General features: G+C 44.1%; 28 protein-coding genes and 1 pseudogene (1 of these 29 running past the window's edge). 19 read left to right on the top strand and 10 right to left on the bottom strand.

All coding sequences use genetic code 11. The features are described 5' to 3' along the window. The 3 genes from rtxA (ABLA85_RS06455) to ABLA85_RS06445 form a co-directional block, all read left to right on the top strand. Positions 1–12,494 carry the 3' portion of an MARTX multifunctional-autoprocessing repeats-in-toxin holotoxin RtxA gene (gene rtxA, locus ABLA85_RS06455; RefSeq protein ID WP_367962389.1) on the top strand. It extends 364 nt beyond the left edge of the window, so the window shows 12,494 of its 12,858 coding nt (coding positions 365–12,858); the start codon falls outside the window, past its left edge; it ends in the stop codon at positions 12,492–12,494. A gap of 157 nt (positions 12,495–12,651) precedes the next feature. Further along, positions 12,652–12,804: a hypothetical protein gene (locus ABLA85_RS06450; RefSeq protein WP_367962387.1), complete on the top strand. Its 153-nt coding sequence runs from the start codon at positions 12,652–12,654 to the stop codon at positions 12,802–12,804. A 410-nt stretch (positions 12,805–13,214) separates the two neighbouring features. Beyond that, positions 13,215–14,789, top strand: a complete 1,575-nt coding sequence (locus ABLA85_RS06445; RefSeq protein ID WP_367962385.1) for a hypothetical protein — start codon at positions 13,215–13,217, stop codon at positions 14,787–14,789. Positions 14,790–15,020: 231 nt separating this feature from the next. Here the strand turns inward: ABLA85_RS06445 and ABLA85_RS06440 are convergent, their stop codons facing one another. Beyond that, positions 15,021–15,278 carry a hypothetical protein gene (locus ABLA85_RS06440; RefSeq protein WP_367962382.1) on the bottom strand — a complete coding sequence of 86 codons (258 nt, stop codon included), beginning with the start codon at positions 15,276–15,278 and terminating at the stop codon, positions 15,021–15,023. Positions 15,279–15,526: 248 nt separating this feature from the next. Here ABLA85_RS06440 and ABLA85_RS06435 point away from each other — a divergent pair. From ABLA85_RS06435 to ABLA85_RS06425, 3 genes and pseudogenes are all read left to right on the top strand, one after another. Further along, a pseudogene (locus ABLA85_RS06435) lies at positions 15,527–15,688 on the top strand (IS1-like element transposase); the annotation flags it as partial. Positions 15,689–16,259: 571 nt separating this feature from the next. After that, positions 16,260–29,681, top strand: a complete 13,422-nt coding sequence (rtxA, locus tag ABLA85_RS06430; protein WP_367962379.1) for an MARTX multifunctional-autoprocessing repeats-in-toxin holotoxin RtxA — start codon at positions 16,260–16,262, stop codon at positions 29,679–29,681. A 258-nt stretch (positions 29,682–29,939) separates the two neighbouring features. Further along, positions 29,940–30,158, top strand: coding sequence for an inositol monophosphatase family protein (locus ABLA85_RS06425; RefSeq protein ID WP_367962376.1), 219 nt, complete (start codon positions 29,940–29,942; stop codon positions 30,156–30,158). Between the two features lie 141 nt (positions 30,159–30,299). Here ABLA85_RS06425 and ABLA85_RS06420 read toward each other — a convergent pair whose 3' ends face one another. Then, on the bottom strand, positions 30,300–31,037 hold the full coding sequence (locus tag ABLA85_RS06420; protein WP_367962373.1) for a class I SAM-dependent methyltransferase: 738 nt from the start codon (positions 31,035–31,037) through the stop codon (positions 30,300–30,302). A gap of 292 nt (positions 31,038–31,329) precedes the next feature. Continuing rightward, positions 31,330–32,124: an esterase gene (gene ybfF / locus ABLA85_RS06415; protein ID WP_367962370.1), complete on the bottom strand. Its 795-nt coding sequence runs from the start codon at positions 32,122–32,124 to the stop codon at positions 31,330–31,332. Between the two features lie 260 nt (positions 32,125–32,384). On the opposite strand from ybfF, the gene seqA reads away from it, so the two are divergent. Beyond that, complete coding sequence (seqA, locus tag ABLA85_RS06410; protein WP_367962368.1) at positions 32,385–32,918, top strand: replication initiation negative regulator SeqA; 534 nt, start codon at positions 32,385–32,387, stop codon at positions 32,916–32,918. Between the two features lie 99 nt (positions 32,919–33,017). Beyond that, positions 33,018–34,658 carry a phosphoglucomutase (alpha-D-glucose-1,6-bisphosphate-dependent) gene (gene pgm, locus ABLA85_RS06405; protein ID WP_367962365.1) on the top strand — a complete coding sequence of 547 codons (1,641 nt, stop codon included), beginning with the start codon at positions 33,018–33,020 and terminating at the stop codon, positions 34,656–34,658. Positions 34,659–34,718: 60 nt separating this feature from the next. Here the strand turns inward: pgm and kdpD are convergent, their stop codons facing one another. From kdpD to kdpF, 5 genes are all read right to left on the bottom strand, one after another. Beyond that, positions 34,719–37,406: a two-component system sensor histidine kinase KdpD gene (kdpD, locus tag ABLA85_RS06400; protein WP_367962362.1), complete on the bottom strand. Its 2,688-nt coding sequence runs from the start codon at positions 37,404–37,406 to the stop codon at positions 34,719–34,721. Positions 37,407–37,409: 3 nt separating this feature from the next. Further along, positions 37,410–37,991 carry a potassium-transporting ATPase subunit KdpC gene (gene kdpC, locus ABLA85_RS06395; protein WP_367962360.1) on the bottom strand — a complete coding sequence of 194 codons (582 nt, stop codon included), beginning with the start codon at positions 37,989–37,991 and terminating at the stop codon, positions 37,410–37,412. An 86-nt stretch (positions 37,992–38,077) separates the two neighbouring features. After that, positions 38,078–40,144: a potassium-transporting ATPase subunit KdpB gene (gene kdpB / locus ABLA85_RS06390; protein WP_367962358.1), complete on the bottom strand. Its 2,067-nt coding sequence runs from the start codon at positions 40,142–40,144 to the stop codon at positions 38,078–38,080. A 32-nt stretch (positions 40,145–40,176) separates the two neighbouring features. Beyond that, positions 40,177–41,883 (bottom strand): potassium-transporting ATPase subunit KdpA, encoded by a 1,707-nt coding sequence (gene kdpA, locus ABLA85_RS06385; protein ID WP_367962355.1) that lies wholly within the window; start codon positions 41,881–41,883, stop codon positions 40,177–40,179. After that, complete coding sequence (kdpF, locus tag ABLA85_RS06380; protein ID WP_069202319.1) at positions 41,884–41,976, bottom strand: K(+)-transporting ATPase subunit F; 93 nt, start codon at positions 41,974–41,976, stop codon at positions 41,884–41,886. 377 nt (positions 41,977–42,353) lie between these two features. On the opposite strand from kdpF, the gene ABLA85_RS06375 reads away from it, so the two are divergent. Beyond that, the gene (locus tag ABLA85_RS06375; protein ID WP_367962353.1) at positions 42,354–42,563 is read left to right on the top strand and encodes a YbfA family protein; all 210 of its coding nucleotides are present in this window, start codon (positions 42,354–42,356) and stop codon (positions 42,561–42,563) included. Between the two features lie 245 nt (positions 42,564–42,808). Beyond that, positions 42,809–43,552 (top strand): type 2 GTP cyclohydrolase I, encoded by a 744-nt coding sequence (locus tag ABLA85_RS06370; RefSeq protein ID WP_367962350.1) that lies wholly within the window; start codon positions 42,809–42,811, stop codon positions 43,550–43,552. 75 nt (positions 43,553–43,627) lie between these two features. Here the strand turns inward: ABLA85_RS06370 and ABLA85_RS06365 are convergent, their stop codons facing one another. Beyond that, positions 43,628–44,743 (bottom strand): MFS transporter, encoded by a 1,116-nt coding sequence (locus ABLA85_RS06365; protein WP_367962347.1) that lies wholly within the window; start codon positions 44,741–44,743, stop codon positions 43,628–43,630. Between the two features lie 115 nt (positions 44,744–44,858). Here ABLA85_RS06365 and ABLA85_RS06360 point away from each other — a divergent pair, with 115 nt between their 5' ends. Further along, positions 44,859–45,620 carry a helix-turn-helix domain-containing protein gene (locus ABLA85_RS06360; protein ID WP_367962346.1) on the top strand — a complete coding sequence of 254 codons (762 nt, stop codon included), beginning with the start codon at positions 44,859–44,861 and terminating at the stop codon, positions 45,618–45,620. Between the two features lie 211 nt (positions 45,621–45,831). Here ABLA85_RS06360 and ABLA85_RS06355 read toward each other — a convergent pair whose 3' ends face one another. Continuing rightward, positions 45,832–47,115, bottom strand: a complete 1,284-nt coding sequence (locus tag ABLA85_RS06355; protein ID WP_047682429.1) for a citrate synthase — start codon at positions 47,113–47,115, stop codon at positions 45,832–45,834. Between the two features lie 623 nt (positions 47,116–47,738). Here ABLA85_RS06355 and sdhC point away from each other — a divergent pair. The 8 genes from sdhC to sucD all read left to right on the top strand — a co-directional run bounded on the left by sdhC (position 47,739) and on the right by sucD (position 57,609). Continuing rightward, a complete protein-coding gene (gene sdhC / locus ABLA85_RS06350) occupies positions 47,739–48,128 on the top strand; it encodes a succinate dehydrogenase cytochrome b556 subunit (protein WP_047682427.1) in 390 nt (129 codons plus the stop codon). After that, entirely contained in the window at positions 48,122–48,469 is a 348-nt protein-coding gene (gene sdhD / locus ABLA85_RS06345; protein WP_099134517.1) for a succinate dehydrogenase membrane anchor subunit, read from the top strand. Before sdhC ends, sdhD begins: the two co-directional genes overlap by 7 nt. Beyond that, positions 48,470–50,236 (top strand): succinate dehydrogenase flavoprotein subunit, encoded by a 1,767-nt coding sequence (gene sdhA / locus ABLA85_RS06340; RefSeq protein ID WP_367962342.1) that lies wholly within the window; start codon positions 48,470–48,472, stop codon positions 50,234–50,236. 37 nt (positions 50,237–50,273) lie between these two features. Beyond that, positions 50,274–50,990 carry a succinate dehydrogenase iron-sulfur subunit gene (locus ABLA85_RS06335; protein ID WP_340620694.1) on the top strand — a complete coding sequence of 239 codons (717 nt, stop codon included), beginning with the start codon at positions 50,274–50,276 and terminating at the stop codon, positions 50,988–50,990. A gap of 367 nt (positions 50,991–51,357) precedes the next feature. Beyond that, the gene (gene sucA, locus ABLA85_RS06330) at positions 51,358–54,165 is read left to right on the top strand and encodes a 2-oxoglutarate dehydrogenase E1 component (protein ID WP_367962339.1); all 2,808 of its coding nucleotides are present in this window, start codon (positions 51,358–51,360) and stop codon (positions 54,163–54,165) included. A 13-nt stretch (positions 54,166–54,178) separates the two neighbouring features. Further along, positions 54,179–55,396: a 2-oxoglutarate dehydrogenase complex dihydrolipoyllysine-residue succinyltransferase gene (odhB, locus tag ABLA85_RS06325; protein WP_367962337.1), complete on the top strand. Its 1,218-nt coding sequence runs from the start codon at positions 54,179–54,181 to the stop codon at positions 55,394–55,396. Between the two features lie 171 nt (positions 55,397–55,567). Next, positions 55,568–56,734 carry an ADP-forming succinate--CoA ligase subunit beta gene (sucC, locus tag ABLA85_RS06320; protein ID WP_367962334.1) on the top strand — a complete coding sequence of 389 codons (1,167 nt, stop codon included), beginning with the start codon at positions 55,568–55,570 and terminating at the stop codon, positions 56,732–56,734. Continuing rightward, the gene (gene sucD, locus ABLA85_RS06315; RefSeq protein WP_367962331.1) at positions 56,734–57,609 is read left to right on the top strand and encodes a succinate--CoA ligase subunit alpha; all 876 of its coding nucleotides are present in this window, start codon (positions 56,734–56,736) and stop codon (positions 57,607–57,609) included. The genes sucC and sucD overlap by 1 nt, the downstream gene beginning before the upstream one ends. Positions 57,610–57,671 lie beyond the last annotated feature (62 nt).

Genomic DNA, 57,671 nt, shown 5'->3' with positions numbered 1-57,671 from the left:
TATCTGGATACAATGGCATCACCCGTAAAGGTGTACAGGGAGATATCCAGTTTAAGGGTGCTGGTGGTTATAACAACCTGTACTCCGATGTTGAACAGGGGAATATCCATTTCACTGGGGCAGGCGGTTATAACAAGATTGTTCGTAAAGGCGCTGACAATGATTTCAGCGGTGAAGGGATAGAATACGCTGATGCCGGAGAGATCGTCCTGAAAAATGCCACCATGAATGGTTCATGGATTGGCAGCGATCATCAGGTATCAGGCCTGAAATCAACACGAGAGCCGAATACGTATCTGTTTGCTTTTGCAGATGGTACTTATACTAAAATCAATAAAGTTCAGCTTCGTAATGATCCGGCAACGGGAAAACTGATATATCACTCAACCTCTTGGTATAAAGAAGGAAATCACCTTAAAGGGCTTGAGAAGCAAGATATTTCTGCTCAAGGTGGATTTGTGGATGTCAATCTTGACGGCGCATATACCTTGTCAAATCTGGTTGTTGAACGTCAGCAACTTATCACAATTCAGGCAGTACAGCAGAATCTGACTGAAAACGCATGGGTGACTTACGGTAATGGTATCCAGGTTAATGCGGCTGATATTGTTTTGTCAGATGCCAGAATGGGTGGGTATGCAATTTATCAGGATGGCACAACTGTCGATGTAAACGCGGTTAAATCTAACCGGATGCCAAACACCTATGTGTATGCCAAAAAACTGGGCATATACACCAAAATTGTGGTAGTTGAGTTAAGGAATAATCCCGAAACCGGAATACTGCAATATATCGCTCGCCCTTGGTATAAGGAAGGTGATCACACTGCCAATTTGGCAAACAAAATCATTTCTGCGGATAATGGTTATCACAGTATGGGCACCGGAGGTTATTCACTGAGTGATCTCCATTATAGCGCCAGAGTGGTACACACAGTGAGTGATCGTGTTGCCAGGACACACGAATATAGCGAGCAGTCGTTATTTCCGGCCACCGAACGACGTGAAAGTTCGGGAGATGTTCGTTATGAAGGTGCTGGTGGCGGCAACGTTATCAAATCTAACGTGACAAGAGGTAATGTCTACTTTGATGGTGCCGGTATTGCCAATTTTATTGAACATACTTCCGAATTCGGTAATACAGAATTTAAGGGTGCCGGTGGTGCCAACGTCATCATCAAAAAAGGCCAGGAAGGAAATTTGAGCTTTAATGGTGCCGGTATTGCCAACGTACTTCTTCATCAGGGGAAGCGTGGGGATATGGAAGTCAATGCTGGCGGAGCGGCAAACGTACTGGTTCGCGTTGGTGATGGCCGCTATCTTGCTCATCTTTTGGCGGTTGGCAATATTTCTATCCACAAAGGTAATGGCAATAGCCGCGTTTCAATGGGAGGGGGTTTTAATACTCATACTCAAATTGGTCATGGGGATGCGGTCTGGTCTGGTGTGGGTGGTGCCAATGTCCTGACTAAAATGGGGCAGGGCCATGTTTCTTCTGTTCTGGCCGGGGGAGCTAATATCCTGACCAAGATAGGGGAAGGTGATCTTGAATCTGGCTCGTTCGGCGGTGCCAACATTATTACCCATATCAGCAGTGATAGTGATACTTCTAATCTACTTTCTTCTGATACAAAAGCAGTCGCACTGGGCGGTGCCAATATTCTGACCAAAAAGGGCAAGGGCAACCTCTTGGCTGTTATGGGAGGTGGTACTAACGTCCTGACTCATGTTGGTGATGGAACAACTTCCGGCATCATGTTAGGTGGTGCCAATATTCTGACCAAAGTTGGCAATGGCGATACTACCGGCATCATGTTGGGGTTGGGTAACGTCTTGACCCATGTTGGCGATGGACAAACATTGGGTGTGATGGCGGCGGCGGGTAACATCTTCACTAAAGTGGGAGAGGGTGAAACCATTGCCTCCATGCTGGCAGTCGGCAATATCTTTACCCATGTCGGAGAAGGGAATGCGTTCGCAATGATGGCGGGCGGAGGCAATATCTTTACCAAAGTGGGTAATGGTAATGCGCTGGCGTTAATGTTGGCATTTGGCAACGTATTTACTCACATTGGGGATGGCACCAGCGTTGCTTTGATGATCGCCAAGGGCAACATTGCGACGAAAGCCGGTAATGGTGACGCACTGGCTGCGATGATCGGCAAAGCCAATATCTTTACTCAGATTGGTCACGGCTCCACTTTTGCCGCTATGATTGGCGGTGCAAACTTTCTGACCAAAGTCGGCAATGGCCTGACGGCGGCATTAATGATAGGCAAGGCCAACATTTATACACATGTGGGTGAAGGAACCAGCATCGGTTTGTTTGCCGGTACGGCTAACATCATGACGAAAGCCGGTGATGGCACAACATTAGCTGCTATGTTCGGCAAGGCCAATGTTATGACTCACGTCGGTAATGGCCTGACAGGTGTACTTGCATTGGGCAAAGCCAATATCGTGACAAAAATCGGTGACGATTTTATGGGCGTCGTTGCTGCTTCAGAGGTCAACGTAGTGACGCATGTTGGTGAAGGAACAACGGCCGCTTTGTTGAACGGTAAAGGAAACATTCTGACTAAAGTGGGTGATGGCACCGCTGTTGGTCTGTTGGTTTCTAAAATCGGCAATATTATGACTCACATTGGTGACGGAACCACAGTCGGATTTGCCAAAGGTGAAGCCAACGTCATTACCAAAGTGGGTAATGGTTCGGGCGTCAATGCAGTTTGGGGCAAAGCCAACATCCTGACCCATTATGGTGATGGAGATCGCTATAACTTTGCCAAAGGTGAAGCAAATATCATCACGAAAGTGGGAGAAGGTCAGGAAGTCACTGTTGTTCAAGGACAAGCCAATATCGTTACTCATGTAGGTAATGGGGATGATTACACCGGTGTCTGGGGCAAAGCGAATGCGATCACGAAAGTGGGTGATGGGCGTAATGTCGTACTTGCTAAAGGTGATGCCAATATTGTCACTCAGATCGGCGAGGGAGATAGCTTCAACGCGTTATGGAGTCAGGGCAATTTAGTCACCAAAGTGGGTGATGGCACTCAAGTAACTGCGGCTAAGGGCAAAGGCAATATCATCACGACAATCGGTAACGGTTTGAGTGTAACGGCGACGCATGGCGACCTGAATGTGAACACCAAAGTCGGTGATGGCGTCTCTGTCAACGTGGCTTGGGGGAAATTCAACGTCAATACCCGTGTAGGGGATGGCCTGAATATCTCCGTCATGAAAGGGACAGGCAATGCTAATATCCGTGTCGGTGATGGTCTGAACGTTAATGCCTCTTATGCGCGAAACAATGTGGCAATTCAGGTAGGTAACGGTGATTTCTACAGCCTTGCCGTAGCTGAAAGTAATACCCAGAGCAATAAATTGGGGGCACTGTTTGATAACATTAAGCAGACATTACTCGGCACTGCTGGTAGCCAGGGCATCAATTATCTGGTTAATGGTGATGAAGCCACCACATCGGGAACCCATAAAGGGCGTGGTGCCATTGAGCTGCCAGAAGTTTCCTCACTGAATGGTTTCAGACTGACAGAGATTGATGAAGTGACTTCTGAATTGGGCGACAGCCTGAAAGGAACAGTATCAGAAGTGAATACGCCAGACACTGATGCAATCCAGAATGCTCTGAGCGATGAAACGCAGGGACATAACTTAATTACCAATGGTGATTTTGAGCAGGGTTCTGTGGGATGGCAGTCCACGAGTGGGGTTGAAGCTAATTTTTCTGCTGAGTCTTATGGGCTAAATAAGAAGGAGCACGGTGAGCGTGTCAGTGAACTTGATACCAATACCAATACCCGTATTTACCAGGATATTGACAACCTTACCGAAGGAGAGTCCGTCACAGTTAGCTTTGACTTCGCAAGGCGTGCCAATATTTCTGCTGATAATGGGATGTGTGTATTCTGGAATGGCGAAATTGTTTTTTCAGTTTCCGCAGGTGAGGCAGCATGGAGTAATAAAACTTTAACTCTGAAAGCACAAGAGGGAAGTAACCGACTCGAATTTGCAGGTACTGGCAGAAGTGATGGTTTGGGTTACGTTTTGGATAACGTTGTTGCTCAATCTGAACTGTCAGGCAGTAGCGTTGCTAAGCATGTGAAACAGGATAAGGCAGCCCAGAACGCCTTACAGGATAAGGAAAAAGCAGAAGCCGATCGTCAACGTCTGGAGCAGGAAAGAGATAAACAACTGACAGCGGTTTCTGGTACTCAAGCACAACTGGAAAATACCGATCTGGATGCATTGGAAGCTAATGGTCAATCGCAGCGTGATTCTATCAATGATGAAGCACAGGCAGTGACCAAGACGTTGATGGCAAAAACGAAAGGATTAGAAGCGTTGAATGATCATGCAACGCATCATGGACAATCCGGCAGTCAGTGGCGTGATCAGTTTGCTGATGGTTTGTTGGGAAATCTGCAATCCCAACTGGATATTGCAAAAGAGATTGCACAGCAGAAACTAGAGTACTCCCAACAAGCCTCTTCAGAACGACTGGGTGATATTAAAGACGCAGTCACTAAATCTGAGTCAGGTATCCTCAAAGGGGAACAAAACCATCAGCAGTCTTTACAGGACATCAAGAAGACCCGTGCCGACATAGAATCGCGAGAACAAGAAGCCATATCTCGCATACATCAGGCTGAACAGTCTGCCCGTGATGGAAAATCCGCAGTACAAAAAGCAGAACAGCGTGGTCAACATGCAGTGTCTGCGGCGGAGATAAAAACAGCACAAGTACAATCTGATGCTAAAGGCGCGAAACTTGATGGCAATAGCCTGCCGAACCGTGCGCAAGCAACGGGAAGCGGATTGTCAGTTAAAGGGCAATCCGCGGCTTATACTGGAAACGCGTTTGAAACAACGGTCGAAAATCACGCCGAAAAAACCAATAGCTATATTGATTCCGACTCTTCTGTTGAAACAGAGGAGGGACTCAGTATGGAGTTGCAATATCTGGAAGAAGATCTGAACGAACTTGACGATGCAAAAGAAGCGTTGGATCGTTTACAGATTAATGCCGGAGTGCGTATCAGAAAGCGGCAGACTAATCTTAATGCTCAAAGTGATGAAACCGCGCCGTCATCGGCTGATAATCATGTTTCCGTCAATATTCCTGAGACATCTACTGATACATCTGCGTCTGCCAGCAGTATGGCGGATAGGCCTGTTAATTCTGTCAGAAAGGAACAGCAAATTTCTGGTTTGGATCTCAGCGGGCTAAAAGCACTGGGGGAAACTCAGGCACAGCCGGAAGCGGCAGAGACATCAACAGACTTTGGGGCAGCGATCAGAGCACAGAAAGTGGCTGACGTTTACCGCTGGCTGGACAGTGATAACGATGTGGCGACCGAAAACTACATTCCAGTACCGGGCTTTGAACGTGTGGATGCAGATATCCCTGATGATCTCAGACAAAAAATGGTGAATTTTGTTGAAGGTTACCTGAACGGAACTGAAAACAGTGTACCGGAAGAACAGCGATCTTCACTGGCGAAACTGTTCGTTGATGCCACAATCGACTATGACTGGGATAAGCGGGTCGAGTTTATTTCAAGACTTGAGCACTATGGCTATAGTTTTGAGCCTGCACATGGTGATAAAAGCATCGTGTCATTCTGGTCTGGCAAGAATTTTAAACAATACCGCGACATTCTTGACGCCGCCCAAACCGACGGTAAAAAGGTCGTTTACGATATTGATGTAGAAGGTAACTCTTTTGCTATTCAACTCAACAAGATGTTGATGCGCTGGGGCGGCATTTTCCTTGATTCAGATAATGCACAGCAGAATGCATTACAATCAGTCATTAACGCATCTGCACTGAGTAATACGGGTTTCTGGAGTTCCCTGTATGCAACCGGATCACGTGATGATGTCTATGTTATTGCAGAGGGTGGCCTGCGTTTGGGCAACTATTTCTGGAATGTTGAATTGCCAGTGTTGCGTCAATTGCAGCGTGAAGGATTAGTGGGAGAAATCCGTCTGCTGGATAAAGCAGCCAAAGAGTATCAGGGCGTACCGCCTGAAGAGATTGGCCGCAGGCTGACAGAAGCGGGCGTTTCTGTAAAAGCACGTTTTGACTTACTTAGCCTTAAAGAACAGGAAAAACTCCTTGCGTTGAACCCTGACAGATATCAGCCGGATACACTGATTGACCTGAATATCAAAACCAGCGCTATCGACAATCTGCTGAATCAGGCATTGCCATTCTATGGATTACGTACAGAGCGTAATTTGCTGGTACGTGAATCTGATGATGGGGACGGTTTTGAAGTCCGCCCTTGGCCGGGCAATCGTGATAATGGTTCTGAGAACGCGAGCTTCAAGACCATTATTGTAGAAGATCAGGATGATACAGCTCAGATTAAAGCTATTGAACGCTTTATCCTCGCCAACTATGACGATTACGCTCAACTGCCTGATCAGTTATATCTGGTGGATGATCGCATTGTTTCCCATGATAACGGACGTACCCGTATTCTGGCTGAAAAAGTGGAAGGTAGCTGGCGTTACCAACCGAAAACAGATTTGATGTCTGTCAGTGAATTGCAGGAAGCGGCTTACGTTAAAGGCAAAATTCGGGGCGACAGTTATCAGAATGTACTGGATGCGCTCAGAAGCTATGAAACTGTGTTGCAAGAAAGTAAAGATTATGACCTGCATGCCATTGAAAAACTTGCTACTTTTCGTCATCAGGTGGAAGGCTATCTGCTGGGACATCCGGATTCAGAACGTGCGCCAGCACTGAAAAACCTGTTGTCACAAATTAATGTGCGGATTGACGAATCAACGACGCTTGCAGAATCTACCGTGGAAAGCTCTGGGAAAGGCAGTTTCAGTGAACTGTACAACAAACTGGGCAATGCCAACCTGAAAGATTCGAAACATCTTTATATTGATGAGCAGGGAGATTTTGTTACCCGTGGTAAATCCAACATTCAGATTGCCACGAAAACAGAAAGTGCAGAAAAAGCGATTGAGCAAGTCAAGACATCCATCACCAGAGAATATGGTCAGTCAGTGACAGAAATCGTTTTCTCAAATCTGAATGCCCGTGACCTGGCGAAAGATGGCAAGGGAATTGATATCTCTGGTTTGAAAAAGATACATCAGGCCATTGAACAGCAATTATCTCCGATTAGCGCCACTTTGTTTATCTGGAAGCCAAGCGATCACAGTCGGTTAGGGCATGCAGCCCTGCAAATCGGACATGGACGTATTGAAGTCAGTGCAGAAAATGCTGAGGAATTTAATGAGAAAAACTATGTCAGTTGGTGGCCGAAAGGTGGCAAGTCAACCAACATTGGCCGCATTTTTGATGTTTCCACGGCGGAGCATCCGGACATAAAACTCCGTTGGCGTGACCTCAGCCAACCGGCAGGACAAAGTGGAGCACTGGCGCAGGATATCGCTTCCGAAGAAAATGATAACTTTGGCTTGCAGGATGGTGCACGTAAGCTGGAAAGATTTATTGAAAAATTACAGGTAGCAAAAGGCATTGATGCAAGATTTGAAGACATCAGTGAAGGTTTTGCTATGGCTGCTTTGGCGAATCCTGATCTGTTGAAATCTGCTGGCATACCGGAGCATATTGCGCGCCCGTATATGCAACAGTGGGAAGATGGCAGCATAGATATGTTTGAAGTGGGTAAGGGATTTGCCGAAGCACTGCGGACAGCAGCAAAACAACATTCACCTGAACTGACAGAGAAACGCATTGCCAATGTGATTCGTCAATTTGCAGAGTATGAACTGAGTAATATTCAGGACTTTAAGGCTAGTGAATCCGATCAGGGACGTGTCTTCCGTATTAATCTGGCAGGCTTGGATGTGGCAGCGATGCAGGCGGAATGGCATAAAATCAGCCAGAATCCTGACGCCCGTTACCAGTTACTGACAGATAACTGTTCAAGTATTGTTGCCAGAGTTCTCAAAGCGGGAGGAGCGGATCAGGTCATCGGACATAAATGGCGGCCACATTTTGGTATTTGGACACCAACTGAGTTGTTCAATTATGCGCAGGCATTGCAGGAAGCTCAGGCTGAGCACATAGTCAGAAAGCCAAACCGTCTGAACGGTGAAGATTTGACAGTGCAGGGTAGCAGCGAAAGCAAAGATAAAAATAAGGTACTGGAAAATGTCGCCATCGATAACGATGGTACGCCACCACGTGAGCGGGAACCATTCAACCCGATAGCACGCTTCCTGAATAATGAACTTTATGGTGCCAAGGATGCCCGCCGCAATGTCAATGAAGATACCCAGATATTGCTGGATCACGCGGTTAATAACGGTACAGCAGATAAAGTGACATTACGAGGCAGCGCCGGACGCCTGACAGGTTATTACCATCTCTCTGCTCAGGGAACAGAAGCATCTACAGAACAGGGTATAACGAAAAAAGTTGTACTTTTCATTCATGGTTCCGGTTCTTCCGCGGAAGAACAAGCCGATGCTATCCAGCTTCACTACCAAAAACAGGGTATTGATTTGCTGGCGGTCAATATGCGGGGTTATGGTTCCAGTGACGGACATCCGAATGAAAAAGGGTTATATCAGGATGCCCGCACAATGTTCCACTATCTGGTGAATGATCGTGGCATTAAACCGGAAAATATCATCATTCATGGCTACTCAATGGGAGGCCCGATTGCGGCAGATCTGGCCCGTTATGCAGAACACAGTGGACAGCCAGTATCCGGCCTGTTGCTTGATCGCCCAATGCCGAGTATGACCAAAGCCATTACAGCTCATGAAGTACCAAACCCTGCCGGGATCACAGGGGTGCTGGCAAAAGCGGTGAATGGTCGTTTTTCGGTTGAAAAAAATCTGCAAGGTATCTCGAAACAAACACCAATCATGTTGTTGACCGATAGCGAAGGGTTGGGGTCTGAAGGTGAAAATCTGCGTTCCAGACTCGTCGCAGAAGGTTATCAGGTGTCGGGTGAACAGACTCCTTATGACCATATCGCCAGTAACCGGTTAATGAACAAATATGCTGAGCAGATTGTGTCTGGTCTGTTCTCTGTAAAAGAGCAACCTGATGATTCAGTGGAATTAAGAGGCGCCAATGACAAGCTGAAACATGATGTTGAGGCTATTGATGGGGCGAAAGTTCCTCTTAACGATAACGCCTCAGAAGGTAGTGATCGGATAGTTAACAACCAACAGGTTGGCTCCTGGGAGCAGGTGGTTGTTAAGCCACAGGCGGAAGGTGGTGAAAGCCGCTTTAATGGTCAGATTATCATCCAGACAGAAAATGATCCGACGGTCGCTAAAGCGGCGGCAAGTTTGGCAGGTAAACACCCTGATACCAGTGTTGTTGTCCAGCTTGATGCAAATGGTGAGTATCGTGTGGTTTACGGTGATCCTGCTAAATTGTCTGGCAAATTACGCTGGCAGATTGTCGGACACGGGCGTGATGAATCAACTCAGCATCTGACTCGCATGGCGGGATACAGCGCTGATGAATTAGCACTGAAACTGAAACAATTCAGTACAAACTTCAAACAGGCGGGTATACCGGAACATATCAGCCTTGTGGGCTGTTCATTGATCCGTGATGATAAACGTGACGGTTTCGCCCGACGCTTTATTTCAGCACTTGATGAGCAAGGACTCCGCACTACAGTATCAGCACGCAGCAGTGAAGTTGCGGTAGACAGCATTGGCCGTAAACATACCCGTGATGTTCAGGATCAATGGGTTCATAAGCTAGTAGACAACAAAATTGTGTTGGGCTGGAATGAGAAAGGGGAGGTGGAAACTCATTCTGAACGTATCCGCCGCGGCATCTCTGAAAATGACATTATTCTGTCCCGTGTGGGGCACAGCAATGCAGAGGCCAAACCGCAAGGGGCGATTGCAGAAAACAGCGAAACATTCCATGCGCCGAAGCAGAATGACAAGGCACTGCAAAATAATAATGCACCGAATGCAGCATCTTCTGACCAGCATCTGAGCTACTCCGGCAATATTCAGGTACAAGTAGGGGATGGAGAATTTACTGCTATCAATTGGGGAACCACGAACGTCGGGATCAAAGTAGGAACAGGCGGCTTTAAATCTCTGGCTTTCGGTGATAACAATGTGATGGTTCATATTGGTCATGGTGACAGCAAGCACAGTATAGATATTGCTGGTTATCAGGCATTTGAAGGTGCACAACTGTTTGTGGGTAACCGTAATGTCAGTTTTAACCTGGGACGTAGCAATGATTTGATTGTGATGTTGGAAAAATCCATTCCGACACCGCCATTGGTCAACCCATTTGATGGTGCGGCACGTATTTCCGGCGTATTGCAAGATATTGCCAGCTCACAAGGTTCATCGGATTGGCTGGCAAAGCAGGATCAACAATGGAGTCTGGAAGGCGCGAAGAAATATGTCAGCGATCTGTCTGGCCTCGACCTGACCAGCAGTGTCAAATATGAAACCCTGACTGAACTCAACACAGAGAATGAGCGTAGTAGTCGTGGCCTGAAAAGCGATCTCGAAAGTACCCTGAACAAAAAATACAACCAATGGTTGGGAAGAGCGGGTAATAAACCTGAACCGGGAAGCCTCAGTCGGGCAGATAAGTTCCGGCAGGCAAATGAGAAACTGGCTTTCAACTTTGCCGTTGGTGGGCAAGGCGCTGATATTCAGGTGACAACCGGCAACTGGAACTTCATGTTTGGTGACAATATTCAATCGATACTGGATACCAATCTGGGTTCACTGTTTGGTTTGATGACTCAGCAATACACCTCAACAGGTATGGCAAAAACCACCTTTACATTCAGTCCGACGGATCTGCCACGTCAGATCAAGAACAAGCTACTGGGAAATCTTGCTGGTGTCCAAGCGGATACTACATTGGCAGATATTTTTGGTGTCGATTACACACCAGATGGACGCATTGTTTCCCGTTCCGGTCAACCTGTGGATGGCGTTGCTATTCTGCGGGAAATGCTGGAGATCATCGGGGAATTCAGTGGTGATCAACTGAAAGCATTCACTGATCCGGACAAATTACTCGATGGCTTAAAAGCGGGGTTAAATACTGGTACTGATGGTATTAAATCCTTCGCAGAAAGCCACGGATTGAAAGCGAAAGCTCCTGTTGACGCAGAGGAAGGCAAAATATCCCTGAGTGGAGGTAATAAGCCGGCTGAGCAAACCGAAGCTGAACGACCAGAACGTGCATTTGGGTTTAATGCTCTGAACCTGCCAAATCTGTTTGCGACTTTGTTCAATCAGGATAAACAAGCTGAGATGAAATCTCTGGTCACTAACCTGAAAGAGAACCTGACAGCCGATTTGTTGAACATGAAGGACAAAATGTTTGACTTCCTGCGCAACAGCGGTCACCTGCAAGGTGACGGTGATATTCACATCTCCCTCGGTAACTACAACTTTAACTGGAGTGGCGATGGTAAAGATCTTGGTGCGTATCTGGGAGATAACAACAACGTCTGGGGCGGCCGTGGCGATGATGTCTTCTACTCTGTAGGAACTTCCAATATTTTCACCGGTGGTGAAGGTAACGATGTGGGCGTTCTGATGGGGCGCGAAAATATGATGTTTGGTGGTGCAGGCAATGACATTGCTGTGCTGGCCGGACGCATTAACTACGCCTACATGGGAGATGGTAATGATCAGATCTTTGCTTTCGGTGAAGGCGGTGTGATTCAAGGAGACAAAGGACGCGATTATATCGTGGCGTCAGGTAACTTCAACCGTATTGATGCCGGTCAAGATCAGGATTATGTCGTCACTATTGGTAATAACAATCAGGTGGATTTGGGAGAGGGTGACGACTTTGCGACCGTATTTGGTAACTATAACCAAATTGATGGCAACAGCGGCAGTAACTCTATCAAACTGATGGGATATCATGCGGTAATCAATGGTGGTACGGATAATGATCATCTGATCGCCGATGTGGTTTCCAAGTTCAGCCAATTTAATGGTGGTGACGGCGATGATCTGCTGGTATTGGGTGGATATCAGAACCGCTTTAAGGGAGGAACAGGTGTCAATAGTTTTGTGGTCAGCGGGAATGTCATTGATAATGTGGTTGAAGATATCAAACAAAGTGACAAGATCGTTTTCAACGATATCAACTGGCAAAACGTGTGGTTCCAACGTAGTGGCTACGATTTGGTTCTGTTGACCAACCGCAATGTCCGGGATAGTTCGGTACAGGGGCAGTTTGAAACGGTAGGCTCTGTGACCTTCAATAATTACTTTAATGGTAATCGTGCGAATATCGTTACCCTGATGAGCGATAAAGATGCACAAGGTGAACGCGAATATAAAGCCCTGTCTGACAATGCTGTAGATACGTTGGTGCAGGCGATGAGCGGATTCTCCCCGAATATCGGTGCCAGTGGTTTTATTGACTCGTTTGATAATCAGACGAAGTCAACCATCATCACTGCCTGGACTGATACGACAAACGGGAAGTCTAAACTGGCCTGATGGCGGAAAGCATTCTGACGTTTAAAATTCCTAATAACTATTTTAATTAATACAGCGGCCCACAATAGAGTGGGCCGCTGCGCAAAGACCATGTTCATTTTTAGTTTTACAGATTCACCACGTCAGGTGAAAAATAATCTCTTGAGAAATCTGGCCAGTGTCAATAGCAGATACGACATTAGGAGATATCTTTAATATGGATTATACACCGGAAGATGGCATTGTACCCGTACTAATCAACCAGTGGATGGTATTGCCATTATGGATGAAATGCTGGAAATTATCAGTGAATTCAGCCGCAGCCAATTGAAGGCATTTATCGATCCACAAACTTTTTCGGTAAAAAATAATACAAAAAACAAAATTAATAATAAATAACCAATAAAAAAGCGAGTGCGTATACGATAAGATAGTTATTCTAATATTTAATTACATTTTTAATGTATGTGTTGAATTTATGATTTGAATATAAGACACTGTCAAAAAACAAACAGACAGAATTTTAAATTTAAAGAAATTAGGAGGTAAAGTAATTACTGATTAAAATTGTAACATGAAATAAAAATCAATCAATATGATTGGTAAAAAAATAAAACTGATTGTGGAAATTAAAGTTCCGCTAAAGTAAATACCTATTCTATTATTATGAAATTCGTTGTTGATAGTTGCATTTCAAAAAATGAAAATCTAAACCAGGTTAATAGAAAGGAAAATTAAAAAATGGCATCTAATAATCAAAAAATAACAGTAAAAACAGAGAAGGGAACAGACTTATCTAATAATCCAACATTAATTGCTGGTCAACATTTGAAATTATTAATTAATTTATCAGGAGGAACACAAGACTTTGTAAGTGCAGATACTGTAACGATTAATCCAATCGGTAATTGGATGACAGTTATTGACAAAAGTACAGTTGAAGTTCAAATTGAGCATAAATCTGCTACTGCTGAGTTTCTTATTCAAGTTAGTAAAGATACACAATTTTTCAAGGCTCCACAATCTTTTACTGTAAAAACATCAAATAAAAGTTATAACTCTCAGCGTTTCAGTTGGAAAGTCTCAGATATAAGTCCGGATACTTTATCACTAACAGCAGATAAATTTTCTATCAAAACACCTTCTGGTGAAAACAAGCCAGATCTAACAAATCCTAATAAAGTAAAAATAACAACGACTGTGACAGACAGTTCAGGAGCAGTAATTCCAAATTTAAGTGTTAATATATCAGCAAATAGTCTAGATAGTTTATCAAAAGTTGCTTTAATGGATGTTAAAGGTAAACCATTACAGACTAATACTAATAATTATGCAAAATATCAACAGTTTACCTTAACCACAGATTCTCAGGGTAATTTGCAATTTTATGCATTTCCTCAAGAAAGTCAGTCAGTTACATTAGCTTTCTATAGTTCAATAGAAGGTTTATCTATTGAACAAAAATCTAAAAATCTTTTATTTATTTTAGACTTAGTAGGTGCTGAGTTTGAAGAACATCTAATAGCTCCCGATATAGCAGAATTATTAAATGATGCCTTAAAACCATTAAATAATGAAGAAGATTTTAATATAAAAATCCCTCCTTATGATGGAGCAAAAGAAACAGATTTTATCTTATATCTTGTTAATGGTAACATAGTAGGAGACTATGTTGAAGTTTCGGATTTATCAAAATTAGATAATTATTCTTATCAGTTGCCATACTCAATATTCCCTATATCAAATGAAAATGAATTTAGCTATATTATTGCAAGAGAAAACTCAAAGATTAGATATTCAGATAGTATTATTGTTAATTATGTTGGTTATCAGTATGGTCCGCCAGACTCTGATAAAAATAGAGTTTTTGATCTTCCTAAAATATATTCAAGCTATGGAATTAATCCAGATTTTATTTTAAATCCAGGAGATATGATTAATTTTACTACAATTAATAAATATAGATTTAATGGGGGGGATACCCTTTATGTGGAAGTTGAAGCTGACTCAGCAGATAGCCAGAAAGTAAATCCTGGAGATACTGTTGAGATTAAGGTATTTATTAAGTCCTCAAATAGAGGTGATATACCCTATAATGTTACAATTCAATTACCTGATGCAACTTCTCCTGCTACAACATCGAAAGGACATATATCTATCCCTATTTCTGTAACAGGAAATGTTGATTCAAAGATATCCGGCGGGGCCGCTGTTATTTATATTTTATATTGTAAAGTGGATGGAGATAATATTAAATACAGTTATAATTGGCATGGATATATAGACACTACTTTGCCTGGGGGAGGAATTAATTAATATTTAAATATAAAATATTATTCTTTTTAATTATAAACCAAGACGTCACTTATTTTTAATGAGTATAGATGGCTAATAAATACTTTCAATAATTTTAAAAGGGTAAATGCTGAAAATTATAAAAAAATTCATATAAATGGGATGCATTTACATAATAAATATGACATATGAATATAAATTAAAGCCACCCTCCTATCCACAAGCGTTAGGAGGTGTGATTGATATAGATGCTCAAAAAGCTGAAAAGTCATATAGTTGTATGTAAACTTTAATTTCGTTAAGTGACTTTTTATTGGTTAAAATATTGGGCATTAATTGCCCTTTCTCATTTGTTAATTTTCCTTTTTCATTTGTCTTGGCCGGTTTATCATTCCATTTGAAACTTAAGCCAGATTCATTACCTAAAGGATGCCCCGTTGTCCAGATTACTTTGTTAATTCTGGCATTCTTGACAAATTCTCCAGCGGGTGAACCCTGATAAGTAATCATGGGATCACTAAACGTATACTCATTTTTTTCTATAGATGAAAAGAAAAAAACCAGTAATTTTACTTGTACATGATGACATATATAAATACCTCAGAAGTTTTTATATTAGCTGAGACCTTTACCTAATTTTTCATCTCTATAACAGTACCCATTTTTTTACTTATTAATAATAGTAAGAAAATTTAAATTAGCATAATTCAAATTAACTTCATTCAAAAAATTATTACATAATCAATATAGTATGGTTTGTCGATATGGCAATGAATTACGGCGGTATTCGTGATACCGCACGTGTACTGAAAGTTGCTACAGCCGCCGTGATGAAAACGTTAAAAAAACTCAATCCTCAGAACGTAATGACCTTGCCGCTTGAAAGAAGTGATATTCAGCTTATCTGTGAGATATCGGAAAAAATGCACGATAAAGTGATAGGGACGTTTATTGAGCGTGAAAACTACCTTTAATGAGTAATTTAACCGTTTAATACATACCCACAATTGGGAATACCAAACTGATTTGACGGTTTTATTAACTAAATATGATTAACGAAAATGGCTCACATCAGTGAACCATCATTCTTTTACCATCAATTTAAAAATAACACCGTCATTATTATCTGATGATTGATTAGATATGAGTTATATATTTTTTATAAGTAACATAATTAAAAATATTATCAGATGTTTTTATGTCATTTGAGTGGGAGTATTGGGACTAAGTATGGTGGTTAAACAGACTTTGTAATTTAACTATATTGATTTTAAAAGTAAAAATGGGGTACTTTCCAATGAATGATTTCTGTCTGCTGGCTAACTTACTTTTTATGTATCAATCTAATAAATTGATCAGATTAAATATCATCGATTTCAATTTATTCTTGAAACATTCATTTTTAAAATCCATTTAAATACTGATGCTCAGTTGCGTTTTGTAACTGGGTTTTTTTATCTTCAATTTTTGCATTTATTCCGGGATTTATTTATGGGAAAACCATTTTGGAGAAGTGTTGAATACTTTTTTACAGGAAATTATTCCGCAGATGATGGTGATAATAATATTGTTGCCATCGGATTTGGTGGCCAAATACATGCTTATGGCGGTAATGATCATATTACATTAGGCTCTATTGGTGCTTCGGTTTATACCGGTTCAGGTAATGATACCGTCGTTGGCGGCTCTGCCTATCTGAAAGTTAGTGATACTACTGGCAATCTGAACGTCAAAGGTGCGGCGGGATATGCGGAAATCAATAAAGAAGGGGAAGGAACAATTACTTTCTCTGGGGGGGCTGGCGGGGTAGTTATTCAACATGATGGGCATTCTGGTAATGTGCACTATTCAGGGATAGCAGCCTATAACAATTTATATCGTCGGGGAAACAGCGGGGATATTAAATTTGCAGGGGGGGGCGGTTATAACCATCTCTACTCAGATGTCACTTTCGGCAATATTCATTTTATCGGAGGGGGAGCTTATAACCAAATTACCCGTAAGGGACAGGCTGATTGTTTGAGCGGTGAAGGCATTGCTTACGCAAAAGCAGAAGAAATTGTACTGACCACCGCCACGATGGGAGGAAGCTGGATTGAGGAATCACAGAAAGTCATTGGCGTTAAATCCACGCGAGATATAAATACCTATCTGTTTGCATTTGCTGATGAGGAATATACAAAAGTTAATAAAATTCATCTTCATAATGATCCTAAAACCGGCAGGCTGAAATATTACACTACGTCTTGGTATAAAAAGGGAAATCATCTCAAAGATCTGGCATCTCAAGATGTTTCTGACAACGGTGGTTATAAAGCGGTCGATATTGATGGTGCTTATACCTTGTCAAATCTGATGGTTGAACAACACCAGTCATTTACGGTACATGCGCTGGAAAGTGAGCTACCGGAAAATGAATGGGTAACGTATGCCGGTGGTGTTCAGATCGCAGCGGAAAACATTACTTTGTCGGATGCCCAAATGGGTGGTTATGCGGTTTCAACGGATGGTTCAACCGTTGCTGTCAAGCCGGTGAAATCCAACCGGATGAAAAATACCTATCTGTACGCCAAAGTCTTGGAAGGATACACCAAAGTTGTGGTCGTGCAACTCACTAACGATCCTAAAACCGGTGAGCTGAAATACATTGCCACGCCTTGGTATAAGGCCGGTGATCAAACAGCAGATATAGCAAATCAATTTGTTGATATTCGTTCTGGCTACAGAGTTCTCGGTAAAGGCAGTTACACACTCAGCCATGTCCATTACAGTGTGAATACTGTCCGCGTGACTTCTGAGCGGATTGCCAATATACATGAATTCAGTGAACAGGAATTGTTATCCCAAAAACAGGATGACAGTCACGGTGATGTCCGGTTTGAAGGGGCAGGCGGCGGTAATGTTATTAAATCCAATGTGGCCCGTGGCAATGTTTACTTTAAGGGCGCAGGGTTGGCTAATGTTATTCTGCATAATTCAGAAATCGGTGACACTGAATTTGATGGCGCTGGGGCTGCCAATGTTATTTTCAAGAAAGGCAGAAAGGGGCAACTGCGTTTCAATGGGGGCGGTTTTGCTAATGTTATCACCCATATCAGCACGTCTCCTGCCGTTTCATTACAGACACCTCATGACAGCCAGACTAAAGTTGTCGCTCTGGGTGGGGCTAATATTCTGACCCGAAAGGGGGAGGGTCAGGTTTTTGCCGTCATGGGCGGTGGGGCCAACGTATTGACCCATATCGGGCAGGGAGAAACCACCGGTGTGATGATGGGCGGGGCCAATATCCTGACCAAAGTGGGGGATGGAGAGACTACTGGCATGATGTTCGGTGTCGGCAATGTGCTGACCCATGTCGGTAACGGCAGAACACTGGGGGCGATGGGGGCAGCAGGCAACGTCTTTACTAAAGTAGGGGATGGTGAAACTATTGCTGCCATGCTGGCCGTCGGCAATATCTTTACCCATGTCGGCCAGGGGGATGCATACGTCATGATGGCCGGCGGGGGCAATATCTTTACCAAAGTGGGGAACGGCCAGGCTCTGGCACTGATGGTGGCATTGGGTAATGTCTTTACCCATGTGGGGGATGGCCTGAGTGTCGCGCTGATGGTGGCCAAAGGCAATATAGCAACGAAAGTGGGGAACGGTGAAACCCTCGCCGCCATGATAGGAACGGGTAATAGCATGACCCACATTGGTGATGGTAATACCTTTGCTGCGATGTTGGGTGAGGCGAATATTTTGACCAAAGTCGGTCATGATCTGACGGCGGCGCTGATGATAGGCCAGCTCAATATTTATACCCATGTGGGTAACGGCACCAGTATTGGTCTGTTTGTCGGTAAGGCCAATATCATGACAAAAGTCGGAGATGGCACAACGCTGGCGGCGATGTTTGGTCAGGCCAATATCATGACTCATGCCGGTCAGGGCATGACGGGGGTATTGGCCCTGGGTGAAGCCAATGTGGTGACGAAAGTCGGGCATGATTTTCTCGGTGTGGTGGCGGCAGCCAAGGCCAACGTAATAACCCATGTCGGGCAGGCTATGACAGCCGGTTTATTATTAGGCAAAGGCAATATTTTGACGAAAGTGGGCGCGGGGACGACAGCCGGCCTGCTGGTTTCTCAATTTGGCAATATCATGACCCATGTGGGTGACGGCAGTACGGTGGGATTTGCTAAAGGTCATCTGAATATCCTGACCAAAGTGGGAGAGGGGCTGGTTGTCAATGCCGCGTGGGGGGATGCTAATAGCATGACCCATGTGGGGAGAGGCAATCACTATAGCTTTGCTAAAGGGAAAGCCAATATCGTTACCAAAATCGGGGAGGGGCAGACGGTCAGTATCGTGCAGGGGACAGCCAATATCCTCACCCATGTAGGTAAGGGGGATGATTATACCGGTGCCTGGGGTAAAGCGAATGTTATTACGAAAGTTGGCCAGGGGCGCCAGGTTACGCTGGCGAAAGGTGATGCCAATATCGTGACACAGGTGGGGCAGGGCGACAGCTTCAGCGCCTTGTGGAGTCAAAGCAATATCGTCACCAAAGTCGGCGATGGGATGCAGGTCATCGCCGCGAAAGGTAAAAGTAATGTCACGACCAGCGTGGGTAATGGTTTAAGTGTCGTGGCCACCCACGGTGATTTGAATGTGAATACCAAAATCGGTGACGGTGTTTCTGTCAGTGTGGCGTGGGGGCAATTCAATATCAACACCAAAGTGGGGGACGGCCTGGCTGTCTCGGTGATGAAAGGGACAGGCAATGCCAATATCCACGTGGGCGACGGGATGAATATCCACGCCTCTTATGCCCGCAATAACGTTGCCGTTCAAATCGGTAATGGTGATTTCTACAATCTTGCGCTGGCTTCCAGTCACACCGAAAGCCATAAGTTGGCAACCCTGTTCGGTAACATAAAACAGACGTTATTGGGGGTGGCGGGCAGCCAGGGCATTAATTTTCTGGTGTATGGTGATGAGGCAAACTCATCCGGCAGTTACCGGGGACGTGGTGCCATTAATCTGCCGGAAGTCAATGCGCTGAACGGTTTCAAACTGACTGAAATGGCGGAAGTCAGATCAGATTTAGCCTCGGATTTGCACGCTGCGGTGAATCAGCTCGATACACCGGATGTCAGCAAACTGCAAAACATCATGAATACCGATGAACAGCCACTAAAAACACGAAAGCCAAATCTGATTGTCAATGGTGACTTTGAAGCGAGGGAGTCAGGTTGGGCATCTACCGAGGGCATGGAAGCTCAATATTCCGCCGACGCCTATGGCTTGAGTAACGATGGACACGGTAAATATGTCACTGAGCTGGATGCGAATAGGAATACCACTATTTATCAGCAGCTCCGGCAGCTTGAAGCAGGTGAAATCATCACCCTTGATTTTGATTTTGCCCGGCGTGTAGCCAGTAGCATTGATAATGGCCTGGAAGTCCTCTGGAATGAGCAGGTGGTTTTCTCATCGTCCAATGATGAAATCACCTGGCAACACAAGCAACTGATGCTGGTTGCACGGGCAGGCAGTAACCGGCTGGCGTTCAAAGGCATCGGTAACAGTGACGGTAGCGGTTATATTCTGGACAATGTCGTTGCAACCTCAAATCGTTCTGACAGTACACAAGTGAAACACGCGTCGCAAATGTCGGTGGCTGGTGATGTGCTGCATGATAAGGCAAACGCAGAAGCAGACCGCCAACGTCTGATGCAGGAAAAAGAGAAACAACGGGCGGCAATTGCAGAGACACAATCTCAGTTGGCGGCGACGGATCTTTCTGCCCTGAACACTAACGGACTGTCACAACTTAGTGCTATCAAGGAGGAAGAGCAGGCTGTAACGGATGAATTGCTGGCAAAAACCATAGCACTTGACAGCCTGAATAACCAAACATACGCAAGCCATCAGGGAGGATCAGGGGCACAGTGGCGTCAGGATTTTGCTGGCGGATTGTTGGACAACTTCCAGACACAATTGGATAAGGTAAAAGAAACGGCAGGCCAGCAACTGGATAATGCACTTTCCACTATTTCAAAACAACAGGATCAGATAGAAACCGCGCTGGATAAATCGGAAGTCAATGTTGCTAAATCTAAACAGGATCAACTGAATGCCCAAAAAGATGTTGCGGATGCTCAGGCTAAGGCAGAATACCGGAAAGAAGAGGCACTGACACAACAGAAACAGGCTGAAAAAGCCGCACAGAATAGTTATCAGACTCTTCAGGAGATTGAGACTGAGGTAGAAACCACAGCGAAGGACAATGCGCATAAACCGAATTTTACCAATGTTGGCAGTGGCCGGTCAGGTAAAGCCTATGAAGCAGAAGGTGCCGGTAATACAGCCAGCCATATTGGCTCTGGTTCCTTAATGCAGGGATTTGGTACTTTCAGCCAGAAGTTGCAAGAGTCAGATAAGGATTTGTCTGCACTTACAGATGCTAAACAAGCTGTCGAACGTCTACAGATCAATGCAGGTCTTCGTGCCGGACATGCGAACACCATTCATGTACCACGGTCATTACACACATCGCAGTCGTCAGATCAATCAAATAATAGTCATGCTTCGTCGGTTGGCGCACTTGAATCGATAACAAATGTATCAGGATCGGAAAACCGAAAAGAACAACCTGTTTCCGGTCTGGACTTGAGTGAGCTGAAAGCGTTGGGAAGGACAGATCTCCGTTCAGGCAGCACTTCTCAAGTTCCACAACCACAAAGCAGTCAGAGTTCCCTGCAAAATGGAGCGACATATCCTTTTATTGCTGCAAGGGCTGCGAAAGTCGCGGATATCTACCGTTGGTTGAGCAAAAATAATGACCGGAGCGGAGAGCTTTCACAAGATAACTACATTCCTGTACCGGGTGGTGAACGTGTTGATATTGAGATAAATGACAACATCAGGTATGAGCTGACTCACTTTATTGAGAATTTTTTTAGTGTCATCCGACACACTATCCCTAAAGACCAAATTGCACCGCTGGCGAAGTTGTTTGTCGATTCCACCATTGATTTTGACTGGGATAAGCGCGTTCAATTTATGGCTAAATTGGAACGTTTTGGTTATAGCTTTGAACCCACTCATGGTGAGAAAAGTATTGTTTCATTCTGGTCAGGCCGGGAGTTCAGTGCCTACCGCCATGTACTGGATGCTGCGCAGAAAGATGGCAAAAAAGTGGTTTATGATGTTGATGTGAAAGGGAATGTACTTGCCCTTGAACTCAATAAGAAATTGATGGATTGGAACAACATTTCCTTTGATCCCGATGATATTAAGCAGGAAAAACTACATTCAGCCATCGGCGAAGCGGTGCGAAGTAATATCGGATTCTGGAGTTCCGTTTATGCAACCGGTGCGCGTGATGATGTTTATGTTATTGCACCGGGAGGTCTGCGTTTAGGGAATTTTTTCTGGAACGTTGAGTTGCCGGTATTGCGTCAATTGCAACGTGAAGGTCTGGTCAATGAAATTCGCTTGCTGGATAAACCAGTATATCACTACCGGGACAAGCCATTAGAATCCATTGGTCACAGACTGACTGATGCCGGCGTCAGAGTAAAAATACGTTTTGATTCACTGAGCCCGGCTGAGCAGAAAAGCTATCTTGAACAAGATCCTGATGGTTACCACGCCAATTCATTGATAGATCTGGATATCAAGTTGAGTGCTATCGATAGCATGTTAAATCAAGCGATCCCATTCTATCGTTTACGGACTGAACGTAATATTTTGATACGCGAAGGCTTACATAACAGCTTTGAAGTTCTTCCCTGGGCTGAAACCCAATCTGCTCTGTTTAAAACCATAAAAGTTGATAATCCGAAAGATCCGGCACAGATAAAAACAATCGAACATTTCATCTTTGCTAATTACCAAAACTATGAACAACTCCCTGCTGAGTTGCGGCTGGTGGAAAATCATATTATTTCCCTTGAAGGGGGTCGTACCCGTATTCTCGCGGAAAGAGCGGATGGTGTCTGGCGTTATTTGCTGGATATCAAATTGATGTCAGGTGATGAGTTACAGAAAAAGGCTTATGTTAAAGGTAAGCCACTGGGGGAAAGTTACCGCAAGGTGATTGAGGCGCTGCGTGCTTATGAACAAGTCCTGCTGGAAAAGCCGGATTACTCACTGGATGCTATTGAAAAATTAACTGATTTACACCAACAGGTGGAAGGTTATCTGCTTGGGCACTCTGAATCTGGGCGGGCACCAGCGATGAAACTGCTGCTTTCCCAAATTAACATACGCCTGACGGAATCATTGGTACTGGCAGAGCCGACATTGAGAAGCTCAGGTCAAGGTGGTTTCAGTGAATTGTACAACAAGCTGGATAACGCTAATCTCAAGGATAGCAAACATCTCTATCTGGATGCACAGGGCGATTTTGTGACTCGTGGTCAGTTCAGTTTGCACATCTCCAGAAATACCGCCGATGCCGGGTTGCAACAGGTTATGGCAGCCGTGACCAAAGAGTATGGTCAAGATGTCACAAATGCAGTTTTTTCCAAACTTTCGGCCCATGATCTGGCGAAAGATGGCCGGGGCATTGATATAGCCGGCTTGAAAAAAGTCCATCTGGCGATTGAACAGCACTTATCCCCTGTCAGTGCAACATTGTATGTTTGGCGGCCAAGTGAGAACAGCACTCTTGGTCATGTAGCATTGCAAATTGGTCAGGGACGTGTTCTGGTCGATGCACATGATGCCAAGCATTTGAATGAAATAAATTATGTCAGTTGGTGGCCGGCAGGGAGTAAAACTGTCGATATACGCGAGATGTTTGATATCTCAACACAAGATCAACCGGATCTGCGGCTTCGTTGGTATGACCTGAGTCAACCCGCTTTTCAGGCTCCAACGTTAACATTCGATGTTGAGGCTGAAGAGGACGATGATTTCGGGTTGGTTGATGGTTCTGCTGAACTGAGAGAATTTATTGAAAAACTGAGAATAGCCAAAGGGGTGGATGCGAAATTCAAAGATGTCAGTGAAGGTTTTGCGATGGTGGCCCTTGCTAATCCTGAACTGCTTAAATCCGCTGAAATACCGGAATATATTTACCGGCCATTTCTTGCACAATGGGCTGATCCCGGCATAGATATGCACGAAATCGGCCGGAATTTTGCCGAAACCTTACGTATGGCAGCGCAAAGGCAGACATCTAAACGTATGGAAAGTGCAATTGCCGACGTCATGCATCAATTTGCTGAAAGAGAGCTGGCAGAAATTACCGATTTCAAAAACAGTAAAACTGAACCTGCTCGGGTATACCGCATCAATCTGGAAGGGCTTGATGTGGCAGCAATGCAGGCTGAATGGAATAAAATCAGCAGCGATCCGAATGCCCGTTATCAGTTACTGTCCAAAAATTGTTCCAGTGTCGTTGCTCGTATTCTCAGGGCGGGAGGCGCGGAGAAAGTACTCGGCAAGGCCTGGCGACCAACTTTTGGTGTCTGGACGCCAAATGCTCTGTTTGACTTCGGTCGGTCATTGCAGCAAGCAGTTCATATTGAACGGGTTAAACAAAAACATCTCCGTCTCAATGGAGAGCCATTTGAAGCAATTTTGAATAATGAAACCAATGAATATGAACTGGAGAGAGTTGCTATCTCAAACGATGGATCATTACCACGTGAGAGAGAACCGCGTAATCCATTAACTCGCCTCATGAATAATGAACTGTATGGTGTAAAAGAAGAACGTCGCCGGATCAGTCAGGAGGTACAAAACAAGCTCAATTTGGCAGTAAACCAGGGTGTTGCACAAAAAATTACCCTACAGGGTGAAGTCGGGCGCTTAGACGGTTATTACTATCGGGCACAAGACAATCAGTCACAAAGCTCGTCACATACAAGCATGACAAATAAAGTCGTGCTGTTTATTCATGGCTCCGGTGCATCTGCTGAAGAGCAAGCGAGTAAAATCCAGCCGCATTATCAACAACAGGGTATTGATATGCTCTCGGTCAATATGCGGGGTTACGGCACCAGCGATGGCTATCCGGGGGAATCAGGGATGTATCAGGATGTCCGTACCATGTTCCGTTATCTGATTAATGATCGTGGTATTAAGCCGGAAAACATCATTATCCACGGTTATTCAATGGGAGCGCCAATTGCGGCAGATCTTGCTCGTTACGTTGACAGACAAGGCATGGCTGTTTCCGGCTTACTGTTAGACAGGCCGATGCCAAGCATGACCAAGGCGATCACTGCTCATGAAATACCGAATCCATCCGGTCTTACCGGTGTATTGGCAAAAGCAGTTAATGGTAAATTCTCGGTAGAACAGAATCTACGGGGGATCTCAAAGCAGACGCCAATTATGTTGCTGACCGACAATGAAGGTTTAGGTAATGAAGGTGAAAAACTCCGTACCAAATTAATGACAGCCGGTTATAACATTTCCGGGGAACGAACTTATCATGGTCATGAATCCAGTTATCAATTGATGAATCAGTATGCCGATAAAATTGTTTCTTACCTGTCTGGCACCAATCAGCAAGCACAAGAGAATACGGCTCTTAAAGGTATCAAGAGTGATTTAAGACGCTATATGCAGGCACTGAAACCTCAGATTATTGATGAAGTGGGTATAGAGCGCGATTTGCGTGCGACAAAGGCTTTCCTGTCGGGTTACAAACATAACCATGCTGAGCGTATTGTGGATGGCTTCCATTCGGATATGGACATCAAACAACTGGTGGATCTGTTGGTCAAAGGGAACTGGACGGCGGAACAAAAAGGGGCATTGGCATGGGAAATTGAAAACCGGGCATTGAAAATTACTCTTCGGCCACAAACGGAGAAATATAGCCGACTGTTTCGTGATATTACTTCCACTGGCGCAGTAGATCCTAAGGCAAGTGAACATTTAGCGCCACAATTGCTATTGCTGAATTTATCCAATGATGGGTTTGGCGGACGCTGTGTACCGTTATCGAAATTGGTTCTGCTGGCAAAACAGCTTGAAAATGACGGTCAGGAAAATGTTGGTCATGACTTGTTGAATAAACTTTACTCCGCCGCTTCGGTACTCAGCAATCCAGAGTTATATTCCGAAGTTGAACAAGCCAACGCCAGTAAGTTATTGGGTACATTGTCTGCACTCTATGCCAGAGATCCGATGTTAGATGGCACTTTCAAGGTATGGAAAGAGAAACTGAACGGTGAGAAAGCACTAACGGTAAAAGGTATGATTGAAAAAATCACTGCCACCAACGTGGATGGTCAACCGATTCTGCTGGAGCTGGATACATTGGGTCATGCAATGGCGGCATGGTCAAAAGGCAGTGGAGAGAACCGGATGTATGGGTTCTATGATCCTAATGTCGGGATTGTGGAGTTTTCATCTGTGGAAAAATTCAGTAAATACGTTACACGTTTCTTTAGTCGTTCAGACCTGAACATGGCAGAAAGCTATAAAATGTCCAAAAATGGTCAGCGGGAAAGAATTTTCGAGCGTGTGATTGTACTGGATGGTCAAATACTGGCATCTTATCGTCCGGTAATTGGCGACAGAACAACCATGAAAGATATTCTGACAATGGAAATTTTTGATGGCTCACCAATGAGAAATACGCTGGAGAGACTTCGTCCGTTGGATAACCAGGATGTCAATACGTGGGAAGTTATTGATGTCTTTCCGAGATTAGAACGCAAAAAAATGCGTTTTGATGGTCAGGTCATTATTCAGCTTGAAGATGATCCTATTGTGGCTGACTCTGTCTCTTATCTGACCGGTAAGCACCCAAACGAGAGTGTCCTTGTCCAGCTTGATACCAATGGTCAGTATAAGGTGGTATACGGTGATCCAAGCTTATTGAACGGTAAAATACGCTGGCAGGTTGTTGGGCACGGCGGTGATGATATTGATGGATTTAATCACACAACGCTAAGTGATTACACTGCATCTGAGCTGGCAATGCGCTTAAAACAGTTTAAAAATAGCTTCCAATATGGTGGGGATCTTGACCATATCAGTCTGGTAGGGTGCTCACTGCTCAGTGATGATAAGCGGGATGGCTTTGCTTATCGCTTGATTTCAGCTCTTGATGAAAATGGGATCCGTACCACGGTATCTGCCCGTCGCACTGAAGTTGCGATCGGTAAATCAGGGCGTAAGTATACGAAATCAGAACATAATACGCTGGAAAATAAGATCTTCGACAATAAAATCGTGTTGAACTGGAATGAGAATGGAGAATTGGAAGGTCATTCAGAACGTATACGCAATAATGTCTCTGAAAACGATGTTTCGCTTGCGCGTGTAGGCAGTCTGCGTACCGATAGCAGAAAAAACCGGGCACGCGGGATTATTACAGACAATACCGAAATATTCCATGCACCGAAACAATATCAGTATGAGGATTACCCTGCCGAAATGACGTCCAATAACCAGGTGAGTTATTCCGGTAATATACAGGTACAGGCAGGAGACGGCGAATTTACAACCATTAACTGGGGAACCACCAACGTTGGTATTAAAGTCGGTACGGGCGGTTTCAAATCGCTGGCCTTTGGTGACAATAATGTCATGGTTCATCTGGGGAATGGTGACAGCAAGCACAGCGTCGATATTGCAGGTTATCAGGCATTTGAAGGTGCGCAACTGTTTATCGGAAACCGGAACATCAGTTTCAATCAAGGCCGCAGTAATGATCTGTTGATCATGATGGATAAATCCATCCCGACACCGCCGATGCTTAATCCATTTGATAGCGTTTCCCGCATATCAGGGGTCCTGCAAAATATTGCCGGATCATTCTCTGCCCCTGACTGGTTGTCTGAGCAGGAAGCACAGTGGACGGTAGAAAGTGTGAAGAAATATCTACAGGATATGTCGGGGCTTGATATGACCAGTAACGTGGATTATATGTCGCTGACTAAGATTGATTCCCAATATAAACGTAGTGGCCGTGGCCTAAAGAGTGATATCGAAAACACACTGAATAAAAAATACAACCAATGGTTGAGTGGCGCGGGTAATAAACCAGAACTCGGTAATCTCAGTCGGGCAGATAAGCTCCGGCAGGCAAATGAGAAATTATCTTTTAATTTCGCTGTTGGTGGACAAGGTGCTGATATTCAAGTAACAACCGGTAACTGGAACTTTATGTTTGGTGACAATATCCAGTCGATTCTGGATATCAACCTTGGTTCACTGTTTGGTTTGATGACTCAGCAATACACCTCAACAGGAATGGCAAAAACCACCTTTACTTTTAGTCCGGCGGATCTGCCTCGTCAGCTTAAAAACAAGTTGTTGAGAAACCTTGCCAGCGTGAATGCAGATACGACATTAGCCGATATCTTTAACGTGGACTACACATCGGATGGCGCTATTGTTTCCCGCTCAAATCAACCGGTCGATGGTGTCGCTATTCTGCGGGAAATGCTGGAAGTTATCGGTGAATTTAGTGGCAGCCAGTTGGAGGCATTTATTGATCCGGAAACACTACGTAATGGTTTGAAGACAAACCTGTCGGCAGGAACAGATGGATTAAATTCTTTCCTTGAAAATCACGGAATCAAAGAAAAAGCGCCAACTGAGCAGACGGAGCCAACTGAAAATGTTGGTGCTGTACCGACAGCAGAAGATGCACATTCAGAGCGCCCATTCGGGTTTAACTTCCTGAACCTGCCAAACCTATTTGAAACTCTGTTCAGCCAGGATAAACAGCAAGAAATGAAAGAGTTAGTTTCCAATCTGAAACAGAACCTGACTGATGATCTGCTGCATATGCAGGAAAAAACTTTCGATTTCCTGCGCAACAGTGGTCATCTGCAAGGTGATGGCGACATCCATGTCTCTCTTGGTAACTACAATTTTAACTGGGGTGGAGACGGAAAAGATCTGGGCGCTTATCTGGGAGATAACAATAACTTCTGGGGTGGTCGCGGTGATGATGTCTATTACGCTTTAGGAACCTCCAATATCTTCACGGGTGGTGAAGGTAATGATATGGGGGTTTTGATGGGGCGTGAAAACATCATGTTTGGTGGCAAGGGTAATGATGTTGCCGTAGTTGCGGGGCGCATCAACTATGCCTACATGGGAGATGGAGATGATCAGGTCTTTGCCTTTGGTGAAGGTGGTGTGATCGAGACGGGCAGAGGACGTGACTATATCGTCGCCTCCGGTAACTTCAATCGCATTGAGAGCGGGGAAGAGCAGGATTACGTGATTACTATCGGTAACAACAATCAGGTTGATTTGGGTAATGATCATGATTTTTCTACAGTTTTCGGTAACTATAACCAGATTGATGCTGGAGTGGGTAACGATACTATCAAGCTGATGGGTTATCATGCTCTGATCAATGGCGGGGCGGGTGATGATCACCTGATCGCGGATGTGATTGCCAAATTCAGTCAATTTGACGGCGGCGATGGTGACGATCTGTTGGTGTTGGGCGGATATCAGAACAGTTTCAAAGGTGGCGCAGGGGTTAACAGCTATGTAGTCAGTGGAGATGTGATTGATAATGTGGTTCAAGATATCAAACACGGTGACAAGATCGTTTTCAACAACCTTAACTGGCAAGATTTGTGGTTCCAGCGTAGTGGCTACGATCTGGTTATGTTGACTAACCGCAATATTGAGGATACTTCTGAGCAAGGACAGTTTGAAGCAATCGGCTCGGTGACGTTTACTGACTATTTCAATGGCAATCGTGCGGACATTATCACGCAAATGGGCAGTAAAGATGCTCGTGGCGAGCGTGAATATACCGCACTCTCTGCCAATGCACTAGATTCATTGGTTCAGGCAATGAGCGGTTTTGCGCCAGCAATTGGCGATAGTGGTTTTATTGATTCATTGGATAGACAAACTCAATCTTCCATCATGATGGCCTGGTCGGATACCAAAACCGGGAAATCCAAACTGGCTTGATGGGTTTTCTTAGCTGAACTTGATTAATCGAAATGGCTCACCAATGTGAGTCATTTTTTATTTAACTTCAAATGGTTAATTTAATATGCTTATGTTTTTTTAACGGGACATTATGATAGCTTTAACAATAGAATTGCTTCGTCGGGATGAGATTAATTAAACCTTGAGGAGTTATAAACAGATGTTAGAGATTGCCCTTGAAGCGGTAAATACATTTCCCGTGATTTTATTTTTGTCAATGATTGTTATCAACATGCTATGGTTGCTGCCGGAAGGTTACATTGTGCTATTGATACAATAATGAAACCGTGGGATAGCGCTGCAATTTTGCCTTGTATTAAAGAAGCGGGTGGTGATTTTTGTACACTGAATGGTAGCCGGGAAAAGGTGATGTTTGGTGGTAGCCTGGTATCGGCATGTAATTCAGAATTACTTAATCGGGTAGTGGAGAGAATGAATTCTTCTGTTACTGGTTAAGTAATTCAGAATTTTCTTATTAATTAAATAGCCTATATTCTTAGGCCATTTATTTTTTCCAATTTAATATTCTCTTCATCTTTCAAATTATTATTTGATTGGTTCATTTTGAAAGATGAAGAGATAAATTATTTGATAGTGTTAAAACTGACAAACAAATGCTATATCATGACAGTTATTCTGGAAATCATCCCAAAAACCTGGTGGGTAACTATCAATATCGCTTTGTAACAGTGTTGGTTTATGCCATGTTAATTGTGTCAGTCCTGCTTTATTGCACGCTGCTTTATGTTGTTCACGACTCCATTGATACATGGTAAAAGGACTGGGTGGAGTGGTAAGAAATTCTGCCTTGACGAAAGCGCCTTCTTTCCAGGGTTCTTGACTAAGAATATTGACACGATAATTTATACAGTTTCCTTTTGCTAACCGATAGTCAGGATCAATGGTATAAGCGATAAGTTTACCATTAGGTGCTAGATTCTTTGCGACTGAACGAAACATCATTTCAAGGTCTTCAAGTGATAGCGCATTACAGAATAACCAAGCTGCAACTATCAGATCAAATTTTCCGAATGATTCCATATTGCAGGCATCTCTTACATGAAATTCGATATTATCACCGTATTGTTGCGATTTGCTTTTGGCAATCTCAATCATGTTATGTGATATATCGACCCCCACAACTCTTGAAGCACCGTGGTTTCTGAACAATCGGCTAAAAAGACCATATCCACAGGCTAAATCTAACACGGATTTTCCTTGTATATCCCCTGCCAGATTGAGGATAGTCCGAATTTCGATGTTGATTTGGGCGGCAGAGTCTGAAAAACTCTCATATAGATCTGCGATAGGATTATATACGTTTTTAGGGTCCATGATTTTTATCCTTTAATTAATATCAATTGAAGGGGATGTTTTTTACTTGGTAAGAATGAAATTTATTATTGGTGTGGTTTTTCCTGATATTTATTTCGTCACAGAACATTAGTGTATAAATAATAATTTAGATATAATTATTTTTGTATTAGTTATATAGTTTAATAAGTATGGAAATAAGGATTTAATAACTAGAATATTAAAAAATAACTTATTAACGATAGTATTGAATATATCTCTTGTTGCTACTAACAGCGTTCAACCCACGTTTACAGGTGGGTTGATATGATGATTATTCTGTTCCTAAAAATCGATGAATTGCCCTGAGTACGGCTTCGGGTTTTTCTGCATGGACCCAGTGTCCGGCACCAGCTATTACCCATGCGTTAGCTTTTGGGAATTGTCTGATAATGTCCTGCCGATATTCCTCGGTAATGTAATCTGAATTTCCACCACGAATGAACAGGGCTGGTTTATGCCATGCCGGGATCGTTTTCCAACCGATAATCTTTTCATATTCTTTTTGCAATACAGGCAGGTTGAATTTCCATTCTCCCTGGCGAAAGGATTTTAGCAAAAACTGGATCACACCATCTTCCTGAATATTCTGTCGCATGATATCTGTTGCCGCTTGTCGGGTTTGTACCCCTGCTTCAGTGACTTTGTTCAGTGCTGTGAAAATGCCATCATGTTGCCGAACCTGATAAGCCACGGGCGCCATGTCAATGACTACAATCTTTTCAATTCGTTCAGGAGCAATTGCTGTCATGCTCATCGCAATTTTGCCGCCCATAGAATGCCCTATGATGATAGCTTTCGGTACATTTAGTTCATCAACAAGTAGTTCATCAAGAAGTGCTAAAACATCCTGAGCCATATCGCGGTAATTCATATTTTCCGAGCGGGGAGAAATACCGTGATTACGCACGTCAATTTGAATAACCGGATAATATTGTTGTAAATCTCGGCCTAATATTCCCAAATTGTTCAAATCACCAAAAAGCCCATGGATAAGAATAATTGGTGTGGAGGACAGTGGGTTTTCCGGTTTGTGTAAATGATAATTTAATTGATTGTTTGACTTCATAATTTGCCTGAGTTTAATGCCATTCATACAATGTTTAATATTGTAGAGTTTAATATCATGACACATTAGCATGGACAAACAAAATGGGGCAAAATGGTTGTAACTGATTGATTTATTTTAGGGGAAAAGCGACTTTTTTCCCAATTCTTAATTGCGGAAAGAATCACTTTAAGTTATTGAAAGCTTAATTGTTTTTTTTTGTTGCATTATATCTTATAATCCGGGAATAATTTTTTCATTAAGAACAGTACTGGATAGAAATGAAAACGATAGAAGTTGATGAAGAACTTTACCGCTTTATTGCAAGCCAAACCCTGCATATCGGTGAAAGTGCATCTGATATTTTACGGCGCATATTGAAATTGAACGCCGGGCAGCCAGTACAAACTACACAGCCTGCCAGCGAGCCTGTCCCTGTCGATAAAGTACCAGCTGTACGTTCCCGTGATACTGTTCGTGTTATGCGCGAATTATTGCTTTCCGATGAATATGCTGAAAAGAAAAAATCTGTTGAGCGTTTCATGTTAGTGTTGTCTACACTGTATAATTTGGACAGTGGAAATTTCTCCAAAGCAACAGAAGAGATGCACGGTCGTACCCGCACTTATTTTGCAGGCGATGAACATACGTTGCTGGTCAGTGGTAAGCAGACCAAACCCCGTCATATCCCCGGCACCCCTTTTTGGGTGATCACCAATACCAATACTGACCGCAAACGCAGCATGATTGAACATGTTATGCAAGGGATGAGTTTTCCAGCAAATTTGATTGAAAAGGTGTGTAGTACTATCTAGTTTAGCTACCTGATTTAGTTAGCACTTTAAACTACTCAGCTTATCTGTTTTATACTGCACTGGAGGGGAATCCAGTGCAGCCTTTCAGGAGAAATTAAAGTGGCAATTCATCCAAGGGCAGGGCAACTGGCCCAGCAGCATGACTTAATCAATGTTGCACTTCTCACTTCACAGTATTACACCGTACAACCCCATCCAGAAAACCCGGCACATAACGTTAAGTTCGGTACTTCTGGTCATCGTGGCAGCGCTGGACGCAATAGTTTCAATGAAGCACATATTCTGGCAATTTCTCAGGCTATTGTGGAAGTTCGTCAGCAGCACGATATCACAGGACCATGCTATGTAGGGAAAGACACGCATGCACTTTCTGAAGCTGCATTTATTTCAGTGCTGGAAGTGCTGACAGCAAATGGTGTCGATGTCGTTGTACAGGAAAATAATGGTTTTACACCAACTCCTGCTATTTCTCATGCCATTCTGTCTTATAATCGCCAGCGGAAAAATTTAGCAGATGGGATTGTAATCACGCCATCCCATAATCCACCAGAAGATGGCGGTATTAAATACAATCCACCGAATGGTGGCCCCGCGGATACGGATCTGACTTCCGTTATTGAGAATCGTGCTAATGAATTGTTAGCAAATAACCTGAACGGGGTTAAACGTCAGCCTTATGAGCAGGCATTGAAAAGTGAATATCTGCATCCACAAGATTTGGTTGAACCTTATGTGACTGCATTAGGTGAAGTTGTGGATATGTCTGCCATTCAAAAGGCGGGTTTGAAAATTGGCATTGACCCGCTGGGTGGTTCAGGTATTGCTTACTGGCAGCGTATTGGGGAGTTCTATAACCTCGATCTGACATTGGTGAATGACAATATTGACCAGACATTCCGTTTTATGACGCTGGATCGTGATGGTGTGATCAGAATGGATTGCTCATCACGTTGGGCAATGGCGGGTTTACTGGAACTACGTGATAAGTTTGATTTAGCTTTTGCTAATGATCCCGATTATGACCGTCACGGGATCATTACGCCAGCAGGTTTGATGAACCCTAATCATTATCTGGCGACAGCAGTGGATTATCTATTCCGTCACCGTCAACAATGGTCTGAAAAAGTTGCAGTGGGTAAGACATTGGTTTCCAGTGCCATGATTGATCGTGTTGTGACTGATCTGGGACGTGAATTGGTGGAAGTTCCTGTTGGCTTTAAATGGTTTGTTGATGGGCTATATAAAGGCGAATTGGGCTTTGGTGGAGAAGAAAGTGCGGGTGCATCTTTCCTGCGTTTTGACGGTACACCGTGGTCAACAGATAAGGATGGTATTATTCTTTGTCTGCTTGCAGCAGAAATGATGGCGGTTACCGGAGAAAATCCGCAGCAACGCTATAATAAATTAGCTGCGCGTTTTGGTACACCGAGTTATAGCCGTCTTCAGGCACCGGCAAGCCATCAACAAAAAGCACAATTGTCCAAATTGTCACCGGAAATGGTTAAAGCTGATAGATTGGCGGGTGATCCTATTACGGCCCGTTTGACAACCGCTTCAGGCAATGGTGCTTCCATTGGTGGGTTGAAAGTGATGAGCGACAATGGCTGGTTTGCTGCTCGTCCTTCTGGTACGGAAGAAGCTTATAAAATCTATTGTGAAAGTTTCCTTGGTGCTGAACACCGTGAAAAAATTGAACAGGAAGCTCAGGAAATTGTCAATCAAGTACTCGCTGCGGGTTAATCGACGCTTAACAATAATAAAAGGAAAGCCGTAGCTGTGACTGCGGCTTTTCCGTGGAGATTACTGCGCAATAGAACAAAGCGGTAAGGAAAAATGGAAGCTGGCTCCACCTTTTTCATTATTCGTTGCCCATATTTTTCCGTTATGGATTTCAATAATGCTATAACAGATTGTCAACCCTAATCCGGCATTAGGTACAGTTGATTTTCGGTGATTATGTGAGAATTTATCAAAGATAGATTGTTCTTGCCCTATTGGAATACCTGAACCTGTATCCCAAACTTCAATATTAACTTGTTTTTTTTCAACAATGGCTTTGATGCCTAATGCTGAATCTTGATTAGTATACTTGATGGCATTCTCCAATAAATTGATAAAAACACGCTCTAATAAGGAAGCGTCACACTGTAGGGTTAAATTGGGGGGTAGGGAAAGTTCTACAGGATAACGGCTGAGTGCATAGCTTAATGAATGCAGGGCATTACCAACAATTTTTTCCAATGAATAACAGCCAAAATTGGGCTGAAGACTGCCTGATTGAATACGTACTATATCCAGAACGTTATTCACCAGATGTGAGGTATTGAGGATTTGTTGGTGAATTTGCTGAAATTGCTTGGCATGACGAGAATTTTCAATGGATAAATCTAATCTTAGTGCTTCTGTCTGTTCAGTGAGGATTGTCAGTGGCGTCAGTAAATCGTGGGACAGTGCAGTCAGAAATGCGTTGCGCAATTGTTTCCATTTGTTATCTAATTTGGCTGTTTCTGCACCACGGGCCAAATGTAATCGTTCTAAGGCGTTAGCAATAATTCCAGTAAAAATATGCAGTAACCGCTGTTGTTCCGGTACTAGTAATTGACGAAGGTTAGGTGATTCAATTGCAAGAACAGCAAATACTTGCGATGGAGTCGCTATGGGAATCAACTGATAAGGTACGCCCGGCAGCGTATCCGTACCGGCTCCGGCAGGTTGTTTTTTCTCAAAACACCATTTGGCAATGGCTTCATCAACCAACATTTGCCCACCATTGTAGGATTTCACCTGATATAGGCGGTTGCTGTTATCTGGTAGTAACAGTCCTGTTTTGGCCTGAAAGCTATTAGATAAAAAGTGGTAGCTGATCCGGGCAACATCTTCTTCATTCAAGGCCCGGCTGAGTTCACGGGTAATTTCATATAAGTGCCGTGTCCGCTGTTCACGATGGCGGGCAACTCTGGCTTGATAACGTATACCCGCAGTCAGGTTTCCCACAACAACCCCTACGATCAGCATGACGATAAAGGCGAGCAGGTACTGCATATCTTTCACTGCCAGTGACCAATGTGGCTGAACGAAAAAGAGATCGAAACTGACAACATTGATAAAAGCGGCAAAGACTGACGGCCAACGTCCATAAAACAGGGCGATGACAACAACACCGAGTAGGTAGAGTGTCACCAGATTAGCTTTATCAAGAGGCAGTAAAACAGCACGGGAAAATATGGTGATTAAGGCGCACAATATAATCGCCATCACGAAGCCTGGGATTTGACTGAGCCACTTTTCATTAAATGAGCGGTGATCGGTGTGTTCTTTATTATGAGTATGCCCTTGTCTTTTATCTTCCAGAGCAATAATAATGATATCCAGATCGGGGCCAAGTTTGCCTAAACGTTCAACGAAATCAGAGCGCCATCTGCGGTTAAAAAATTTTGAATACAAACTATGGTAACGCCCCACTATGATTTTACCGAGGTTATGTTCTCTTGCGTAACGAAGAATAGCCCTTTCTTTATGAGGCTCAGAAAGTGTAGCGGTTTCTGCTCCCAACTCTTGTGCCAGCCTTAATGCTTTTAAAATAGTACGCCGTTTGACCTCTGGCAGTCGGTGCAGTTTAGGGGTTTCAACGTAAACAGCATGCCAGATACAATCCAGTTTTGCGGCAAGCCGGGCAGCTTTGCGGATCAGTTTTTCATTTCCTTCATTATCACCTATGCACAACAGTAAGTTATCCCGTGTATGCCACACTGGCTCTTTTCCCCGTGTATCGCGGAAAGCACGCATCTGATCATCCACACGATCTGCTGTGCGACGTAAGGCAAGTTCACGTAAGGCGATCAGATTTCCTTTACGGAAAAAATGTTCGATAGCCCGTTCCGCCTGACCTGATATATAAACCTTGCCTTCGTGGAGCCGCTGGCGCAGATCATCAGGTGGAAGATCGACTAAAACAACATCATCCGCACTATCAAATATGTGATCGGGAATGGTTTCTCGCACCCGGATGCCGGTAATGCCACCGACAACATCATTCAGGCTTTCAAGATGTTGTACGTTGATGGTGGTCAGGACATCAATGCCTGCTTCCAGAAGCTCTTCCACGTCCTGCCAACGTTTAGGATGACGGCAGCCTTGAGGATTACTGAATGCTAATTCATCCATTAAGATAATGGCCGGGCGGCGGGCGATCGCAGCATCAATATCGAATGCTGCTATTCTGCGATTAGCATAGTGGATATGTTTTGGCGGCAGTTGAGGCAAACCTTTCAATAGTGCTGCGGTTTCTTGCCGCCCGTGTGTTTCAACGACACCGACAATGACATCCAAACCCTGAGCCAGTAAACGTTGGGCTTCCTGTAACATGGCATAGGTTTTACCTACTCCGGCACAAGCACCAAAAAATATTTTCAGCTTGCCACGTGGTTTCTCATTCGCCAATGTTAGCAGATTGTCTGGGTCCGGGCGTTGTGGTTCGGTCTGATCCATAAATTATCGGCCTTGTGGTTGCAAGTTATCTAACGCCAGATTAAGTTTCAGGACATTAACTACAGGTTGACCAATGTAGTGCGGCAGTGGAGAAGTTGTGTTTTCCTGAATCAGTTTATTAATTACATTTACTGGTATGTGGCGGATTGTGGCGATGCGCTGTGCCTGGAATTCGGCTGCTTCAGGTGAAATATGTGGGTCAAGTCCGCTACCGGATGCTGTCACTAACTCGACAGGAATTGGCTGGTTTCCCGGGTAGTTAAATAAACGGATTTTAATAATCTGTTGTTGTATTTTATGAAATAAAATCGGGTTAGTCGGTGACAGATTACTTCCTCCGGATGATAGCGCATTATAGGGTTGTCGGGCAGTCATGGAAGGACGCCCATGAAAATAGACGGCTTTGGTGAATTCCTGCCCGATTAATTCAGAACCGATCAATTTTCCATTCTGTTCAATCAATGAACCGGTAGCTTTATGGTGAAACAAGGCTGCTGAGATCCCGGTGATCAGCAGCGGATAAGCAATACCGGTGATCAGGGTAAGAAATATCAACAAAACAATGGAAGAACGTAACCAAATCATTTTTGTCACCTTACTTGATAGTCAAATTCTAGAATCTAATGATTTGAAAGCTGCATTATCTGAAATTGTTTTATTCAAAATTTGTACTACTTAAAACCGAGTGCTGTAAGTAGCATGTCAATAAGTTTGATGCCCGCAAAAGGCATAAGCAAACCACCAAGACCATATATCCATAAATTGCGCCGCAGAAGTGACAGTGCATTCATCGGACGATAACTGACACCTTTCAGAGCCAATGGCAGCAAAAAGATAATGATGATCGCATTGAAAATAACCGCCGACAGTACTGCCGATTGCGGTGAATGGAGGTGCATAATGTTCAGAGTATTAAGCTGCGGATAAGTGACGGAAAATGCGGCAGGAATAATGGCAAAATATTTGGCAATATCATTAGCAATACTAAATGTGGTCAAAGAACCTCGGGTCATTAGCATTTGTTTACCAATACGTACCACTTCAATTAATTTGGTGGGATTAGAATCCAAGTCCACCATATTGCCAGCCTCTTTGGCCGCTTGAGTACCTGAATTCATCGCAACGGCAACATCAGCTTGAGCCAGAGCGGGAGCATCGTTTGTACCATCACCAGTCATTGCAACCAAACGCCCTTCAGATTGATATTGGCGGATTAAAGTCAGTTTCGCTTCGGGTGTGGCCTCTGCGAGAAAATCATCAACTCCTGCTTCTGCGGCGATGGCCGCAGCGGTCAGATGATTATCGCCGGTGATCATGACAGTCTTGATCCCCATCCTACGCATTTCATTGAAACGCTCCTTAATACCACCTTTGATAATATCTTTTAGGGCAACGACTCCCAAAACCCGCTGATTTTCGGCAACAACCAATGGCGTCCCCCCTTTGCTTGCTACTTGCTGTACCAGTAGATTAATAGCTTCAGGAAATTGACTACGGTTGGCTTCAATATGGCGGCGGATAGCATCAACTGCTCCCTTGCGGATCATACGGTCGTTAATGTTGACCCCGCTCATGCGGGTCATGGCAGAAAAAGGAACAAACGTAGCGTTTAAGGCACGCAGGTCACGTTCACGCATATTAAAACGTTGTTTTGCCAGGATCACGATGCTACGTCCTTCAGGTGTTTCATCGGCAAGTGAGGAAAGTTGAGCCGCATCAGCCAGTTGTTGCTCCGTCACACCGGGAGCAGGTAAAAACTGAGATGCCTGACGGTTACCTAATGTGATCGTGCCGGTTTTATCCAGCAACAGAACATCTACATCACCTGCGGCTTCAATGGCACGCCCACTGGTGGCAATGACATTGGCTTCCAACATGCGACTCATACCCGCAACACCGATAGCAGAAAGTAATCCACCAATGGTGGTGGGAATTAAACAAACTAACAGTGCAATCACCACTGTGACCGTAATAGGAGCACCGACATGGTTGACTTCAACACTGAATAAGGAAAAAGGGAATAAGCTGGCACAGGTTAGCAGGAAAATGATGGTGAGAGCAGTCAGTAGAATCGAGAGGGCAATTTCGTTCGGTGTTTTTCGCCGTTTGGCGCTTTCAACCATTGAGATCATTCTGTCGAGGAAGGTTTCTCCCGGATTGACAGAACATTCTACGACTAGCCAATCTGATAACACTTGGGTCCCCCCCGTTACGGAAGCAAAATCTCCTCCTGACTCCCGGATCACCGGGGCGGACTCCCCTGTGATAGCACTTTCATTAACAGAAGCGCCGCCTTCAATAACTTCCCCATCACAAGGGATAATTTCCCCCGCTTCTATGAGTACAATATCGCCTTTGCGTAAACTATCTGAAGTGACTTTCTCTTTTGTCGCGTCGTGACTGGGTGCAGAAAGTCTGGTGGCCCAAGTTGTTTGTTTTACCCCTTTCAGGCTAGAAGCCTGAGCCTGACTGCGTCCTTCTGCCAGCGCTTCGGCAAAATTGGCAAACAGTACAGTGAACCATAACCATAAAGCAATTGCCCCAGTAAAGCGTGCATCGCCCTCTGCCTGACCGATTAATATACCGAGCCATAACAAGGTAGTCAGGCCGCTACCAAGATAAACGACAAACATGACCGGATTGTGCCACTGAATGGCTGGATGACATTTTTTTATTGAATCGATAATCGCTTGGCGAATGAGATCGGATTCAAATAATGCCTGTTTTTTATTTCTCATTACTTATCTCACAATGTATCTCACAACTTCACCTAATGTGATAGTTGCCAAAGTTGTAAATGTTCAGCAATAGGGCCAAGAGCCAATGCGGGGATGAAAGTGAGGGCGCCAATTAATAAGATGACCAAAATGAGTAAACCAATGAATAAGGCACTATGCGTTGGTAGCGTACCGTTACTGATCGGCTGGCGTTTCTTACTACTCATGGAACCAGCGATGGACAGTACAGGCAGAATGACACCAAAGCGCCCAAGAAACATCACTATTCCTAAGAGCAGATTGTAAAATAGGTTGTTGGCTTCTAGGCCAGCGAAAGCACTACCATTATTGTTTGCCGCAGATGTGACAGCATAAAGTATTTCTGTGAAACCGTGTGCTCCGGGATTGGTTACGGCCGCTCGTCCCACATCAAACGAAACTGACAATGCCGTTCCTAGCAAGATAAGAGAGGGAGTAACTAGAATTGCAAGAGCGACCATTTTCATTTCATGAACATCAATTTTCTTGCCCAAATATTCAGGAGCACGACCTATCATCAGACCCGCAATAAAGACGGCTAACAGAACAAAGAGCAACATGCCATAGAGCCCGGCGCCTACACCACCAAATACGACTTCGCCAATTTGCATTAACCAGAGTGGTATCATGCCTCCTAATGCCGTGAAAGAATCATGCATTGCATTGACTGCTCCACAAGAGGCTGCTGTCGTGATTATGCTGTAAAGGGAGGAAACAAGAATACCAAAGCGACTTTCCTTTCCTTCCATATTGATATTGCTGTTGACTCCTAATTGCATGAAGTGGGGATTACCCGCAGTTTCGGCGTACATCACAACAGATACAGAAATAAGGAAGATAATGCTCATTGCCCAGAGTAAGGCATAACCCTGGCGATTATCTCCGACAACCAGACCAAATGCGAAACACAAGGCGCTAGGGATCAGGAAAATTGCAAGCATTTGTACAAAGTTGCTGATGGCATTTGGGTTTTCAAAAGGGTGTGCTGAATTTGCTCCAAATACGCCCCCGCCATTTGTTCCCAGTAACTTGATAGCTTCCTGAGAAGCAACCGGCCCCATAGGGAGCAGTTGTTGTTGTCCTTCAAGGGTATGGATTGCAACATAGGGAGAGAAATTTTGAATCACGCCCTGGCTGGCAAAGATAAGAGCAAAAATGATCGCCAGAGGTAACAGTAGATATAGCGTGATACGAGTGATGTCAACCCACGCGTTCCCCAGCGTTTTTACACCCTGACGGGAAAATGCTCGTATTAAGGTAAACGCAATGGCAATACCTGTAGCGGCTGACAGGAAGTTTTGCACTGTTAATCCTGCCATTTGGCTCAGATAACTGAGGGTGTTTTCGCCACTGTAGGCTTGCCAGTTAGTATTAGTTATAAAGCTAATTGCTGTATTGAGTGCCAAATCCCATTTCATACCTGCAAAATGTTGTGGATTGAGTGGCAGATGTTTTTGACTTATCAGCAGGATAAATAATAACAGCAAACCTGCAACATTGAATATAATAATGGCAAATGTATATTGCCACCAATTCATTTCTTTGAAGTTATCACCAGGTTTTTGTAAGCCACAACAACGCCATAAGATTATTTCTGTATTTGTAATCCAGCGAGGTAATTCTCCTTCGATTAGGTTAGCGATAAAATTTCCAAGAGGTTTACTTAATATAAATAGAAATAATAAGAAAGTGGCTATCAGCAGAAAAGAAGAGGTTTCCATTTAGAAATCCTCCGCATTTAATAGCGCATAAATCAAATAGAACAGTAATAGCACTACTAGGATCGCGCCAACAATAATGAGTAATTTATTCACCACTTATCTCCTTGTTTACTTCTTAATAGCTGTTTATATCTTAATAACTGTTTACATTTTAATAACAACAGGCGATTGAAAATAAAAGTGACCATATAAAGAAGATTAAAAAGAGAACCTGAAAACGTAAAATATAAATAAATTTGATTGATTCAATGTTATAAAAAATAAGTTTAGCAAATTCTAATGGGTTAATTTTATGTTTTTAAAATGTTTGTTTTGTTTCTGTTTAGATGTTTTTTTGTAATAAAATTACGTTCCGACAAAAAAAGAGTGATTTTAAGCACTAAAAAAGTGGTCTGATCAGTAGTAAAATTTCATTTCATTGAGTAAAATTTAGTATATCTTACAGGTATTGCCCATTTAGGAGGGTCTTTATGTCTACATATCGTGAATATTCTCGGCATCAGGTTCTCTTGCGGCGTATTGGCGCTGTCGCAGTAGGTGTCATTGCGCTTCCTGTTATGTTATTTAGCCGAAACCGTGCCCGTTTTTACAGCTACTTGCATAAAGTATGGGTAAAAACAAGTGATAAACCCGTATGGTTAGAGCGTGCAGATATTGCCTCTGACACGTTAATTCCCTGAATTTTCTACTCTATGACTGGCTGTTCTTCGTTTTTTCTGCATAATGTTTCCTGACTGATATAGCCTACTGAATATAGAATTAAATGTAGTATTCTGACACCTTGCCAGCTTAAGCTGGCAAGGTGTTTTGCTCTTAATTGCTTATGACTACTGATGTTGTTATTTAATACATATATATCACTTTGGCTAAGCGAAGAATAGGTACGTCTTCTATGGTGAAAAAGCTAAATAATAAGGGGGGTGTAATGAATAATGTTGAATTAGAGCATGTACTCAATACGGAACTGAATGTTCGTGAGTTTCAGGATTATGCCCCTAATGGATTACAGGTGGAAGGACGCCGTCATATTCAACGGGTTATAACGGGCGTGACAGCATGTCAGGCTCTACTGGATGAAGCTGTTCGTTTGGAAGCTGATGCTGTCATCGTACATCATGGGTATTTTTGGAAGAATGAATCACCTGTTATTCGGGGTATGAAACGCCGTCGTTTACAAACTTTACTCTGCAATGACATCAACCTGTATGGCTACCATCTCCCGCTGGATGCTCATCCTACATTGGGCAATAATGTTCAGTTAGCACGTCAGATGGGCGTGAAAATCATAGGAACGATTGATCCATTACTTCCTCATGGTGCATTTGATCAACCGATTACTCCGGCAGAATTATCTGAGCGTCTTGAAAAAAGATTGGAACGCAAGGTACTGCATTGTGGCGATAACGCCAGGGAAGAGATCCGCACTATCGCATGGTGTACAGGTGGCGGACAAAGTTTTATTGAGCAAGCTGCTGAATTTGGTGTTGATGCTTTTGTTACTGGTGAAGTATCCGAAAAGACCATCCATGTTGCCCGTGAAATGGGGTTACATTTTTATTCGGCAGGGCACCATGCCACTGAGCGCTATGGCATCAAAACGCTTGGTGAATGGCTGGCGAATCATCATGGGTTGGATGTCACTTTTATTGATATTCCTAATCCGGCTTGATGTGTATCACAGATTTTTCAATGAAAGAGGCTATTTAATCAATAGCCTCAGTTTTTTTATTGATCAGGGTATTATTTACTTACGTGATAAAAAGATAATTATGACTCCACTGTAGATCAATATCGTACCTAACGCTTGACTCCAACCAGCAAGCGCTAAGCCAGCCCCTAACAGCAAATAGTAAAATAACCCTAACAAAGCGCCTGCGGTGCCCAATCTATCTGTATAGCGATTTAATGCAGATGCCAAAATATTGGGGATTGCAAGGCCATAAGCAATCACAATACCCAACATAGGGAAAATAAACAGCCATCTATTTTCAAGCAGATAAACACCAATCCCGCTTAATAAGACGAGCCATGCCGCAAGAGATATGATTTTTCTAGTTGGCCAGTTCTTTGTTAAAAATTGCTTATTAAATACTGACCCCACCCCAACACCGAGTGTGAAGAGTAGCCCTGTATAACCGAAAAGCTCTGGTGATAATCCGAATTGTGCAAAGCGGAAAGGAGCCAGTTGATAGTAGCTGAATAGACAAACATTGAATAAAGCGATGAGAAACGCACTTCGCCAAATGGCAATATCTTTCAACATCATGCTGGCGGTATCAGATAGCGCAACTTTTGTTACAGTTAACGGGCGTGTTTCTGGTAAGCGCATAACAGACCAACTGCTCAAAATAGCAGCCAAAATAGTCAATCCTGCGAATACGGCCTGATAACCGCCAAAATGATTCAGTACAGAGCCGCTGATCATACCAACGGCAGGGCTGGCAGCCAATGCAATGCCCATAATGGAGAAAACACGTGCCAGTTCTTCTCCCTGATAACTATCGCGCATGATAGTTTGTGTCCCGATTGAGCTGGCCGCTGCTCCGAAAGCGGATAATATTCTGGCAACCAGTAGTAACCAGAAGTGCTCTGCTAATAACGCCATAACACAAGCCAGACCATAGAGTAATAATCCGGCAATAATAGCAGGACGTCTGCCAATAACATCACACATGCGACCCCATACGACAACACCAAAAGCAAAGGCAAGAAAGTAGAGTGACAAGGTTTGTGAGGCTTGTCCTGCACTGACGGCAAAACTATTGGCAATATTGATCAGGGCAGGACTATAGATAGTTTCCACAATTTGAGGAAACATCATTAAAGCAATAGCGAGCCAAAGTGATGGTTTAACTTGCATGGTATTTTTTCGTCAATGTTTGATGACCAGAAGGTTAGCATTCTGATAACTGTCTATTTATAATAAAAAAGACAATAAATTTATATAATCGGACATTAATTTAACGGGAGCTAGCGTGGCATGGTTGAGGCAAAGTGATCATTTTGATCCTGACAGTTTGAATGTACCTGTAGTAGGCATTGCGGCAGAGTTGGGGCAGCACGATTCGGGTTTTCATCAACATAATATGGGGCAGCTACTGTTTACTCAGCGGGGTTGTATCAAGATCACTTTGGCTAATCAGATTTCTGTTTTACCTCCGACCAGAGTGGCATGGATCCCGCCAAAGACATTACATCGGGCGGAAATGCGAGGCTCTGTTGGCTATCGTTCTATCTATATTGATGTTTCTGAAATGGATTGGATACCTGACAGGAGTGAAGTACTGGAAGCTACACCATTGCTACAGGCAGTTTTGGAACGTATTGCAATATCGCCTTTTGATACTGACTGGAATCAGGGAAAAAACGCACACTTATTGGCAGTGTTTTTTGATGAAATTTACGAGGCACGTCGAGAGCCAACTTTATTGCCTTTACCTCAGGATCGTCGTTTGGCCCGTTTGTCGTTTGAGCAATTACCTCCACCACTACAGGAAATGGCTACTTATATCGGTGCCAGTGAAAAAACCATTACCCGCATATTTCAGCGTGAAACGGGAATGAGTTACCAACAATGGCGGCAACAATGGCGATTGATTAAGGCAATTGAATTATTAGCACAGGGTAAGATGATATCTTATGTGGCTCAGGAGTTAGGGTTTACCAATGACAGTACTTTTGTCACGTTCTTTCGCAAAATCATGGGAAAGCCGCCACGTGAATATATGGCAGGCTAAGGGGCAAAAGCAGTTGCAGGGGATTTGAGGAGGAGAAATAACTGATAGTGTCACCAGTAGAAGACATCATAATTGTTGAAATAATAACGGGGATATACATAGCGGATACTGCACCTCACTGTCAGATGGCAAGCCAATTGTGGTGGATTGGCAGGTAAGGTGCAGTATATACACGCTTCAGAATATAAAGTGTGTCAGTAAGTTTGTCAGATTATTTTTGAATCTGACTTGTGAAGTCGCGCTTAGCATGACCAGTATAAAGCTGGCGAGGACGCGCAATCTTCAAGCCATCGTCATGCATTTCATTCCAGTGTGCAATCCAGCCAATTGTACGGGCAATGGCAAAGATTACGGTAAACATGGAGGATGGAATCCCCATTGCTTTTAGAATAATACCGGAATAGAAATCGACATTCGGATACAGTTTTTTCTCAATAAAGTACGGATCGTTCAGGGCGATACGTTCCAGCTCCATGGCAACTTCCAACAAACTATCATTCAGACCAAGTTCATCCAGTACTTCATGACAGGTTTCACGCATCACGGTTGCGCGTGGGTCATAGTTTTTATAGACGCGATGACCAAAGCCCATCAGGCGGAAGGAGTCATTTTTATCCTTGGCGCGTGCGACAAATTCAGGAATGTGATCGACAGTCTGGATCTCTTCCAGCATACGCAGACAAGCTTCATTTGCGCCACCATGTGCAGGCCCCCACAATGATGCAATCCCCGCAGCAATGCAGACGAATGGATTCGCACCAGAAGAACCCGCGGTACGTACTGTTGAAGTTGAAGCATTCTGTTCATGATCCGCATGCAGAATAAAAATGCGATCCATTGCTTTTTCCAACACCGGATTGACTTTATATTCTTCACAAGGCGTTGAGAACATCATATACAGGAAGTTACCGGCATAAGAAAGATCATTACGAGGATAAACAAAAGGTTGACCAATGGAGTATTTGTAACACATTGCTGCCACAGTTGGCATTTTGGATAACAGACGGTATGCAGTGATTTCACGGTGTTGAGGATTATGAACATCCACTGCATCGTGGTAGAAGGCGGCAAGAGCGCCAGTCACGCCACAAAGTACAGCCATAGGGTGAGAATCACGGCGGAAACCGTGGAACAGACGGGTAATCTGTTCGTGGATCATCGTATGACGAGTCACAGTTTTTTTGAATTTTTCATATTCTTCGGGTGTTGGTGGCTCCCCGTACAGCAGAATATAACAAACTTCCAGATAGTTTGATTTCGTTGCGAGCTGATCGATGGGAAAACCACGGTGCAGCAAAATGCCTTCGTTGCCATCAATATAGGTGATTTTCGACTCGCAGGAGGCAGTGGAAGTGAAACCGGGATCGTAGGTATAGAAGCCTTTTGAGCCGAGGGTACGAACGTCAATCACTTCAGAACCTAGGGTTGGCGTTAGTACGTCTAGTTCGATAGCAGCTGAACCATTTATGGTCAACGTAGCCTTTTTATCAGCCATTTACATCTCCTTAGCGCTTATTTTTTATAACCCCTAACAACCTTCAGATAGGCGCAATTTTTCACTGTGCCGACGGCATTGTGCTACCGGAGAGAATTAAAAATCAGGCTGTATACATTTAGTGCTGAAATCTCATTTACGGACGACAATCGTTTTCAGGTTGTTAAAAAGTTTCTGGATGTCATATCTAAAGTATTTTTAACATAAAATGTTACTATTTTGTGTCATAATGATACTTTTATAAAGCTCGCGTTTTTCGTGAAGTTTACTTTTTCATCGGAAAACGACGGTGGATAATATGCACCGCCATATATGTAAGATAAATGTTTAATCTTTGTCAAACAAGATAGTGGTTTTTATGATAAATGTTTGAAGCGTGATCTTACTCACTGTTCAAGCTAAATGTTAATAATCATATTGTGTGGGAATTGTAATAACAATGTGAAGTACTTATACTGCGTTAAGGTCTCCGGATACCTGATGTAGGAGCACCCAGCGTAATCAAATCACAACGTTTGATGAACAGTAAGGATTGTTAAATTAATGATGTTGTGTCTTTGTATCCTCTTAACGCTGTCTGATTCCCACCCAGGGCCGGAGGATGGAAAATAAAAAAAAGCTGTGTGGGCAAAATTGTGAAAAAACAAAGACCTGTCAACCTCGATCTGCGGACGATAAATCAACCCGTCTCCGCGATAGCTTCGATCTTGCACCGTATCTCAGGCGTCATCACCTTTATAGCAGTCGGCATTTTGCTGTGGTTGCTCGGTATGTCACTGTCTTCGCAAGAGGGCTTCCAGCATGCATCTGAAATTATGACTGGCTTTTTCGCCAAATTTATCCTGTGGGGGATATTAACGGCATTGGGTTACCACATATGTGGTGGGATCCGCCATGTTTTAATGGATTTTGGCTTTTTGGAAGAGAGCCTTGCTACTGGTAAAACTTCTGCCAAAGTGGCAATAGTGATCGCAGTTATTCTGTCTATTCTGGCCGGGGTATTAATATGGTAAGCAACGCATCCGCATTGGGGCGCACGGGTATTCAGGACTGGCTGTTGTTACGTGCATCTGCAATCGTTATTGTTTTATATGTTCTTTATCTCGTTGGTTTTGTAGCAACAACGTCAGACATCACCTATGAAGTCTGGAGTGGTTTTTTTTCTTCATCTCTCACTAAAGTGTTCACCATATTGGCACTGATTTCTATTCTGGTTCACGCATGGATCGGAATGTGGCAGGTGCTGACAGATTATGTGAAGCCACTGGCACTGCGTCTTGTGTTGCAACTGGTGATTATTGTTGCGCTGCTGGCTTATTTGATTTACGGAACAATTGTTGTGTGGGGTGCATAAATGAAACTGCCGGTAAGAGAGTTTGACGCTGTTGTTATTGGTGCTGGCGGCGCAGGTATGCGTGCTGCATTGCAAATTTCACAAATGGGCTTGTCTTGTGCCCTGATTTCTAAGGTTTTTCCGACTCGATCCCATACAGTTTCAGCACAGGGTGGCATTACCGTTGCTCTGGGTAACTCTCATGATGATAACTGGGAATGGCATATGTATGACACGGTAAAAGGCTCCGACTATATCGGTGACCAGGATGCCATCGAATACATGTGTAAAACTGGCCCTGAAGCGATTTTGGAACTGGAACACATGGGGTTGCCATTCTCACGCTTGGATGATGGACGTATCTATCAGCGTCCATTTGGTGGGCAATCCAGAAATTTTGGCGGTGAGCAAGCTGCCCGCACAGCTGCTGCTGCTGACCGTACTGGTCACGCATTACTTCATACCCTTTATCAGCAAAACCTGAAAAATCATACGACCATTTTTTCTGAATGGTATTCTCTGGATCTGGTAAAAAACCAAGATGGTACTATTGTTGGCTGTACAGCCATCTGTATTGAAACAGGTGAAGTTGTCTATTTCAAAGCTAAGGCAACAATTCTCGCAACAGGCGGTGCAGGCCGTATTTTCCAATCTACGACTAATGCTCACATCAATACTGGTGATGGTGTTGGTATGGCATTGCGTGCTGGTGTTCCTGTCCAGGATATGGAAATGTGGCAATTCCATCCGACAGGAATTGCGGGTGCTGGTGTATTGGTGACAGAAGGCTGCCGTGGTGAAGGTGGTTATCTGCTGAATAAAGATGGTGAACGCTTTATGGAGCGTTATGCACCAAATGCTAAAGATCTAGCTGGTCGTGATGTGGTTGCACGCTCTATGATGATCGAAATCCGTGAAGGTCGCGGTTGTGAAGGCCCATGGGGACCTCACGTGAAATTGAAGCTGGATCATTTGGGTAAAGAGGTTCTGGAATCGCGTCTGCCGGGTATTCTTGAACTGTCCCGCACTTTTGCCCATGTAGATCCTGTAAAAGAACCGATTCCGGTGATCCCAACCTGCCATTACATGATGGGCGGAATTCCAACTAAGATTACTGGTCAGGCACTGACTATTGATGAGAAAGGCGAAGATGTTATCATTCCGGGCTTATTTGCTGTGGGTGAAATCGCTTGCGTATCTGTTCATGGTGCGAACCGTTTAGGGGGTAATTCATTACTGGATTTGGTGGTTTTTGGTCGCTCTGCTGGTTTGCACTTGAAAGAGTGCCTGATGGAACAGGGAACCAGCCGTGATGCCAGCGAGTCTGATGTTGAAGCAGGCTTGCAACGTCTGAACCGTTGGAACAATACCCGTTCAGGCGAAGATCCAGTTGAAATCCGTAAGGCATTGCAGGCTTGTATGCAGCACAACTTCTCTGTATTCCGTGAAGGTGATGCGATGGCGAGGGGATTAGATGAATTGAAAGTCATCCGTGAGCGCCTGCAAAATGCCCGTTTGGATGATACATCATCAGAATTCAATACCCAGCGCATCGAATGTCTGGAATTGGATAACCTGATGGAAACCGCTTATTCGACTGCTGTAGCAGCAAATTTCCGTACAGAAAGTCGTGGAGCACATAGCCGTTTCGATTATCCAGAGCGTGATGATGCAAATTGGCTGTGCCATAGCTTGTATTTACCGCAGACTGAGAGCATGACCCGTCGTGAAGTGAACATGCAGCCAAAATTGCGTGAAGCCTTCCCGCCAAAAGTGCGTTCTTACTAATTGCGTTGTTGATGTTCCAGTTGCGGAGAAATAGATTATGAAACTTGAATTCTCAATTTATCGTTATAATCCGGATGTAGACAACGTACCCCGTATGCAGGATTACACGCTGGAAGCTGAAGAAGGGCGTGACATGATGCTGCTGGATGCACTTATCCAGTTGAAGGAACAAGATCCAACGTTGTCATTCCGCCGTTCGTGCCGTGAAGGTGTATGTGGTTCTGACGGTCTGAATATGAATGGTAAAAATGGGTTGGCTTGTATTACTCCTGTCTCAGCACTACGCCGTGGTAACAAGAAGATTGTTATTCGTCCGCTGCCTGGTTTGCCAGTTATTCGTGACCTGGTTGTTGATATGGGGCAGTTTTACGCGCAATATGAAAAAATCCGTCCTTATTTGCTCAATGACGGTAAAAATCCACCTGCACGTGAACATCTGCAATCACCAGAACAGCGTGCAAAACTGGATGGTCTTTATGAATGTATCTTGTGTGCCTGCTGTTCGACGTCATGCCCGTCATTTTGGTGGAACCCGGATAAATTTATTGGGCCAGCGGGTCTTTTAGCTGCATATCGTTTTCTAATTGATAGCCGTGATACTGAAACCTCATCCCGATTAGATGGACTGAATGATGCTTTCAGTGTCTTCCGTTGTCATGGGATCATGAACTGCGTCAATGTGTGTCCTAAAGGCCTTAACCCGACAAAAGCGATTGGGCATATTAAGTCAATGTTGTTAAGGCATAGTGCTTAATTAAAGTATTATTTATTTAAATATACTGACAATGTATAGATAGTGCATAAATAACACATAAATTGTGTGTAAATAATGCATATAAGGTTGCCCTCCACAATTTTGAAATAAATATCAAACCAGTGGAGGGCATAAAGAATGAAAAATGATAAATTGCCTGCTGCTAATGACGGCGTATGTTCTTGGAATAAGGGACCTTTAAAAACTGAGAGACAGTTTTTAAAGGTTCCTTGAAGGGTAGGATAACCCAAATAAAGAACATGCATTAAGCACGTCCAAATGAACCTTTTATCAACACCGCTTATTAATAAAGCGGTATTTGTTAACCACGGCGAAAACTAAAGCTTTTAAAGCTTAAGGGATCACAATGCAGAACGGTGCAATGAAGGACTGGCTGGACTCAAGCTTTCTGGCTGGTGCAAACCAGTCTTACATAGAGCAAATCTATGAAGACTATATAACCGATCCTAATTCTGTTGATACAGGTTGGAGAGAAATTTTCCAACAATTACCGGATGCAGGACTTCACGGGGAACAACTTCACTCACAGACACGTGATTACTTCCGTCGTCTGGCAAAGGATGCCACTCGTTACCACACTTCAGTCAGCGATCCAGCAATGGATGCAAAACAAGTTAAGGTTTTGCAGCTTATTAACGCATTCCGCTTCCGCGGTCATCAACATGCGAATCTTGATCCATTGGGATTATGGAAACAGGAACCTGTATCGGATCTCGATCCTGCTTTCCATAATTTAACAAAAGCTGATTTTGAAGAAACGTTTAATGTAGGCTCATTTGCTAGCGGCAAAGAGACAATGAAATTGGCGGATTTGTATGATGCACTGAAACGCATTTACTGCGGCTCTATTGGTGCGGAATATATGCATATCACTAATACAGAAGAAAAACGCTGGATCCAGCAGCGCCTGGAATCTGTCTCTGTCAGCTCACAATTCAGCGCAGATGAAAAACGTCGCTTTCTGGCGGAGTTAACTGCGGCGGAAGGTCTGGAACGTTATCTGGGGGCTAAATTTCCAGGAGCGAAACGTTTTTCTCTGGAAGGCGGTGATGCACTAGTTCCAATGCTGAAGGATTTGATCCGTCATGCAGGCAAGCAAGATACACGCGAAGTTGTACTTGGCATGGCTCACCGTGGTCGCCTCAATGTTCTTATTAATATCTTGGGTAAAAAACCTGCTGATCTGTTTGATGAATTTGCCGGAAAACATAAAGAACATCTCGGAACAGGTGATGTGAAGTATCATCAGGGTTTTTCCTCTGATTTCGAAACCGAAGGCGGTTTGGTGCACTTAGCGTTAGCATTCAACCCATCTCACCTTGAAATTGTCAGCCCTGTAGTTATTGGATCAGTACGTGCTCGCCGTGACCGTCTTGATGAAGGCCAGAGCAACATGGTGTTGCCGGTAACCATTCATGGTGATGCAGCGGTAACAGGGCAGGGGATTGTTCAGGAAACACTGAACATGTCTCAGGCCCGCGGCTATGAAGTTGGTGGTACTGTTCGCATTGTGGTTAACAACCAGATTGGTTTTACGACTTCTAACCCGAAAGATGCCCGTTCAACACAATATTGTACTGATGTTGTAAAAATGGTTCAGGCACCGATTTTCCACGTAAATGCTGATGACCCAGAAGCTGTCGCTTTTGTTACCCGCCTGGCCCTGGATTTCCGTAATACCTTTAAACGAGACGTGATGATTGATTTGGTTTGTTACCGTCGTCACGGTCATAACGAAGCTGATGAGCCAAGTGCAACTCAGCCACTAATGTATCAGAAAATCAAGAAACACCCGACTCCACGTAAGATCTATGCGGACAAACTCATCGCAGAAGGTCTGCTGTCGCCTAACGATGTAACTGAAATGGTCAACTTATATCGTGATGCATTGGATCATGGTGAATGTGTTGTAGATGAATGGCGTCCAATGGGGTTGCATTCGTTTACCTGGGAACCTTACCTGAATCACGAATGGGATGAAGAGTATCCACATAAAATGGATATGAAGCGTTTACAAGATCTTGGCAAACGCATTAGTACCATTCCTGCCGAAGTGGAAATGCACTCTCGTGTTGCGAAAATCTATGCTGATCGTGCAGAAATGGCCAACGGCAACAAACTGTTTGACTGGGGTGGAGCGGAAACACTGGCTTATGCAACTTTGGTTGATGAAGGTATTCCAGTTCGTCTGTCTGGTGAAGATGCTGGCCGTGGTACATTCTTCCACCGCCATGCGGTTATCCATAATCAGGCTAATGCATCTGTTTATGTCCCTCTGGCAAATGTTCACAATGGTCAGGGGGTATTTAACGTATGGGATTCAGTCCTGTCAGAAGAAGCTGTACTGGCATTTGAATATGGTTATGCAACGACAGAGCCTCGTGCATTGACTATCTGGGAAGCCCAGTTTGGTGATTTTGCCAACGTAGCACAGATTGTGATTGACCAGTTCATCAGTTCTGGTGAACAAAAATGGGGTCGTATGTGTGGTCTGGTCATGCTGTTGCCGCATGGCTACGAAGGACAAGGTCCTGAGCACTCATCAGCACGTCTGGAACGTTACCTGCAATTGTGTGCAGAACAGAACATGCAAGTTTGTGTGCCATCAACTCCGGCTCAGGTTTACCACATGCTTCGTCGTCAGGCACTCCGTGGTATGCGTCGTCCTCTGATAGTCATGTCACCTAAATCGTTGTTGCGTCATCCATTGGCGGTCTCCAGCCTGGATGAATTGGCTAACGGTAGATTTGAGACAGTAATAGGTGAAGTTGATGCGTTGGAGCCAAAAGGTGTGAAACGTGTTGTACTTTGCTCCGGTAAAGTTTATTACGATCTGCTGGAACAACGTCGTAAGAACGAGCAGACCGACGTCGCCATTGTGCGCATTGAACAACTGTATCCATTCCCGCGTCAGGACATGCAGACTTTACTTGAACAATATGCTCATGTGCATGATTTTGTTTGGTGTCAGGAAGAGCCACTGAACCAAGGGGCTTGGTATTGCAGTCAACATAATTTCCGTGAAGCGATCCCATTTGGGGCTTCTTTACGTTATGCAGGGCGTCCGGCTTCTGCTTCCCCGGCTGTGGGCTATACATCTGTTCACCAGCAGCAACAGCAAGCTCTGGTTAATGACGCACTGAACGTTGAATAAATAAGGATAGAAAATGAGTAGCGTAGAAATTCTGGTTCCAGACCTTCCTGAATCTGTTGCGGATGCCACTGTTGCGACATGGCATAAAAAACCAGGTGATACCGTAGAACGTGATGACATTTTGGTTGAAATCGAAACAGACAAAGTGATTTTAGAAGTACCAGCAAGTGAAGCGGGTGTTCTGGAATCTATTCTGGAAGAAGAAGGTGCCACTGTACTGTCTAAGCAATTGCTTGGCCGTATTAGCCTGAGTGACAGTACGGGTATGCCGGCTGTAGTGAAAGAACAAACAGAAGCAACACCAGCCCAACGTCAGACAGCGTCTTTGGAAGAAGAAAGCAATGATGCACTGAGTCCGGCAGTTCGTCGTTTGATTGCCGAGCATGATTTAGATCCTGCTGCGATTAGAGGCAGTGGTGTAGGTGGCCGTATTGTGCGTGAAGACGTAGAAAAATATATCGCTGCGAATAAAAAAGAGAGCACTAAAGCCGCTGAATCTGCTCCAGCGGCTCAACCATCTCAGTTGCCACACCGCAGTGAAAAACGCGTCCCAATGACTCGTTTGCGTAAGCGTATTGCAGAACGTCTGCTCGAAGCGAAAAACAACACCGCAATGCTGACGACTTTTAACGAAGTCAATATGAAGCCAATTCAGGAATTGCGTAAGCAATACGGTGATGAGTTTGAAAAACGTCACGGTGTTCGTCTGGGTTTCATGTCTTTCTATGTGAAAGCTGTTGTCGAAGCGCTGAAACGTTATCCAGAAGTTAATGCTTCTATTGATGGCACTGATGTGGTTTACCACAACTATTTTGATATCAGCATCGCAGTATCTACACCTCGTGGTTTGGTGACGCCAGTATTGCGTGATGCAGATGCATTGGGCATGGCTGATATTGAGAAAAACATCAAAGAACTGGCTATTAAAGGCCGTGACGGCAAATTGACCGTTGAAGAGCTCACCGGTGGTAATTTCACCATTACCAATGGTGGTGTCTTCGGTTCCTTGATGTCCACTCCTATCATTAACCCACCACAAAGTGCGATCCTTGGCATGCACGCTATTAAAGATCGCCCAATGGCAGTAAATGGTCAGGTTGAGATCCTTCCAATGATGTACCTGGCTCTGTCTTATGACCATCGTCTGATTGACGGGCGTGAGTCTGTAGGCTTCCTGGTGACTATCAAAGAAATGCTGGAAGATCCAACACGTTTGTTGCTGGATGTATAGCATCACCATCAGGGCGGAGGGTGTTAAATTCCGTCCAGTCTGAAAAAACGATGTTGATGTAAAAAGTGCTGATGTAACAAATTATGCGGCCAGCCTTCGGGCTGGTCATATCCAGAGCAACAAAATAGAAGGTAATTTACCTTTCTTAGATTAAATTATGGATAGAACATCATGAATTTACACGAGTATCAGGCAAAACAACTTTTTGCACGGTATGGCTTACCAGCGCCTGCTGGTTATGCCTGCACTACACCGCGCGAAGCAGAAGAAGCAGCATCCAAAATTGGTGCAGGCCCTTGGGTCGTTAAATGTCAGGTTCATGCAGGCGGTCGCGGTAAAGCCGGGGGCGTGAAAATCGTCAATAGCAAGGAAGATATCCGTGCTTTTGCTGAACAGTGGCTAGGTAAACGACTGGTAACTTACCAGACAGATGCACAGGGGCAACCTGTCCATCAGATCCTGGTAGAAGGGGCTACCGATATTGCTAAGGAGCTGTATCTCGGTGCCGTTGTTGACCGTGGTACACGTCGTGTAGTGTTCATGGCCTCTACCGAAGGTGGTGTCGAAATAGAAAAAGTGGCGGAAGAAACGCCCGAACTGATTCATAAAGCAATCATCGATCCACTGGCTGGCCCTATGTCCTACCAAGGCCATGAACTGGCGTTCAAGCTAGGTCTGACTGGTAAACAAGTCAACCAATTCACTAAAATTTTCCTGGGATTGGCAAACCTTTTCCTTGAACGTGATCTGGCTCTAGTTGAAATTAACCCGTTGGTTATTACAACACAAGGTGATCTTGTCTGTCTGGATGGGAAGTTGGGAGCGGACGGTAATGCTATGTTCCGTCAGGCCGAACTGCGTGAAATGCACGACCCTTCGCAGGAAGATCCACGTGAAGCTCAGGCTGCACAATGGGAACTGAATTACGTTGCGTTGGATGGCAACATTGGTTGTATGGTAAATGGTGCTGGTTTGGCGATGGGAACGATGGACATTGTCAAGCTGCACGGTGGCGCTCCGGCTAACTTCCTTGATGTAGGCGGTGGTGCGACAAAAGAGCGTGTTACTGAAGCCTTCAAAATTATCCTGTCGGATGAAAATGTGAAAGCTGTTTTGGTAAATATCTTTGGTGGTATTGTCCGTTGTGACCTGATTGCTGACGGTATTATTGGTGCGGTGGAAGAAGTAGGTGTTCACGTACCTGTAGTCGTTCGTTTGGAAGGGAATAATGCTGAATTGGGGGCGAAGAAACTGGCTGATAGTGGTTTGAATATCATTGCAGCAACCAGTTTGACAGACGCAGCTAAACAGGCAGTCGCAGCAGCGGGGAACAAATAATGTCTATTTTAATTGATAAAAACACCAAAGTGATTTGTCAGGGTTTCACTGGCAGTCAGGGTACTTTCCATTCAGAACAGGCACTCGCTTACGGTACTCAAATGGTTGGTGGCGTAACGCCAGGTAAAGGTGGTACGCAACATCTCGGTCTGCCCGTCTTTAATACCGTTCGTGAAGCAGTTGAAGCAACAGGTGCGACAGCTTCTGTGATTTACGTACCAGCACCATTCTGTAAAGACTCTATTTTGGAGGCTATTGATGCAGGTATTAAACTGATCATTACTATTACTGAAGGTATCCCAACGCTGGATATGCTGACAGTTAAGGTAAAACTGGATCAGGCTGGCGTTCGTATGATCGGCCCTAACTGTCCGGGTGTTATTACTCCGGATGAATGTAAGATCGGTATTATGCCCGGTCATATTCATAAGGCAGGTAAAGTAGGTATTGTGTCTCGTTCAGGGACTTTGACTTATGAGGCCGTGAAGCAAACAACTGACGCAGGATTAGGTCAATCCACTTGTGTTGGTATCGGCGGTGACCCAATCCCAGGTTCAAACTTTATTGATATTCTGAAACTGTTCCAGGAAGATCCACAGACTGAAGCTATTGTCATGATTGGTGAAATTGGTGGCACAGCAGAAGAAGAAGCTGCTGCGTATATCAAAGAGCATGTCACTAAACCGGTTGTAGCTTACATTGCGGGTGTCACTGCACCTAAAGGTAAACGAATGGGACATGCAGGAGCGATTATTGCAGGTGGTAAAGGTACAGCGGATGAAAAATTCGCAGCACTGGAGTCTGCGGGCGTGAAGACTGTCCGCAGTCTTGCTGACATTGGTGATGCAGTTAAGAATTTATTGACCAGTAAATAGTCACAAAATAAGCTATTTTTATAGAAAAAGGCTGCTTTAAAGCCTGTCTCTTCTACACAAAT

This window comes from Xenorhabdus sp. SGI246, assembly GCF_040838225.1.
Taxonomy (GTDB): domain Bacteria; phylum Pseudomonadota; class Gammaproteobacteria; order Enterobacterales; family Enterobacteriaceae; genus Xenorhabdus; species Xenorhabdus indica.
The sequence above is the reverse complement of the archived record's forward strand: the minus strand, read 5'-3'. Positions and strand labels throughout refer to the sequence as shown.

What these genes read in the sequence shown, in the direction of transcription:
- ABLA85_RS06445 (WP_367962385.1), top strand. Translation starts at nt 13,215, where the DNA reads ATGGCATCTAATAATCAAAAAATAACAGTAAAAACAGAGAAGGGAACA.
- ABLA85_RS06440 (WP_367962382.1), bottom strand. Translation starts at nt 15,278, where the DNA reads ATGATTACTTATCAGGGTTCACCCGCTGGAGAATTTGTCAAGAATGCC.
- rtxA (WP_367962379.1), top strand. Translation starts at nt 16,260, where the DNA reads ATGGGAAAACCATTTTGGAGAAGTGTTGAATACTTTTTTACAGGAAAT.
- ABLA85_RS06425 (WP_367962376.1), top strand. Translation starts at nt 29,940, where the DNA reads ATGGTTGCTGCCGGAAGGTTACATTGTGCTATTGATACAATAATGAAA.
- ABLA85_RS06420 (WP_367962373.1), bottom strand. Translation starts at nt 31,037, where the DNA reads ATGGACCCTAAAAACGTATATAATCCTATCGCAGATCTATATGAGAGT.
- ybfF (WP_367962370.1), bottom strand. Translation starts at nt 32,124, where the DNA reads ATGAAGTCAAACAATCAATTAAATTATCATTTACACAAACCGGAAAAC.
- seqA (WP_367962368.1), top strand. Translation starts at nt 32,385, where the DNA reads ATGAAAACGATAGAAGTTGATGAAGAACTTTACCGCTTTATTGCAAGC.
- kdpD (WP_367962362.1), bottom strand. Translation starts at nt 37,406, where the DNA reads ATGGATCAGACCGAACCACAACGCCCGGACCCAGACAATCTGCTAACA.
- kdpC (WP_367962360.1), bottom strand. Translation starts at nt 37,991, where the DNA reads ATGATTTGGTTACGTTCTTCCATTGTTTTGTTGATATTTCTTACCCTG.
- kdpB (WP_367962358.1), bottom strand. Translation starts at nt 40,144, where the DNA reads ATGAGAAATAAAAAACAGGCATTATTTGAATCCGATCTCATTCGCCAA.
- kdpA (WP_367962355.1), bottom strand. Translation starts at nt 41,883, where the DNA reads ATGGAAACCTCTTCTTTTCTGCTGATAGCCACTTTCTTATTATTTCTA.
- ABLA85_RS06375 (WP_367962353.1), top strand. Translation starts at nt 42,354, where the DNA reads ATGTCTACATATCGTGAATATTCTCGGCATCAGGTTCTCTTGCGGCGT.
- ABLA85_RS06370 (WP_367962350.1), top strand. Translation starts at nt 42,809, where the DNA reads ATGAATAATGTTGAATTAGAGCATGTACTCAATACGGAACTGAATGTT.
- ABLA85_RS06365 (WP_367962347.1), bottom strand. Translation starts at nt 44,743, where the DNA reads ATGCAAGTTAAACCATCACTTTGGCTCGCTATTGCTTTAATGATGTTT.
- ABLA85_RS06355 (WP_047682429.1), bottom strand. Translation starts at nt 47,115, where the DNA reads ATGGCTGATAAAAAGGCTACGTTGACCATAAATGGTTCAGCTGCTATC.
- sdhD (WP_099134517.1), top strand. Translation starts at nt 48,122, where the DNA reads ATGGTAAGCAACGCATCCGCATTGGGGCGCACGGGTATTCAGGACTGG.
- sdhA (WP_367962342.1), top strand. Translation starts at nt 48,470, where the DNA reads ATGAAACTGCCGGTAAGAGAGTTTGACGCTGTTGTTATTGGTGCTGGC.
- ABLA85_RS06335 (WP_340620694.1), top strand. Translation starts at nt 50,274, where the DNA reads ATGAAACTTGAATTCTCAATTTATCGTTATAATCCGGATGTAGACAAC.
- sucA (WP_367962339.1), top strand. Translation starts at nt 51,358, where the DNA reads ATGCAGAACGGTGCAATGAAGGACTGGCTGGACTCAAGCTTTCTGGCT.
- odhB (WP_367962337.1), top strand. Translation starts at nt 54,179, where the DNA reads ATGAGTAGCGTAGAAATTCTGGTTCCAGACCTTCCTGAATCTGTTGCG.
- sucC (WP_367962334.1), top strand. Translation starts at nt 55,568, where the DNA reads ATGAATTTACACGAGTATCAGGCAAAACAACTTTTTGCACGGTATGGC.
- sucD (WP_367962331.1), top strand. Translation starts at nt 56,734, where the DNA reads ATGTCTATTTTAATTGATAAAAACACCAAAGTGATTTGTCAGGGTTTC.